This is a genomic window from Methylobacterium endophyticum, assembly GCF_050591105.1.
GTDB lineage: Bacteria > Pseudomonadota > Alphaproteobacteria > Rhizobiales > Beijerinckiaceae > Methylobacterium.
This window is the reverse complement of sequence record NZ_JBNHES010000003.1, coordinates 276,435-331,705: the sequence shown is the minus strand read 5'-3', so window position 1 is coordinate 331,705 and position 55,271 is coordinate 276,435. Positions and strand designations below refer to the sequence as shown.

At 70.3% G+C, this 55,271-nt stretch carries 50 protein-coding genes, 2 tRNA genes and 1 pseudogene (2 of these 53 cut by a window edge); 29 read left to right on the top strand and 24 right to left on the bottom strand.

Annotation, left to right across the window (positions count from 1 at the left end; translation table 11 throughout):
• From ACP56T_RS06060 to ACP56T_RS06040, 5 genes are all read left to right on the top strand, one after another.
• On the top strand, positions 1-301 hold the end of the coding sequence (locus ACP56T_RS06060; RefSeq protein WP_430911215.1) for a PRC-barrel domain-containing protein. Its footprint begins 314 nt before the window's first position; the window shows 301 of its 615 coding nt (coding positions 315-615); the start codon falls outside the window, past its left edge; it ends in the stop codon at positions 299-301.
• Complete coding sequence (locus ACP56T_RS06055) at positions 298-1,662, top strand: MFS transporter (protein WP_430911214.1); 1,365 nt, start codon at positions 298-300, stop codon at positions 1,660-1,662. The genes ACP56T_RS06060 and ACP56T_RS06055 overlap by 4 nt, the downstream gene beginning before the upstream one ends.
• Before the next feature lie 198 nt (positions 1,663-1,860).
• Positions 1,861-3,624 carry an ABC transporter ATP-binding protein gene (locus tag ACP56T_RS06050; RefSeq protein ID WP_430911239.1) on the top strand — a complete coding sequence of 588 codons (1,764 nt, stop codon included), beginning with the start codon at positions 1,861-1,863 and terminating at the stop codon, positions 3,622-3,624.
• On the top strand, positions 3,621-4,004 hold the full coding sequence (locus ACP56T_RS06045) for a hypothetical protein (protein WP_430911213.1): 384 nt from the start codon (positions 3,621-3,623) through the stop codon (positions 4,002-4,004). Before ACP56T_RS06050 ends, ACP56T_RS06045 begins: the two co-directional genes overlap by 4 nt.
• Before the next feature lie 259 nt (positions 4,005-4,263).
• Positions 4,264-4,503, top strand: coding sequence for a hypothetical protein (locus ACP56T_RS06040; protein ID WP_430911212.1), 240 nt, complete (start codon positions 4,264-4,266; stop codon positions 4,501-4,503).
• 108 nt (positions 4,504-4,611) lie between these two features.
• Here ACP56T_RS06040 and ACP56T_RS06035 read toward each other — a convergent pair whose 3' ends face one another.
• The 3 genes and pseudogenes from ACP56T_RS06035 to ACP56T_RS06025 all read right to left on the bottom strand — a co-directional run.
• Positions 4,612-6,585: an acyl CoA:acetate/3-ketoacid CoA transferase gene (locus ACP56T_RS06035; protein WP_430911211.1), complete on the bottom strand. Its 1,974-nt coding sequence runs from the start codon at positions 6,583-6,585 to the stop codon at positions 4,612-4,614.
• 469 nt (positions 6,586-7,054) lie between these two features.
• Entirely contained in the window at positions 7,055-8,548 is a 1,494-nt protein-coding gene (guaB, locus tag ACP56T_RS06030; RefSeq protein ID WP_430911210.1) for an IMP dehydrogenase, read from the bottom strand.
• Positions 8,549-8,756: 208 nt separating this feature from the next.
• A pseudogene (locus ACP56T_RS06025) lies at positions 8,757-8,879 on the bottom strand (DUF3313 domain-containing protein); the annotation flags it as partial.
• Positions 8,880-9,112: 233 nt separating this feature from the next.
• On the opposite strand from ACP56T_RS06025, the gene ACP56T_RS06020 reads away from it, so the two are divergent.
• Positions 9,113-10,528: an MFS transporter gene (locus tag ACP56T_RS06020; protein ID WP_430911238.1), complete on the top strand. Its 1,416-nt coding sequence runs from the start codon at positions 9,113-9,115 to the stop codon at positions 10,526-10,528.
• A 4-nt stretch (positions 10,529-10,532) separates the two neighbouring features.
• Here the strand turns inward: ACP56T_RS06020 and ACP56T_RS06015 are convergent, their stop codons facing one another.
• Both ACP56T_RS06015 and ACP56T_RS06010 read right to left on the bottom strand, forming a co-directional pair.
• The gene (locus tag ACP56T_RS06015; RefSeq protein ID WP_430911209.1) at positions 10,533-11,033 is read right to left on the bottom strand and encodes a DoxX family protein; all 501 of its coding nucleotides are present in this window, start codon (positions 11,031-11,033) and stop codon (positions 10,533-10,535) included.
• 91 nt (positions 11,034-11,124) lie between these two features.
• Positions 11,125-12,387, bottom strand: coding sequence for a multidrug effflux MFS transporter (locus ACP56T_RS06010; protein WP_430911208.1), 1,263 nt, complete (start codon positions 12,385-12,387; stop codon positions 11,125-11,127).
• 157 nt (positions 12,388-12,544) lie between these two features.
• On the opposite strand from ACP56T_RS06010, the gene ACP56T_RS06005 reads away from it, so the two are divergent.
• The 3 genes from ACP56T_RS06005 (at position 12,545) to ACP56T_RS05995 (ending at position 16,618) form a co-directional block, all read left to right on the top strand.
• On the top strand, positions 12,545-14,257 hold the full coding sequence (locus ACP56T_RS06005) for a serine hydrolase (RefSeq protein WP_430911207.1): 1,713 nt from the start codon (positions 12,545-12,547) through the stop codon (positions 14,255-14,257).
• 247 nt (positions 14,258-14,504) lie between these two features.
• Positions 14,505-16,028, top strand: coding sequence for an aldehyde dehydrogenase (adh, locus tag ACP56T_RS06000; RefSeq protein ID WP_430911206.1), 1,524 nt, complete (start codon positions 14,505-14,507; stop codon positions 16,026-16,028).
• Between the two features lie 146 nt (positions 16,029-16,174).
• Positions 16,175-16,618, top strand: coding sequence for a DUF779 domain-containing protein (locus ACP56T_RS05995; protein ID WP_430911205.1), 444 nt, complete (start codon positions 16,175-16,177; stop codon positions 16,616-16,618).
• Positions 16,619-16,860: 242 nt separating this feature from the next.
• On the opposite strand, the gene ACP56T_RS05990 is transcribed toward ACP56T_RS05995, so the two are convergent.
• Positions 16,861-17,751 carry a LysR family transcriptional regulator gene (locus ACP56T_RS05990; RefSeq protein ID WP_430911204.1) on the bottom strand — a complete coding sequence of 297 codons (891 nt, stop codon included), beginning with the start codon at positions 17,749-17,751 and terminating at the stop codon, positions 16,861-16,863.
• A gap of 147 nt (positions 17,752-17,898) precedes the next feature.
• Here ACP56T_RS05990 and ACP56T_RS05985 point away from each other — a divergent pair, with 147 nt between their 5' ends.
• Positions 17,899-18,552, top strand: a complete 654-nt coding sequence (locus ACP56T_RS05985; RefSeq protein ID WP_430911203.1) for a hydrolase — start codon at positions 17,899-17,901, stop codon at positions 18,550-18,552.
• A 58-nt stretch (positions 18,553-18,610) separates the two neighbouring features.
• Here the strand turns inward: ACP56T_RS05985 and ACP56T_RS05980 are convergent, their stop codons facing one another.
• From ACP56T_RS05980 to ACP56T_RS05970, 3 genes are all read right to left on the bottom strand, one after another.
• On the bottom strand, positions 18,611-19,177 hold the full coding sequence (locus ACP56T_RS05980) for an NAD(P)H-dependent oxidoreductase (protein WP_430911237.1): 567 nt from the start codon (positions 19,175-19,177) through the stop codon (positions 18,611-18,613).
• A gap of 155 nt (positions 19,178-19,332) precedes the next feature.
• On the bottom strand, positions 19,333-19,992 hold the full coding sequence (locus ACP56T_RS05975; protein ID WP_430911202.1) for a class I SAM-dependent methyltransferase: 660 nt from the start codon (positions 19,990-19,992) through the stop codon (positions 19,333-19,335).
• Positions 19,989-21,146: a glycosyltransferase family 4 protein gene (locus ACP56T_RS05970; RefSeq protein WP_430911201.1), complete on the bottom strand. Its 1,158-nt coding sequence runs from the start codon at positions 21,144-21,146 to the stop codon at positions 19,989-19,991. The genes ACP56T_RS05975 and ACP56T_RS05970 overlap by 4 nt, the downstream gene beginning before the upstream one ends.
• A 40-nt stretch (positions 21,147-21,186) precedes the next feature.
• Between ACP56T_RS05970 and ACP56T_RS05965 the strand changes: the two genes are divergently transcribed.
• From ACP56T_RS05965 to ACP56T_RS05935, 7 genes are all read left to right on the top strand, one after another.
• On the top strand, positions 21,187-21,621 hold the full coding sequence (locus ACP56T_RS05965) for a GNAT family acetyltransferase (RefSeq protein WP_430911200.1): 435 nt from the start codon (positions 21,187-21,189) through the stop codon (positions 21,619-21,621).
• Positions 21,622-21,685: 64 nt separating this feature from the next.
• Positions 21,686-22,852, top strand: a complete 1,167-nt coding sequence (locus tag ACP56T_RS05960) for a DNA topoisomerase IB (protein WP_430911199.1) — start codon at positions 21,686-21,688, stop codon at positions 22,850-22,852.
• Positions 22,853-22,934: 82 nt separating this feature from the next.
• On the top strand, positions 22,935-24,398 hold the full coding sequence (gene zwf / locus ACP56T_RS05955; RefSeq protein ID WP_430911198.1) for a glucose-6-phosphate dehydrogenase: 1,464 nt from the start codon (positions 22,935-22,937) through the stop codon (positions 24,396-24,398).
• A 133-nt stretch (positions 24,399-24,531) separates the two neighbouring features.
• Complete coding sequence (locus tag ACP56T_RS05950) at positions 24,532-25,338, top strand: hypothetical protein (RefSeq protein WP_430911197.1); 807 nt, start codon at positions 24,532-24,534, stop codon at positions 25,336-25,338.
• Positions 25,232-26,791, top strand: coding sequence for a Y-family DNA polymerase (locus ACP56T_RS05945; RefSeq protein WP_430911196.1), 1,560 nt, complete (start codon positions 25,232-25,234; stop codon positions 26,789-26,791). The genes ACP56T_RS05950 and ACP56T_RS05945 overlap by 107 nt, the downstream gene beginning before the upstream one ends.
• Entirely contained in the window at positions 26,788-30,141 is a 3,354-nt protein-coding gene (locus ACP56T_RS05940; protein WP_430911195.1) for an error-prone DNA polymerase, read from the top strand. The genes ACP56T_RS05945 and ACP56T_RS05940 overlap by 4 nt, the downstream gene beginning before the upstream one ends.
• A 20-nt stretch (positions 30,142-30,161) precedes the next feature.
• Positions 30,162-30,404, top strand: a complete 243-nt coding sequence (locus ACP56T_RS05935; RefSeq protein ID WP_430911194.1) for a hypothetical protein — start codon at positions 30,162-30,164, stop codon at positions 30,402-30,404.
• Between the two features lie 15 nt (positions 30,405-30,419).
• Here ACP56T_RS05935 and ACP56T_RS05930 read toward each other — a convergent pair.
• From ACP56T_RS05930 to ACP56T_RS05920, 3 genes are all read right to left on the bottom strand, one after another.
• A tRNA-Phe gene (locus ACP56T_RS05930) sits at positions 30,420-30,495 on the bottom strand.
• A 164-nt stretch (positions 30,496-30,659) separates the two neighbouring features.
• On the bottom strand, positions 30,660-30,845 hold the full coding sequence (locus tag ACP56T_RS05925; protein ID WP_430911193.1) for a DNA gyrase inhibitor YacG: 186 nt from the start codon (positions 30,843-30,845) through the stop codon (positions 30,660-30,662).
• Positions 30,842-31,510, bottom strand: a complete 669-nt coding sequence (locus ACP56T_RS05920) for a Maf-like protein (protein WP_430911192.1) — start codon at positions 31,508-31,510, stop codon at positions 30,842-30,844. Before ACP56T_RS05920 ends, ACP56T_RS05925 begins: the two co-directional genes overlap by 4 nt.
• Before the next feature lie 184 nt (positions 31,511-31,694).
• Here ACP56T_RS05920 and ACP56T_RS05915 point away from each other — a divergent pair.
• A tRNA-Gly gene (locus ACP56T_RS05915) sits at positions 31,695-31,769 on the top strand.
• Between the two features lie 179 nt (positions 31,770-31,948).
• On the opposite strand, the gene hmpA is transcribed toward ACP56T_RS05915, so the two are convergent.
• Positions 31,949-33,190, bottom strand: a complete 1,242-nt coding sequence (hmpA, locus tag ACP56T_RS05910; protein WP_430911191.1) for an NO-inducible flavohemoprotein — start codon at positions 33,188-33,190, stop codon at positions 31,949-31,951.
• 96 nt (positions 33,191-33,286) lie between these two features.
• Here hmpA and ACP56T_RS05905 point away from each other — a divergent pair, with 96 nt between their 5' ends.
• The 11 genes from ACP56T_RS05905 to ACP56T_RS05855 all read left to right on the top strand — a co-directional run bounded on the left by ACP56T_RS05905 (position 33,287) and on the right by ACP56T_RS05855 (position 44,044).
• Complete coding sequence (locus ACP56T_RS05905; protein WP_430911190.1) at positions 33,287-33,766, top strand: Rrf2 family transcriptional regulator; 480 nt, start codon at positions 33,287-33,289, stop codon at positions 33,764-33,766.
• Between the two features lie 248 nt (positions 33,767-34,014).
• Positions 34,015-34,227, top strand: a complete 213-nt coding sequence (locus tag ACP56T_RS05900; RefSeq protein WP_430911236.1) for a hypothetical protein — start codon at positions 34,015-34,017, stop codon at positions 34,225-34,227.
• A 22-nt stretch (positions 34,228-34,249) separates the two neighbouring features.
• Complete coding sequence (gene cysE / locus ACP56T_RS05895; RefSeq protein ID WP_430911189.1) at positions 34,250-35,110, top strand: serine O-acetyltransferase; 861 nt, start codon at positions 34,250-34,252, stop codon at positions 35,108-35,110.
• 415 nt (positions 35,111-35,525) lie between these two features.
• Positions 35,526-36,917, top strand: a complete 1,392-nt coding sequence (locus tag ACP56T_RS05890; RefSeq protein WP_430911188.1) for a family 2B encapsulin nanocompartment shell protein — start codon at positions 35,526-35,528, stop codon at positions 36,915-36,917.
• Positions 36,904-38,829, top strand: a complete 1,926-nt coding sequence (locus ACP56T_RS05885) for a family 2A encapsulin nanocompartment cargo protein cysteine desulfurase (protein WP_430911187.1) — start codon at positions 36,904-36,906, stop codon at positions 38,827-38,829. Before ACP56T_RS05890 ends, ACP56T_RS05885 begins: the two co-directional genes overlap by 14 nt.
• A gap of 188 nt (positions 38,830-39,017) precedes the next feature.
• Positions 39,018-39,431, top strand: a complete 414-nt coding sequence (gene secG / locus ACP56T_RS05880) for a preprotein translocase subunit SecG (RefSeq protein ID WP_430911186.1) — start codon at positions 39,018-39,020, stop codon at positions 39,429-39,431.
• A gap of 134 nt (positions 39,432-39,565) precedes the next feature.
• Entirely contained in the window at positions 39,566-41,194 is a 1,629-nt protein-coding gene (locus tag ACP56T_RS05875; protein ID WP_430911185.1) for a CTP synthase, read from the top strand.
• 14 nt (positions 41,195-41,208) lie between these two features.
• Positions 41,209-41,607 carry a DUF350 domain-containing protein gene (locus ACP56T_RS05870; RefSeq protein WP_430911184.1) on the top strand — a complete coding sequence of 133 codons (399 nt, stop codon included), beginning with the start codon at positions 41,209-41,211 and terminating at the stop codon, positions 41,605-41,607.
• A gap of 124 nt (positions 41,608-41,731) precedes the next feature.
• On the top strand, positions 41,732-42,397 hold the full coding sequence (locus ACP56T_RS05865; RefSeq protein WP_430911183.1) for a DUF1190 domain-containing protein: 666 nt from the start codon (positions 41,732-41,734) through the stop codon (positions 42,395-42,397).
• Positions 42,397-43,569: a glutathionylspermidine synthase family protein gene (locus ACP56T_RS05860; protein ID WP_430911182.1), complete on the top strand. Its 1,173-nt coding sequence runs from the start codon at positions 42,397-42,399 to the stop codon at positions 43,567-43,569. The genes ACP56T_RS05865 and ACP56T_RS05860 overlap by 1 nt, the downstream gene beginning before the upstream one ends.
• A 22-nt stretch (positions 43,570-43,591) precedes the next feature.
• Complete coding sequence (locus ACP56T_RS05855) at positions 43,592-44,044, top strand: DNA polymerase III subunit chi (protein ID WP_430911181.1); 453 nt, start codon at positions 43,592-43,594, stop codon at positions 44,042-44,044.
• Positions 44,045-44,075: 31 nt separating this feature from the next.
• Here ACP56T_RS05855 and ACP56T_RS05850 read toward each other — a convergent pair whose 3' ends face one another.
• The 11 genes from ACP56T_RS05850 to ACP56T_RS05800 all read right to left on the bottom strand — a co-directional run.
• Positions 44,076-44,804, bottom strand: a complete 729-nt coding sequence (locus tag ACP56T_RS05850; protein WP_430911235.1) for an amino acid ABC transporter ATP-binding protein — start codon at positions 44,802-44,804, stop codon at positions 44,076-44,078.
• A 159-nt stretch (positions 44,805-44,963) separates the two neighbouring features.
• Complete coding sequence (locus tag ACP56T_RS05845; RefSeq protein ID WP_430911180.1) at positions 44,964-45,656, bottom strand: amino acid ABC transporter permease; 693 nt, start codon at positions 45,654-45,656, stop codon at positions 44,964-44,966.
• Complete coding sequence (locus ACP56T_RS05840) at positions 45,656-46,378, bottom strand: amino acid ABC transporter permease (RefSeq protein WP_430911179.1); 723 nt, start codon at positions 46,376-46,378, stop codon at positions 45,656-45,658. Before ACP56T_RS05840 ends, ACP56T_RS05845 begins: the two co-directional genes overlap by 1 nt.
• Positions 46,379-46,405: 27 nt before the next feature.
• On the bottom strand, positions 46,406-47,332 hold the full coding sequence (locus tag ACP56T_RS05835) for an amino acid ABC transporter substrate-binding protein (protein WP_430911178.1): 927 nt from the start codon (positions 47,330-47,332) through the stop codon (positions 46,406-46,408).
• Between the two features lie 364 nt (positions 47,333-47,696).
• Positions 47,697-49,325 carry a porin gene (locus tag ACP56T_RS05830; RefSeq protein WP_430911177.1) on the bottom strand — a complete coding sequence of 543 codons (1,629 nt, stop codon included), beginning with the start codon at positions 49,323-49,325 and terminating at the stop codon, positions 47,697-47,699.
• A 498-nt stretch (positions 49,326-49,823) separates the two neighbouring features.
• Entirely contained in the window at positions 49,824-50,957 is a 1,134-nt protein-coding gene (locus ACP56T_RS05825) for a branched-chain amino acid ABC transporter substrate-binding protein (RefSeq protein ID WP_430911176.1), read from the bottom strand.
• Between the two features lie 83 nt (positions 50,958-51,040).
• A complete protein-coding gene (locus tag ACP56T_RS05820) occupies positions 51,041-51,415 on the bottom strand; it encodes a DUF6867 family protein (protein WP_430911175.1) in 375 nt (124 codons plus the stop codon).
• Positions 51,412-52,227, bottom strand: coding sequence for an ABC transporter ATP-binding protein (locus ACP56T_RS05815; RefSeq protein WP_430911174.1), 816 nt, complete (start codon positions 52,225-52,227; stop codon positions 51,412-51,414). The genes ACP56T_RS05820 and ACP56T_RS05815 overlap by 4 nt, the downstream gene beginning before the upstream one ends.
• Positions 52,224-53,093 (bottom strand): ABC transporter ATP-binding protein, encoded by an 870-nt coding sequence (locus ACP56T_RS05810; RefSeq protein WP_430911173.1) that lies wholly within the window; start codon positions 53,091-53,093, stop codon positions 52,224-52,226. The genes ACP56T_RS05815 and ACP56T_RS05810 overlap by 4 nt, the downstream gene beginning before the upstream one ends.
• Complete coding sequence (gene livM, locus ACP56T_RS05805; RefSeq protein WP_430911234.1) at positions 53,093-54,466, bottom strand: high-affinity branched-chain amino acid ABC transporter permease LivM; 1,374 nt, start codon at positions 54,464-54,466, stop codon at positions 53,093-53,095. The genes ACP56T_RS05810 and livM overlap by 1 nt, the downstream gene beginning before the upstream one ends.
• Before the next feature lie 45 nt (positions 54,467-54,511).
• Positions 54,512-55,271, bottom strand: partial view of a branched-chain amino acid ABC transporter permease gene (locus tag ACP56T_RS05800; RefSeq protein WP_430911172.1) — the 3' portion only. 158 nt of this gene lie beyond the right edge of the window; the window shows 760 of its 918 coding nt (coding positions 159-918); the start codon falls outside the window, past its right edge — the gene reads right to left on this strand; it ends in the stop codon at positions 54,512-54,514.

Sequence of the window (55,271 nt, the reverse complement as noted above, 5' to 3'; positions counted from 1 at the left end):
CGCGATCATCGATTTCGGCGGCTTCCTCGGCGTCGGCTCCCGCAAGATCGCCGTGGACTGGCGCTCGCTCCGCTTCTCGGTGGACGGCAAGGTCGGCCCCGTGACCCTGACGCTCAACCGCAACCAGGTCCGCGTCTCGCCGGAATACAAGAGCGGCGACCCCATCGTGGTGCTCGGCCCGGCCGGCCCGAGCGCGCCGCCCCCCGAGGGCGAGCAGGCGGCCGCCCCCGCTCCGACACCCGCTCCCGCCGCACAGCCGCCCGCCGCCGACAAGCCGGCGGAGAAGGCGCCCGATAAGTGAGGGCGCCGCGCCCGAAGGAGCGCCGGGCCATCTCCCCGCGCGAGCGCGACCTGCCGCGGCAGGATGTTCGGACGCGTCCCGTCCGGCTGAAGACGGCGCCGCCGGAGGCCGCCCCCGGCCCGATGCCGGAGCCCGCCGCCGTGACCGCCCGGCCGCCCGTCTCGCGCGGCAGCCGTCGCGGGCTCGACGCCTTCGCCTTCTTCGTCGCCAACCTCCAGACCGGCTTCGGCCCGTTCCTCGCGGTCTATTTCACCCAGGCGAAATGGACCCAGTCCGACATCGGCTTCGCCCTCACCGTGGGCAGCCTCGTGAGCCTGCTCGGGCAGGTGCCGGGGGGCGCCTTCGTCGACGCGGTGCGCTCGAAGCGCTTCGCGGCGGCAGTCTCGGTGGTGGGCATCTCGGCGAGCGCCCTGGCGCTGGCGCTGTGGCCGAGCTTCCTCGTCGTGCTGCTCGCCATGGCCGTGCACTCGGCCGCGAGCTGCATCCTGACGCCGGCCATCGCCGCGATCAGCATCGGGCTCGCGGGTCACGCCGGGGCCGGCGAGCGGCTCGGCCGCAACGCCAGCTTCTCGGCGCTCGGCAACGGGTTCGCGGCGGCCGGCATGGGGGCGGTGGGCTACTACCTCACCAACGACGCCGTCTTCTATCTCACCGCCGCCCTGGTGGTGCCGACGCTCACCGCGATCTCCTTCATCCGCGCCGAGGAGATCGCCCCGGCCCCGCGCGCCCCCGCGCCGGTGCCCGACCGGGCCTCCTCCGGCCCGGCGGCGGGGGCGCTACGCGTGCTGCTCGCGAACCGGGCGCTGCTCTGCTTCGCCGCCTGCATGACGATGTTCTTCCTCGCCAACGCGGCGATGCTGCCGCTCGCCAGCAGCATGCTGACGCTCCGGGCGGGCGAGACCGCCACAGCGCTGGTGGCCGCCTGCATCGTCGTCCCGCAGGCGGTCCTCGTGCTCTCGGCGCCGGCTGTCGGCCGGGCGGCGGGGCGCTGGGGACGGCGCCCGATGCTGCTCCTCGGCTTCGCCGCCCTGCCGGTCCGGGGCCTGCTCTTCGCCTATCTCGACGCGCCGCACTGGATCGTAGCCGCGCAGGTCTTCGACGGCATCTCGGCGGCGGTGTTCGGCGTGCTCGTGCCGCTGGTGGTCTCGGACCTGACCCGTGGCACCGGGCGCTTCAACCTGTCGCTGGGCGCGGTGGGCACCGCCATGGGCATCGGCGCCGCCTTCTCGACCTCCCTCGCCGGGATGATGGCCGACCGCCTCGGCACGCATGCCGCCTTCATCGGGCTCGCCATGGTCGGCGTCGCGGCCCTGGGCCTCGTCGCGCTGATCATGCCCGAAACCCGCCGGGAGGACGCATGACGCGCGTGCGGCGCGACAAAATGCTGTCGCGCTCAACTCAGGTTCAGCTACCATCGGTAGAACCACGCCGCGAGGGCGGCGCTTCGCAACGTCCGACGGGGCTCTTGCGTTGCCGCCGGGGTTCGCGATTCGTCACACATGGTCGGGTCGCCGCCGCGCCGGCCCGCCGGAGCCGTTGAGATCGGGATGTCCATCGCGATGGAGCAGCTCTCTACCTACGCCGACCGTCCCTGGGCCTTCGTCGCGCGCTACCTGAAGCGCCGCGCGCTGCCCCATGCGGTGATCCTGGTCGCCGTGCTGGGGGCCGTCGGCTTCTCGGTGAGCACCGATTACGCCCTGAAAGGCGTGGTCGACGCGCTGAGCAAGGGGCCGTCCGCGGGCCTGATCTGGGGGGCGCTGGCGATCCTGATCGCCTTCATCGCCGCCGACAACATGCTCTGGCGCGTGGCGAGCCTGGTGGGCGCCTTCACCTTCGTGGGCGTGACCGGCGACATCCGCCGCGACCTCTTCCGCCACCTCACCGGCCATTCGCCGACCTATTTCGCCGACCGTCAGCCCGGCACGCTCGCCTCGCGCATCACCGCGACCTCGAACGCGATCTTCACGGTCGAGAACATGTTCGTGTTCAACGTGATGCCGCCCTGCGTCGCGGCCTTCGGCTCGATCGCCTACATCGCGACCGTCAACCTGACCATGGCCGGGATCCTGGCCACCATCTTCGCGGCCGTGGTCGTGCTGATGTTCAAGATGGCCTCCGCCGGCAAGCCGCTGCACCACGACTTCGCCGCCAAGGCCGCGAGCGTCGACGGCGAGATGGTCGACCTCGTCGGCAACATGTCGCTGGTGCGCGCCTTCTCGGGCTTCAAGCGCGAGGCCGTCCGCTTCGAGGGCACCATCGGCACCGAGATGCGCTCGCGCCGCTCTTCGCTGCTCTACCTCGAGAAGCTGCGCATCGTGCACGCCATCCTCACCGTGCTCGCCGTGCTCGGGCTGCTCTACTGGGCGATCAAGATGTGGGAGGCGGGGCAGGCCACCAACGGCCAGGTGGTCCTCGTCTGCACGCTGGGCATCCGCATCCTCGCCGCGACGCGCGATCTCGCGGTGGCGCTGGTGGACGCGACGCAGCACACCGCCCGCCTCTCCGAGGCGCTGCACACCCTGCTCCAGCCGCACGACCTGCTCGACCACCCGGAGGCGGAGCCGCTCACGGGGCACGCCGCCAAGCTCGAGTTCCAGCACGTCGCCTTCAGCTACCCGGACGGGCGCGGGGTCTTCACCGATTTCGATCTCGTCATCGAGCCGGGCCAGCGGGTCGGGCTGGTGGGCAAGTCGGGCGGCGGCAAGTCGACGCTGTTCTCGCTGCTGCAACGCTTCTACGACGTCACCGGAGGCAAGATCCTCGTCAACGGCAAGGACATCGCGCTGGTCACGCAGGAGAGCTTGCGCGAGCAGATCACCGTGGTGCCGCAGGACGTCTCGATGTTCCACCGCTCCCTGCGCGAGAACATCCGCTACGGGCGGCCGGAGGCCACCGACGAGGAGGTCTGGAAGGCCGCCGACGCGGCGCGCTGCACCGACTTCATCAAGGACCTGCCGCAGGGCTTCGACACCATGATCGGCGATCGCGGCCTCAAGCTCTCGGGCGGCCAGCGCCAGCGCATCGCCATCGCCCGCGCCATCCTGAAGGATTCGCCGATCCTGCTCCTCGACGAGGCGACCTCGGCGCTCGACGCTGATTCGGAAGAGGCGATCCGCATCGCGCTCGCCAACCTGATGAAGGGCCGCACCGTCATCGCCATCGCGCACCGGCTCTCGACGCTCAAGGACTTCGACCGGATCGTGGTGCTCGAAGGCGGCCGCATCATCCAGGACGGCTCGCCGGAGCGGCTCACCCATCTCGACGGCTTCTACAAGGAGCTGATCAAGAAGGAATCGATGTCGATGGCACTCGCCGCCGCATGAGGCGGACGCGCATCGCGCGGCGCGGCGCGCTGATTCTGGCGGGGCTGCTGGCGGCCGCGCCGGCCGCCGCCATCGAGGGGCGCTATGCCGTCGAAGGCAGCAATCCCGGCCGGAGCGACGTCACCTATCGCGGCCTCGCCGCGATCCGAAAGTCCGGCGACACCTACAGCATCGTCTGGCAGATCGGATCGGGCCGGCAAATCGGCACCGGCATCCTCACGGGCAGCGTGCTCTCCGTCGTCTTCCGCTCCATCGACGGCAAGGGCGGGGGCGTCGCGAGCTTCGAGACGGCCGACGGCGCCGTCACCTCGGGCCGCTGGGCCGTGACCGGCGGCACCGCCACCGGCACCGAGCGCTGGACCGTCCAGCCGAACCCCTGAAGTCTGTTCAGGGGAAGCGGTTTCCGGTTCTCCGCCCGGACAGACGGCGGACTCTCGACTGCCACGGCTTTCATCCCCAGCTCTTCCGATTCGCAGAGGCCGGCTGTGCGCGCCTGCACCGACCGTTGCCGCGCGGGCACGCCACGCACGTATCACGGGCTGTGGATGGGCTTGCCCGATTCTTGCCACAATCCGTGCAGCGTGGCAGGCTGTGTCTCGAAATGGGACGGCTGTCCATCGTCGCCCAGGAGCTACGGCCATGGCCGCCCCGAGCCTCGAAGACACCACATCGAACAGGGATCGCGATCCGGTCTCGATCCTTCGCGCCCGTGCCCTCGCCGATGCGAGGCAGCTGCGTCTGCTGGCCTGCGTGGCGTTGCGGGACGGCGCGCCGCGCGCCGATCTGCGCGCCGCCAACGCGCGGGCGGCCGCGCGCAGCGTGCTCGCCCATGCGCGCCGTCTCTCGCGTTTGACGGTCCTCGAGCACACGCCCGGCTGACAACCGCGCCGCTGCTCTCCGCATGCGGGAACGCCGCGCGCGGCGGCAGGCCTCGAACCCGCCGCCGCTTCCGCCTGCCGAGAGCGGCGAGCGTTCTCAGCCGGACACTCAGGCCGCCGAGGCGATCCTTGCCGAGCGGGCGCGGTCGCATTCGGCCGCGTCGAGGAAGGCGTGGGCCTCGTCCTTGCGCTCGAAGACGTGGGGGGCGAGCCCGCGCTTCTTGAGCGCCTCCTGCATCTTCACGCGCAGGAAGGCGTTCGTCGCGTAGCGGGTGGTGGTCAGGTAGTGGTGCTCGCAGAGATACTCGATCATCTCGGCGTAGTCGTCGTAGAGGCTCTCGCTCATGCGAAAGCCGTCGTGGTTGACCACCGAGTTGACCCGCCGCCCGGCCGCGACGCAGGCCTCGACCAGGACCTTGCGCAGGTCGCCGATGTCGCCCTTGGAGCGGGCGTGCCAGCCTTCGAGGTTGAGGAAGAGGATGTTGCGCTCGCCGTCGTAGCTCACCCGCTCGCACAGGTTGAGGTTCAGCATGTCCGAGATCAGGTCCATGGGCTCGTCGACGAAGATCCGGCGGTCCATGGTGATGGGCGCGTTGACGATCGGCGCGAAATCCATGTGGGCGAGGATGTCGCGCGCGATGTCGATGCCCGGCGCCACCTCGATCAGCTCCAGCCCCTCGGGCGTGAGCTGGAAGACGCAGCGCTCCGTCACGTAGATCACCGGCTGAGACCGCTCCTGCGCATAGGCGCCGCTGAACGTCACCTGCTCGACGGCCGAGAGGAACTTGCGCGCCCTGCCCTCCTTGAGGATGCGCAGCGCGCCGTCCTCGATCGCGACCTCGAGCCCGCCCACCGTGAAGGTGCCGGCGAAGACCACCGAGCGCGCGTTCTGGCTGATGTTGATGAAGCCGCCGCAGCCGTTGAGCTTGCCCCCGAACTTCGAGGTGTTGACGTTGCCGTGGAGGTCGCATTCGGCGAGCCCCAGGCAGGTCATGTCGAGGCCGCCGCCGTCGTAGAAGTCGAACATCTGGTTCTGGTCGATGATGCAGTCGGCGTTCGTCGCCGAGCCGAAGCTCGACCCGCTGGCGAGCACGCCGCCCACGGCGCCGGCCTCGGTGGTCAGCGTGATGTAGGGCGTCACCTTCTCCTCGTTGGCGACCGCCGCGATGCCCTCCGGCGCGCCGACGCCGAGATTGACCACGCCGTTCGGCGGCAGCTCGAAGGCCGCGCGCCGGGCGATGATCTTGCGGGCGTCGAGGGGCATCTTCCTCATGCCGGCCACCGGCACGCGGATCTGGCCGGCGAGCGCGGGGCTGTGCTGCACGCCGTAGTTCATGCGGTGCTGCTCGCCCTCGGCCACCACCACGCAATCGACCAGGATGCCGGGGATGCGCACGTCCTTGGGCAGCAGGAAGCCGTCGTCGACGATGCGCTCCACCTGCGCGATGACGATGCCGCCGTTGTTCCTCGCCGCCATGGCCTGGGCGAGGCAATCCAGGGTGAGCGCCTCCTTCTCGACGCTGATATTGCCCGACGGATCGGCCGAGGTGCCGCGGATCAGGGCGACGTCGATCTTCGTGGCCTTGTAAAAGAGCCACTCCTCGCCATCGACCTCGACCAGCTTGACGATGTCCTCGTCGGTGAGGGTGTTGACGCGCCCGCCCCCGTGGCGCGGATCGACATAGGTCTTGAGGCCGACCTTCGAGAAGAGCCCCGGCTGGCCGGCGGCGCAGGCCCGGTAGAGCTGCGAGATCACGCCCTGCGGCAGGTTGTAGCCGAGGATGCGGTTCTCCTGGGCGGCCTGGGCGACCTTCGGCATCCGGCCGAAATTGGCGGCGATGACGCGCTTGAGCAGGCCCTCGTGATGCAGCCGGCCGGTGCCGAGCCCTTTGCTGTCACCGGCGCCGGCGGTCATGATGAGCGTGAGATCGCGCGGCGCGCCGGTCTCGACGAAGCGCGTCTCCAGCGCGGCGTGCAGCGCCTCCGGGATGCAGCTCTGCACGAAGCCGGTGGTGGTGACGACATCGCCGTCGCGCACGAGGGCGATCGCCTCGGCGGCGGTGATGACCTTGTTCTTGCGCATGCGACGCGTTCCTTATCCCTCGGCCCTCTCCGCCGCCTCGGGCGGGGAGCGCGGGAGCCGGCGGGCGGGGCCGGCCTCGACGCCGCCCATTCCTCAGCCGGTCCGCCAGGACCTTCCGGTACCGCCACCGTCTTCGAGACGTGGCGCCCGTGACGTCGACCTTAAGCTAAAGCCTCGCCGGGACAATGAAACTTTCTTGAGCGGGTTGCTCAATTTAAGTGACGGCGACAGCAACGCCCCGGCGAATGCTTAGATTTGCATTCAATATACCAGAAACCACGGCGATCTTCAGCGGAGGAGCGGGCCGGCGAGAAGCGGCCTCTCTTCGCCGTGCGCCGAACACCATCCGCTCGGGACGATCGACCGCGAGCCCAACGGGCTTCGGCCCGACCCTTCGGCAGGATCGGGCCGCGCGGGCCGAACGAAATCGCGAACGGGCCGGGGGCGCCGCCGCTCCCCCGCGCCTCGGTCAGGTCCGCGAGGGGTAGTTCGGGCTCTCGCGGGTGATGGTCACGTCGTGGACATGGCTCTCGCGCAGGCCCGCGTTGGTGATGCGGATGAACTGCGCGCGCTCCTGGAACGCGGGGACCGTCGCCGCGCCGACATAGCCCATGGCGGCGCGCAAGCCGCCCGCGAGCTGGTGCAGCACCGTCGCCACCGGCCCCTTGTAGGGCACCTGCCCCTCGATGCCCTCGGGCACGAGCTTGTGGGTGTCGCTGACCTCGGCCTGGAAGTAGCGGTCGGCGGAGCCGCGCGCCATGGCGCCGACCGAGCCCATGCCCCGGTAGGATTTATAGGAACGCCCTTGGTACAAAAAAACCTCGCCCGGAGCCTCGTCGGTGCCGGCGAGCAGCGAGCCGAGCATGGCCACCGAGGCGCCGGCCGCGATGGCCTTGGCGAGGTCGCCGGAATACTTGATGCCGCCGTCGGCGATCACCGGCACGTCGGCCCGCTCGGCCGCCTCGACAGCCTCCATCAGCGCGGTGAGCTGGGGCACGCCGACGCCTGCGACGATGCGGGTGGTGCAGATCGAGCCCGGCCCGATGCCGACCTTGATGGCGTCCGCGCCGGCGTCGATCAGCGCCTGCGCGCCCTCGCGGGTGGCGACGTTGCCGGCCACCACCTGCACGGCGTTGGACAGCTGCTTCACCCGGCGCACGGCGTCGAGCACCTTGATCGAGTGGCCGTGGGCCGTATCGACCACGATGACGTCGCAGCCCGCATCGATCAGGCGCTCGGCCCGCTCGAAGCCCTGGTCGCCCGTGGTGGTGGCGGCCGCGACCCGAAGCCGGCCCTGCTCGTCCTTGACGGCCTTGGGATACGTGACCTGCTTCTCGATGTCCTTGACCGTGATGAGGCCGATGCAGCGGTAGTGATCGTCGACGACGAGCAGCTTCTCGATGCGGAACTGGTGGAGCAGGTGCTTGGCCTCCTCCTGCGTCACGCCCTCGCGCACGGTGATGAGGCGGTCGCGGGTCATCAGCTCGGAGACCGGCTGGCCAGTATTCGTCGCGAAGCGCACGTCGCGGTTGGTCAGGATGCCGACGAGCTTGCCGCGCGAGCCGTTGGGGCCGCGCTCCACCACGGGAATCCCGGAGATGCGGTTCTTGCTCATCAGCGCGAAGGCGTCGGCGAGCGTCTCGTCCGGGTGGATGGTGATGGGGTTCAGCACCATGCCCGACTCGTATTTCTTGACGAGGCGGACCTGCTCGGCCTGCTCGACCGGCTCGAGGTTGCGGTGGATGACGCCCATGCCGCCGTTCTGCGCCATGGCGATGGCCATGGGCGCCTCGGTGACGGTGTCCATGGCGGAGGCCAGGATCGGCAGGTTGAGCGCGATGGAGCGGGTGAGCCGGGAGGCCACGTCCACTTCGGTGGGCATCACCGAGGAGGCGGCGGGACGAAGCAGAACGTCGTCGAAGGTCAGTCCTTCGATGATCGAGTCTGCGCTGATACGGGCCATGAACCAACTCCGGCTGCAAGATCTCCACCGGGGCCTTGCGGGCGTCTCCGGCGGGTTCGGGTTGGCACGTGCCAGTATCACGGAGGTTCGGCCGCGCAAAGCGGCGAGGCGGCGTTCCGGAGACGAGTCACAGGCCCCGTGCCTGCGCCGGGCGACGGTCTGCCATGCGCGAACGCCCGCGGCGGGGCGGCTCAGGGCGTCGGGACGGCTGGTTGGCGAAGGAGTTCGCCGCCCCCGCCCAGACCATCGCGACGCGCTGGCGCCTGCGGCTGTCGAGCGCCTCGGCCTCCACCGTCAGGCTGCCGAGCCCGATGGGGATGCGCGGCACCGGGCTCCGGCGGGAGGGACGGGGAATCCTGGCCACAGCCCGGCGCGGACCGGATGCGGGGAATGCGCGAAACCCCGCGCGAGGCCGAATGCGTGTGCCCGATCAGCAACTTAATGGCCGCGCGTCTCTCCGTGGGCCTTCATCCGCGACCGCCCTATTTTCGTGCCGGGTGCGGCGTCGTTGCCCCGAGCCCCCGTTTCGAGCGCCCTTCCCCGGAGACCCTCAGCCCCTTGCCGATGCGCCCCTCACGAATCGTCCCCCTCGTGGTCGCCACCGCTCTGTTCATGGAGAACACCGATTCGACGGTGATCGCCACGGCGCTGCCGACCATCGCGAAAAGCCTCGGGGAGGATCCGATCGCGCTCAAGCTCGCGCTGACCTCCTATCTCGTCAGTCTGGCGATCTTCATCCCGATCAGCGGCTGGATGGCCGACCGCTACGGCTCCCGCACCGTGTTCCGGGCGGCGCTCTGCGTGTTCATGGCGGGCTCGCTCGCCTGCGCGGCATCCGGCGGGCTCGCAGGCTTCGTGGCCGCGCGCTTCCTCCAGGGACTCGGCGGGGCGATGATGGTGCCGGTCGGGCGCCTCGTGATCCTGCGCAGCGTGCCGAAATCCGAGCTCGTCTCGGCGCTCGCCTACCTGACGATTCCCGCGCTGATCGGCCCGATCATGGGGCCGCCGCTCGGCGGGCTCATCACGACATGGCTCGACTGGCGCTGGATCTTCTTCATCAACATCCCCATCGGCCTCATGGGGCTGGTGCTGGCGAGCCTGTATTTCGAGAACCTGCGCGAGCCGGAACGGCCGCCGCTCGATCTCGCCGGCTTCCTGCTGCTCGGGCCCGGACTCGCGTGGGTGATGCTGGGGCTCGCCTCCACCGGCCGCCACCTGCTGCCGGACTGGGTCTCGTGGTGCTGCCTCGGCGGCGGGGCGGCGCTGCTGGCGCTCTATTTCCGGCATTCGCGCGCCGTCGCGCATCCGGTGCTGAGGCTCGACCTGATGCGCTTCCCCACCTTCCGCGCGGCGGTGACGGGAGGGAGCCTCTTCCGCATCGGCACCGGGGCGATCCCGTTCCTGCTGCCGCTGATGTTGCAGATCGGCTTCGGGCTCGATCCGCTGCAATCGGGGCTCATCACCTTCGCCGCCGCCGCCGGGGCGCTGTTCGTGAAGACCATCGGCCCGCGCATCCTGCGCCGCTTCGGCTTCCGCCGGGTGATGGTCACGAACGCCCTCGCGGCGGCCGCCTTCCTGGCGATCAACGGAGCCTTCACGGCGCAGACGCCGCATTGGCTGATCGTGTCGCTGCTCTTCCTCGGCGGCTGCCTGCGCTCGTTGCAGTTCACCTGCGTGAACGCCATCGCCTATGCCGATATCGAGGCCCGCGACATGAGCGCGGGCACGAGCCTGGCGAGCGTCGCCCAGCAGCTCTCGCTCAGCCTCGGCGTGACGCTGGGCGCGCTGGCGCTCGAAGGGGCCGCCGCCTGGCACGGGCGCGCGGCCATCGCGGCGCAGGATTTCGGGCCGGCCTTCCTCGCGGTGGCGCTGATCTCGGCGGCGTCCGTCTTCGCCTTCCGCACCCTGGCGCCGGATGCGGGGGCGGAGGTCTCGGGCCAGCGCATCGTCGCGGCCACCGCGCCGAAGCCTGTGGCCTGATCCCTCAGGCGGCGGCGCGGGCCGGGGCGCGGCCGGACGAGGAGCGCTTGCGGGCCGGCTGTCGGCCAGCGCCCTTCTTCGGCGCGGGCAGGAGGCTGCCCAGCCGGACGCCGTGCCAGCTCCAGGCGCCCGGCCCGGTCAGGGCGTAGACGAGCAGGCCGCCGGCAAGCCCGAGATCGGCCAGGAACAACGCCCGCTCGGCGACCATCGCCGCGCCGGAGAACAGCCAGAACGGGTGCAGCACCGGCGCCGTCAGCGCGGCGAAGCCCGCGAGCGCCAGCCCGGTGACGCGGGGCAGCACGCCGAGCATCAGCGCCAGCGGTCCGAACACCTGCACCACCACCGCGAGCGTCGCCACGGCGTTCGGCGCGGGCACGGAAGCGCCCGCCAGCGTCAGGGCGAAGCCCGAGACGTTGAGCGCGCGGGCGATGCCGGTCGGCAGCAGCGCCGCCGCGAGCAGCAGGCGGGCGAGAAGCAGCGTGGCGTCCTGTGCGCGGCCTGTCACGGTCGATCTCCGGGCGGGAATTCCTCTGGAGGAGGCTCCCGCATCCGGCTGAAGGCCGCGTTAAGGCAGGGCGTCGCCGCCCATGGGGATGCTACCCCGAGACGCCGCCGCGAAAGAGCTTCCCGTGCTCGGTCCAGGCCACCACCAGCAGGGCAAGCCCTCCGAGGGCCGCGTAGCCGATGCCGATGGGCAGCGTCGAGCCGTCGAAGGCGGCGCCGATGACGTAGCCGCAGCTCGCCCCCAGCATGGTCGTGTAGAAGCCCAGGAACGAGGAGGCGGTGCCGGCGATGCTGCCCAGCGGCTGCAACGCCAGCGCGTTGAAGTTCGGCATGGCGAAGCTGATGAGGAACTGGTTCAGCGACAGCACGGCGAGGAACACCGGCAGCGGCGGCTTGCCGGCATAGGCGAGCCCGAGCCCGACCTGAACGAGCCCCACCGCCACGAAGGCCGCCGTGCCCGCATGCGACAGGGTCCGCATGCCGAGCGTGCGCACGAGGCGGGCGTTCACCAGGGTCGCGGTGCCCATGGCGCCGGCGACCAGCCCGAAGGCGAGCGGAAACAGCGGGCCGAGCCGGTAGAGCCCCGTATCGAAGAGCTGCTGGGCCGAGCCGACATAGCCCATGATGCAGCCCGTCATCAGACCGAGCGCGGTGGCGTAGCCGATGGCGACGCGGGTGCGCAGGGTCAGCATCACCGCCTGCCCCGTGGCCGAGAGCGAGAGCGGCCGCCTGTATTCCGGGTGCAGGGTCTCCGGCATGCGCGCCGTGAACCAGACGGCGAGGACCGCGGCCAGCACCAGCATCGAGACGAAGACATAGGTCCAGGAGCCGAACGACAGCATCAGGCCGCCGACGGCCGGCGCCACCATGGGCACGATGAGGAAGACCATCATGATGAGCGACATCACGCTCGCCATCTCGCGGCCCGCGAAACGGTCGCGCACGATGGCGGTGGAGAGCACGCGCCCCCCGGCCGCGCCGAGCCCCTGGATGACGCGGGCGGCGAGCAGCCATTCGAAGGACGGGGCCGCCATGGCGAGCGCGCAGCCCGCCGCGTAGAGCGCGAGGCTCGCCAGGAAGACCGGACGGCGGCCATAGGTGTCGGAGACCGGGCCGTAGACCACCTGCGCCAGCCCGAACCCGATCATGTAGACATAGACGAGGAGCTGCGCCCGGTTCGGGTCGGACAGCCCGAAATGCGCCTCGATGACGGGGAAGGCCGGCAGCAGGTTGTCGATGGACATCGCCGTGACCGCCATCATCAGCGCGACGATGGCGACGAACTCGGCGAAGCCCGGTCCGTTCCAGGCCCGCGCGGTCTCGGTCGCGGGGGGATGTTCGAGCGGAGCTGCCACGTCTTGAACCCTGAACCGCCACCCGGCCGCCGGCCGGCCCACGGCGCGGGAGCCCTCGGAGCTTTCCGTGGCGGGGGTGTGGCGGCCGTCATGCGGGAGCCGCAATGCCGTCCGACCTCTCGCTCCGATGGCGGGACACGGCGGAGGGCGGACGAGGGTGGGCCAGGGACGCTTCGCCGCCTGTCTGGCGGTCCTTCTCCTGGCGCTCCCGCTGCCGGGAACGACGAGGGCCGCCCCCGCCGAAAGCCCGGCGCCCTACGCGCAGCGCGCCGCCGCCCTGATCGAGCCCTATCTCGAAGCCGGGCTGTTCTCCGGCGCGATCCTGGTGGCGAGAGACGGCAAGCCGATCTTCCGGCGCGCCTACGGGCTCGCCAACCGGGAATGGGGCATCCCGAACGGGCTCGACACCCGCTTCCGCATCGCCTCGCTCACCAAGGCGTTCACGGCGGCCGCGATCCTCCAGCTCGCGGAGGCCGGCAAGCTCGGGCTCGACGACCCCGTCCGCCGCTTCGTGCCCGACGCCCCCGCGATCTGGGAGCGCGTCACCCTGCGCCACCTGCTCCAGCACAGCTCCGGCATCATCAACTACACGGCGCTGCCGAGCTACCTGCCGAAGCTGTCGCGCATCGAGCAGAGCCCCTCCGAGATCGTGGCGCTGACCACGGCCGAGCCGCTGCTGTTCGAGCCGGGCACCCGGTTCGAGTACAGCAACACCAACTACGTCCTGCTCGGCATGACGGTGGAGGCGGCCTCCGGCCTGCCCTACGCCCGCTACCTCCGGGAGCGCCTGATCGGCCCGCTGGGCCTCAAGGACACCGATTACGACGACGTCTCCGCCATCCTGCCGCGCCGCGCATCCGGCTACCGGCGCGGCCAGGCGCAATGGCGCAACGCCGCGCCGACCGCCTCCAGCGTGCCCTACGCCGCCGGGGGCCTCTACTCGACCGTCGACGATCTCGCCGCCTGGATCCGCGCGCTGCTCTCCGACAAGCTGCTCTCGCCGGCCTCCCGCGAGGCGATGTTCACGGATGGCGGCTTCGGCTACGGGCTCGGCTGGTTCGTCGGCAAAGGAAACGAGCGCAGGCTGTGGTCGCATGGCGGCTCGATTCCGGGATATCTCGCCATGGCCGACATCTATCCAGACGAGCGGCTGAGCGTGATCGTGCTCGCCAACACCGAGACGGCCCCCGCGCAGAAGATGGCGCGCGAGCTCGCCGCGCTCCAGTTCGGCACCCTCGACCGCCCGGAGGCGATCGTGCTGGAGGACGTGATCCTCGACCGCTACGTCGGCACCTACCGGGTCGGCCCGCGCTACTTCCTGACGATCGCGCGCGACGGCGGCCGGCTGATCGCGCGCGGCACGGGGGAGGCGCCCTATCCGTTCCTGCCGGAGAGCGACCGCACCTTCTTCTCCCCCGTGGTCGACTCGCGCATCACCTTCGAGACCGAGCCGGACGGGAGCCGCACCGGCCTCGTCCTGCACCGCGCCGGGCACGACTGGACCGCCCCGCCCGTCGATGCCGAGGAGGAGCGGCGCGTGCTCTCCGAGCCCCCGAAGGAGCATCGGGAGATCGCCCTCGACCGCGCGGCTCTGGCGCGCCAGCTCGGACGCTACGCGCTGGCACCCGGCGTCGTGCTCACCATCGGCCTCTCGCCGCGCGGCCAGCCCTACGCGCAGGCCACCGGCCAGGCCCGCAACGCGATCTACGCGGAAGGTCCGGGGGCGTATTTCATGAAGACCCTCGACGCGCAGATCAGCTTCGCCGCCGACGCCTCGGGCCGCGTCACCGGCCTGGTGCTGCGCCAGAACGGCCTCGACACGCCGGCGCCCCGCCTCGGCGGCGAGGAGGCCGCGCCGAAGCGGCGTTGACGCCGGAGAGCCGGTCGCGCCGCCGGCCGAAGCGGTCTACACTCGCCGCGTCGGCCCCGCCGGCGGAAGCGGAGACCATCCCTTCGCTGTCGTCGCGCGGCTTCAAGAACAACGATCCGGCGCAAAGACTTGCCGCGGCGCACAACGATTTGGCCTAAAGTCCACCTTGATCTGAGGGGGCTTTCGCCATTGGCTGCGCCCGAGCCGGACACAAGGCAAACAACCAACAGACCCTGGAGGATACCCCATGAACAAGCCGGAATTCCTGGCCGACGCCAAGACCAAATCCCCCTTCGCGGCGCGCTACGAGAACTTCATCGGCGGCCAGTGGGTGGCCCCCGTGGCCGGCCGCTACTTCGAGAACACCTCGCCCATCACCGGCAAGGTCATCTGCGAGGTGGCCCGCTCGGACGCGCAGGACATCGAGAAGGCCCTCGACGCGGCCCATGCCGCCAAGGACGCCTGGGCCCGCACCGCGCCGTCCGAGCGCGCCCGCATCCTGCTCAAGATCGCCGACCGGATGGAGGAGAACCTCGACCTGATCGCGCTCGCCGAGACCTGGGACAACGGCAAGCCGATCCGCGAGACGACGCATGCCGACATCCCGCTCGCCATCGACCACTGGCGCTACTTCGCCGGCTGCGTGCGCGCCCAGGAAGGCTCGATCTCCGAGATCGACCACGACACCGTGGCCTATCACTTCCACGAGCCCCTCGGCGTCGTCGGTCAGATCATCCCGTGGAACTTCCCCATCCTGATGGCGGTGTGGAAGCTCGCCCCCGCGCTGGCCGCCGGCAACTGCGTCGTGCTGAAGCCCGCCGAGCAGACCCCGGCCTCGATCCTCGTGGTGGCCGAGCTGATCGGCGACCTGCTGCCGCCGGGCGTGCTCAACATCGTCAACGGCTTCGGCCTGGAGGCCGGCAAGCCGCTCGCCTCGAACCCGCGCATCTCCAAGATCGCCTTCACGGGTGAGACGACCACCGGCCGCCTCATCATGCAGTACGCCTCGCAGAACCTGATCCCGGTGACGCTGGAGCTCGGCGGCAAGTCGCCGAACATCTTCTTCGCCGACGTCGCCAACGAGGACGACGACTTCCTCGACAAGGCGCTCGAGGGCTTCACCATGTTCGCCCTCAACCAGGGCGAGGTCTGCACCTGCCCGAGCCGCGCGCTCGTGCACGAGTCGATCTACGACCGCTTCATGGAGCGCGCCGTCAAGCGCGTCGAGGCGATCACCCAGGGCTCGCCCCTCGATCCGGCGACCATGATCGGCGCGCAGGCTTCCTCGGAGCAGCTCGAGAAGATCCTCTCCTATGTCGATATCGGCAAGCAGGAGGGCGCCGAGCTGCTCACCGGCGGCGAGCGCGGCCGGCGCGAGGGCGAGCTCGCCGAGGGCTTCTACATGACGCCCACGGTGTTCCGCGGCCACAACAAGATGCGCATCTTCCAGGAGGAGATCTTCGGGCCCGTCCTGTCGGTCACGACCTTCAAGGACGACGCGGAGGCGCTCTCCATCGCCAACGACACGCTCTACGGCCTCGGCGCCGGCGTCTGGACCCGCGACGGGACCCGCGCCTACCGCTTCGGCCGGGCGATCCAGGCCGGCCGCGTCTGGACGAACTGCTACCACGCCTATCCGGCCCACGCGGCCTTCGGCGGCTACAAGCAGTCCGGCATCGGCCGCGAGACCCACAAGATGATGCTCGACCACTATCAGCAGACGAAGAACATGCTCGTCAGCTACTCCGCCAAGAAGCTCGGCTTCTTCTAAGAGGTTTCCCCCCGAGACCGCCTTCAGCCCCGGCCGCGAGGTCGGGGCTTTTTTCGTCTCCCCTCCTTCGCGAGGGAAGGAGCGATTTGGACTTTCGCGCCTCGGCGCACACATAAGACCAGACAGACAAGCCGGGAGATCACGCCATGACGGAGACCGTCCTCAGCACGGCCACCAAGACGCTCGATCCCGTCACCGCCGATCAGGCCGGCGTGGACGGCACGCCGCTCCGGGTCACGGCGACGCCGATGGCGCTGGAGCTCATCGGGGAACTCCAGGCCGAGTACGGGCCGGTGATGTTCCACCAGTCGGGCGGCTGCTGCGACGGCTCCTCGCCCATGTGCTATCCGGTGGGGGACTTCATCACCGGCGACGGCGACGTGCATCTCGGCCAGGTCGGGGGGGCGGATTTCTTCATCTCGCGCTCCCAGTTCGAGGTCTGGAAGCACACCCACATCATGCTCGACGTGGTGAACGGGCGCGGCGGGATGTTCTCCCTGGAAAACGGCCGCGAGAAGCGCTTCCACATCCGCTCGCGGCTGTTCTCCCAAGCCGAGAACGACGCGCTCGCGGGCGCCTGCCGGATCTAGAACGGCATCCGATCGGTTGGAAACCTGTATCGCGGCAGGCGGCTGCGAGACGGATACGGCCTTCGTCGGAGAGGTCATCGTCGCGCGGGGCGACAATGGTCGTCCGAAGGGCGTCGCGGGTCCGGGCCGCAACCCTGCGCGGCAACCCCATCGGATCGGCGAAGAGCTGCGCGACGAGGCTCGGAATTCGCCAATCGGTATTTATACTATATTCGACTTCCCGTCACGCAAGTAAATTGTGCCTAGATAGATGATGCGGCGCGCGAAGAGTGCTCGAAACACGCGATCAGCATGTCTGTCAGAACTCTTACCTTCAGAGCCGGATGCTGATCGGAGGGGCGGACGACATAGATGCCCGCCGGCGGAGGGGGATGACGTGTCATCACGGGAACGAGCGCGCCGGACGCCAGATATTCGTCGGTGAGGCCGTCCGGGAGGTAGCCGATCCCGAGCCCCGCGACCGCGGCCGCCACGAGAGCCGTGCCGTTGTCGGCCTTGAAGCGCCCTTGGGGATGAACCGTGACGATCCTGTCGCCGTCCATCAACTGCCAGGATTCCGTGCCCTGCATCAGAGCCTGATGGTCGAGCAGGTCTTCGGGCGTTTCGGGCGACCCGTGCGCTTCGATATAGGCCGGACTCGCCACAAGCTTCCCGTAGATCGGTCCGACACGCCGGGAGAGAAGATTGGAATCCGGGAGATAGCCGACCCGGATCGCGCAATCGTACCCTTCCGCGACGAGATCGACGAAGCGATCCGTGTAGCTGGTGTGGATGTGAAGCCGGGGATGGAGCCGCGCCATGTCCGCGATCACGGACGCCACATGCGTCGGCCCGAAGGACAAAGGCGCTGCAATGCGCAAGCGTCCGCGAAGCTCGCCGGTGGGCAGGATCGTTTCCCTGGCCGAATCGATCTCGGCGCAGGCCCTGGCGGCATGATCCCGAAAGGTGACACCCGCTTCCGTCAGCGCGGCGCCTCGGGTGGTTCGCGCGAGAAGCCGCACGCCCAGCTCGGCCTCGAGCCGTAGCAGCCGCCGGCTGACGATCGACTTGGAAACGCCGAGCCGGCGCGCGGCGCCCGACACGCCTCGGGCGTCGGCCACCTCCACGAATGTCCGCAGCTCCTCGATGTTCACGTCGGCGTTCCCCATCGCGCGACACAGCGTGGCACGAACGAGCGCTACCTGATCGCAAACGTGGATGACAAGGTTCGCTCAGACAGCGCTCAGCCCGCGCATGTCTTTTGGCAAACGAGCCTCCCCACAAAGTCATCCGAGGATTTCATGAGCTTCCGCAACGGTCTCGCTTCGCTTCTTCGTCCCGAAGATTCCGTGCTCGTCCTGATAGACCACCAGCCCTACCAGCTCGCCAACCTGAACAGCCATGATCCGCAGACGGTGGTCAACAACGCGACGGCTCTGGCGAAGGCCGCTAGGGCTTTCGATGTTCCCACCATCCTCACGAGCGTGATCGCCGATCGGGGCGGTCTCATCTTCCCGCAGATCACCGACGTGTTCCCCGGCCAGGAGGTGATCGACCGGACCTTCATCAACACCTGGGAAGACAGGCAGGTGGTGGACGCGGTCAAGGCGACCGGCCGCAAGCAGCTCATCATCGCCGGGTTGTGGACCGAGATCTGCGTCGCGATGCCCGCGATCCAGGCTCTCGGCGAAGGCTGGGACGTGACGGTCATCACCGATGCGTCGGGCGCCGTGTCGGTCGAGGCGCATCAGGTCGCGATCCAGCGCATGATCGCCGCCGGCGCGAACATGATGACCTGGCTGGCGTTGGCGGCCGAATGGCAGCGCGACTGGGCGCGGATGGAAACGGCCGCCGCGCTGACGGAGGTGATCAAGTATCACGCCGCCGGAAGCGGCATCGCGTATCTGTGGGAGCAGCAGCTTCTCAACACGCCGGCGCCGAGCACCGCGAGCTGATCCGTATCACGCTCTCGGGATGGTATCGGGACGATGAACGGGGCGACCGGCCGGCCCTTCAGGCCGCCGGCGCCGCCTGGGCCGCCATCCGGCCGCTCGCCGCCGCGCCCATGAGCAGGGACAACTCGCGGGCCGCCGCCGCGACACGGTCGGCCACCAGGGCGTCGACGACGGCGCCGGCGACGATCTCGTCGGCCCCGGCATAGACCGAGGTCGGCGCGATATGCGCGGCGAAGAAGCCGAAGAGCGGACGTAGGCCGTGCTCGACCACCAGCGCGTGGCGCAGGCCGCCGCCGGTCGCGGTCAGGGCCACGGGCTTGCCCGCCAGCGCCGCCGGATCGACGAAATCGAAGACGTGCTTGAACAGGCCCGAATAGGAGCCTTGGTGGACCGGCGTGCCCACGATGAGCGCGTCGGCGCCCTCGATGGCCTCGATGATCCGGGCCGCCGGCAGCGGCAGCGCCGCCCGGCTGGTGGCGCCGAGGCCGGGGCCTGCGTCAAGCAGGTCGAACACCTTCACCTCGACGCAGCGGTGGCGCGCCACCTCCGCCGCGACCGCCTCCACGAGACCGCGGGTGCGCGACGGGCGGTTGGTGCTCGCGGAAAAGGCGACGAGGCGGGGCATGGTCACGCTCCAGGTCTCAGGTCGTGGGTCGGCGGTGCTTCCGGGACGGAGCGCCGCATGGGCCCTCCGTCAGCAAGGGGTGGACCGCGCGGAATCGTCCCGATCCGGTGCGAAAACGGGCTCCGGCGGCTCCAGCCGTCCCGTCGGGGGGCGGATCAGCCGATGAAGCGCCACACGCTGGTGCGCTTGACCTCGGCGTCCTCGAGCGAGCGCATCACCGGCACCTCGTAGGTCGCGAGCTTCTCGAGCCGCTCCTTCGGCAGGTAGGCGCGGCCGGGATCGCCGATCAGCACCGTCGCGCCCGCCGCATGCAGGTTACCCAGCCAGTCCGCCACCCGCCCCGCGAGGTCGCGCTCGTAGAAGATGTCGGCGGCGAAGACGAGGGACTGGCTCGGGCGGGTGCCGACGAGGTCGGCGCGCAGGGGCGCGATCCGCTCCGCCACGCCGTTCAGCGCCGCGTTGAGGCCGATGGCCGGGATGGCGAAGGGATCGAGATCGCTGGCGACCACCCGCGTCGCGCCGGCTTTGGCCGCCGCGATGGCGACGAGGCCCGAGCCGGAGGCGAAATCGAGCGCCTCCCGGCCCGCCGCGACCGCGGGATGGTCCAGCACGTAGCGGGCGAGGGCCTGCCCGCCCGCCCAGGCGAAGGCCCAGAACGGCGGCGGCAGGCCGATCTCCTCCAGCGCCTCCTCGGTCTTCTCCCACAGCGCGGTCGCCTCGTCGGCGAGATGCAGGGAGATCTCCGGCGCATGCGGGACCGGCAGCACGGCGGTATGGGCGCGGATGAAGGCGAGCGGATCGTCGGCCGGTCTCATGATCCGAACAGTTCGCGATAGAGGCCGCAGACCGCCCCGGCGACCGCCGCTTCCGTGAAGCCGCCGGAGAGGATGCGGGCGCGGGCGGCCGCGCCGAGGCGCGCCACGAGAGCCGGATCGGCGGCGAGCCGCGACAGCGCATCCGCCAGCGCCGGCGCATCGCCCGGCGGCACCAGAAAGCCTTCCACGCCGTCGCGGACCAGGGTCCGGCAGCCGGGCACGTCGGTGGTGAGGAGGGGGCGGCCGCAGGAGGCCGCCTCCAGCAGCGTGCGCGGCAGGCCCTCCCCGCCCCGCGAGGGCAGGCAGGCGACGTGGCGTCCGGCCCAGACCGAGGCCGGGTCGCGGGTCGGTCCGGCCCAGGCGATCCCGTCGCGGGACCAGTCCCGCAACGTCGCCTCGGGGACGGCGCGGCGGTTCGAGGGGTCGGGAGCGCCGAACAGGTCGAGCTCCACCGCGACGCCCCGCCCGCGCGCCAGCCGCACCGCCTCGACGGCGACGTCGATGCCCTTCGACCACAGCATGCGCGACACGATTCCGACCTTGAGCGGCGGCTGCGCCGGGAGCGGCGCGGGCGCGAAGGCGTCCGGGTCGACGCCGGCTCCCCCGACCACGGTGACGGCGGTGTCCGCCGGATCGAGCCCGAGCGCCACGGCATCGTCCGGGTTCTCGAACAGGAAGCGGGTCTTTCGCGACGATAGCGCGCCCCGGATGAGGTGGCGCAGGCCGGTGCGGGCGAGCTTTCCGGCACGGTCGCCGCGCGCGCCGATCAGCCCGAGCCCGGTGAGCGCGTAGACCCGCGCCGGCACCCCCGCCATCGCCGCCGCCGTGCCGCCGACGAGGATCGAGCGCAGCGCGATGCAGTGGACGATATCGGCCTTCAGCGCCTTCAGGATCGCCGCGAGCTGGCCCGCCGCGTAACCCGCCGCCATCGGGTTGAGGCTGGAGCGCTCCGCCTCCAGCGGCACCACGCGGGCCCCCGTCGCCTCGATGGCCGCGCGATGGTCGCGCACCCGCGTCACCACCGCCACCGACAGGCCCATCGCCACGGCCGCCCGCGCCATGGGAAGGAAGTGCGAGGCGAAGAACCAGTCCTCGGTGACGACGAAGACGAGGGTCTTCATCGGGACGGGCACGGGCGGGGCGGCGGTTTCCATGCCCGCCGCTCTACCACGGGGAGCGGACACGGAGGCGACGATGTTGAGGGAAGCACAGGGGGAGCCCGCGATCCGCCCGTTCCGGGAGGCCGACAGGGCGGCGGTGACGGCGCTCTGGCGGCGCTGCGGCCTCGTGGTGCCGTATAACGACCCCGACGCGGATATCGACCTCGCCGCCGGCCGCGAGAATTCCGACATCCTCGTCGGCCTGCTCGACCGCGAGCGGATCGTCGCCTCGGCCATGGTCGGGCATGACGGGCACCGGGGCTGGCTCTACTATGTCGCGGTCGATCCCGACCACCGCCGCCGTGGCTTCGCCCGCGCCATCGTCGGGGCTTGCGAGGACTGGCTGCGCGCTCGCGGCATCCGCAAGGCGCACCTCCTGATCCGCGAGACCAACACCCAGGTGCGCACGGTCTACGAGGCGCTGGGCTGGCGGGAGGCGCCCCGCATCATGATGGAGCGCTGGCTCTGAGCCGGCGCCGGAACAGCCGCCGTCCTGCCCGGTTGATCTCCGCCGGAGCAAGGAAGACGAGGACATGGCGGCCGAGGATGCGCTTTCGGAGATCGCCGTAGACCCGCGCGACGCGGCGGCGGAGGCCGGCCTGCGCTATGTCGACGACGGCATGCCGGGCCTGACCCGGCGCAGGTCCGGCAAGGGCTTCCGCTATCTCGACGCCAAGGGCGCGGCGGTCCGCGACGAGACGACCCTCGCCCGCATCCGCTCGCTCGCCATCCCGCCGGCCTATACCGACGTGTGGATCTGCCCGCGCCGCAACGGCCATATCCAGGCGACCGGCCGCGACGCCAAGGGGCGCAAGCAGTACCGCTACCATCCCGATTTCCGCGAGGCGCGGGAGGCGGCGAAGTTCGGCCACGTCATGGCCTTCGCCGACGCGCTGCCCGGCATCCGCGCGCGCATCGACGCCGACATGGGCCGGCGCGGCCTGCCCCGCGAGAAGGTGCTCGCCACCGTCGTGCATCTCCTCGAGACCACACTGATCCGGGTCGGCAACGACGACTACGCCCGCACCAACCGCAGCTACGGCCTGACGACGCTGCGCGACCCGCATGTGCGGATCGCGGGCTCGGACCTCACCTTCCGGTTCAAGGGCAAGAGCGGCAAGGAGTGGAACCTCTCGCTGAAGGACAGGCGGGTGGCGCGGATCGTGAAGGCCTGCCAGGATCTGCCGGGCCAGGAGCTCTTCCAGTATCTCGACGGGGACGGGACGCGCCGCGACGTCACCTCCGGCGACGTGAACGACTACCTGCGCGAAATCACCGGCCAGGACATCACCGCCAAGGACTTCCGCACCTGGGCCGGCACCGTGCTCGCCGCGCTGGCCCTGCGCGAATTCGAGAGCTTCGACAGCGAGGCGGTGGCCAAGAAGAACGTCCGTTCGGCCATCGAGGCGGTGGCGGCCCGGCTCGGCAACACGCCGACCATCTGCCGCAAGTGCTACATCCATCCGCAACTGATCGACTGCTATCTCGAAGGCGGCCTGCTGCTTCAGGTGAAGGACGCCGTCGAGACCGAGCTCAGCGAGGAGCTCGCCAGCCTGCGGCCGGAGGAGGCGGCGGTGCTGAGCCTCCTGCGCAACCGCCTCGACGGGCCGAAGGCCCCCGTGCGAAGCGCCCGCAAATCCGGCGCCCGCGCAGGCTCCAAGCCGCAACGGCCCAAGCCGAAGGGCCGCCGGGCGGCCTGATCCGCGCACATCGAACCGTCACGCTTCTGGCATCGGCATTGCGTAGGAGGAAACCTCGACGCAGGCCGAGGAGGAGTGCCCGTTGAGGAAGGTTCCCGCCGGCGTCGGCCCGAAATACCCGCAGGTCGTGGTGCTGGTCGGCGCCACCGGCGACCTCGCGCGGCGCAAGCTGCTGCCGGGGCTGTTCCATCTCGCCTGCGCCGGCTTCATCCCGGCGCTGCGCGTCATCGGCGTCTCCCTGGACGATCTCGACGCGGACAGCTTCCGCACCTTCGCGCGAAAAGCCCTCGGCGAGTTCTTCGCCCGCACCGTCACCGACGCGGACTGGGACGCCTTCGCGGAAACCCTCGACTACGTGCCCCTCTCAGCCGGCGCCGACGCGCTGAAGGCGGCGGTGGACCGGGCCGAGGCGAGCTTCGAGGGCGAATGCCGCCGGCTGCATTATCTCAGCGTGCCGCCGGCCGCCGCGCTCTCCGTGGTGCGGCTGCTCGGCGAGGCGGGGCTCGTCGAGCGCTCGCGCATCGTCATGGAGAAGCCCTTCGGCACGGACCTGGAGAGCGCCGTCTCGCTGAACGCCAAGCTCCACGACGTTTTCGCCGAGGACCAGATCTTCCGCATCGACCATTTCCTCGGCAAGGAGCCGGCCCAGAACATCCTCGCCTTCCGCTTCGCCAACGGGCTGTTCGAGCCGATCTGGAACCGCAACTTCATCGACCACGTCCAGATCGACGTGCCCGAGACCCTCGGCCTCGGCCAGCGCGCCGGCTTCTACGAGGCCACCGGCGCCTATCGCGACATGGTGGTGACGCATCTGTTCCAGATCCTCGCCTTCATGGCGATGGAACCGCCGACCTCGCTGGAACCGGTCCCCATCGGCGAGGAGAAGAACAAGGTCTTCCGCTCGATGCTGCCCATCGCGCCGCGCGACGTCGTGCGCGGGCAGTATATCGGCTACCGCCAGGAGGAGGGCGTCGACCCGCAGTCGGACACCGAGACCTTCATCGCGCTCAAATGCTCCATCGACAACTGGCGCTGGGCCGGGGTGCCGTTCTTCCTGCGCACGGGCAAGCGGCTGGCGGAGGGCCAGCGCATCATCTCCATCGCCTTCCGCGAACCGCCCAAGAGCATGTTCCCGGCGGGCTCCGGCGTGGGCGCGCAGGGGCCGGACCACCTCACCTTCGATCTCGCCGACGCCTCGAAGATGTCGCTGTCCTTCTACGGCAAGCGCCCCGGCCCCGGCATGCGGCTCGACAAGCTGAGCCTCCAGTTCGCCATGCGCGACACCGGGCTGATCGGCGAGGTGCTGGAGGCCTACGAGCGCCTGATCCTCGACGCCATGCGCGGCGACCACACCCTGTTCACCACCGCCGAGGGCATCGAGCGGCTCTGGGAGGTCTCCACCGCGCTCCTCGAGGAGCCGCCACCCGTGCGCCTCTACGAGCCCGGCTCCTGGGGCCCGAAATCGATCCACCAGCTCGTCGCGCCCCATGCCTGGCGCCTGCCCTTCGAGCGCTCCTGGCGAGACCCGAACGCCACCGGGAGCTGACAGGGCGCGATCCCGTGAATGCGGATGCGCGTGCCCCCGCTGTGGAGCGCGGCACCGTCGATCTCGGCCTGCCACACGCTCGGACGCTTACGGGCTTGACTCGTGGCGGCATCGGCCTCGTATAGAACATATGATGAACAAAGACGGCGCGACGCCCTCTCGGACGCTGGCTCGGCTGCGCCGGATCCTGGCGGCCACGGAAGCGGACGCCAGGCCGCGCGGGCCCGCGCGGGCGGCCTTCCGGCTCGGCCTGCCGGCGCTCGACGACTGGCTCGGCGGCGGGCTGATGCGCGGGACCCTGCACGAGGTCTATGCCCGCCAGGGCGCCGACGCGGCGGCGGCGGCCGGTTTCGGGCTCGGCCTGGCGTCGAGGGCCGCCGAGGGGGGCGCGCTGGTCTGGGCGCGGCAGGATCTCGTCGAGCTGGACCGGGGACGCCTCTACGGAGACGGCATCGCCGCGTTCGGGCTCGACCCGCGGCGGCTTCTGCTCGCGCGGACGCGGGACCCCACGGCGGCGCTGCGCGTGGCGGCGGAAGCCGCGCGCTGTCCCGCCGTGGGGGCAGCCCTCGTCGAGATCTGGGGCGAGCCGAGGAGCCTCGACCTCACGGCGAGCCGGCGCCTCGCGCTCGCGGCGGCGGCTTCCGGCGTGACCCTGGTGCTGATCCGGCTCCAGGCCGAACCGGCCCCGAGCGCCGCGACGAGCCGCTGGAGCGTCGCGGCCTCGGCCTCGACCCCGCTGGAGGCGAACGCTCCCGGCCCGCCCGCCTTCGACGCCGCCCTGCTGCGCCACCGCGCCGGGCTCCATCCCCGCACCTGGCGACTGGAGTGGGACCGTGACCGCCTGTCCTTCGCAACGCCGCTACCTCGCCCTCTGGTTCCCGTTCCTGCCGACGGACCGGCTGCAACGCGGGACGATACCCCATGGCGGCGCGCCGGCTGAGCCGCTGGTGCTCGTCCATCCCGTCAAGGGCGCCCTGAGACTGGCGGCGGCGAGCCGGCAGGCCCGCGAGATCGGCCTGAATCCGGACCTGCCCCTCGCCGACGCCCGCGCCCGCGTGCCCGCCCTCGTCACCGCCGATCACGACCCCGCAGCGGACGCAAGCCTGCTCCTGCGCATGGCCGGGACCTGCGAGCGCTGGACGCCCTCCGTCGCCCTCGACCCGCCGGACGGGCTCCTGCTCGACGTGACCGGCTGCGCGCATCTCCTCGGCGGCGAGGCGAACTTGCGGAACGAGGTGCTGCGCCGCATCCGTCGGAGCGGCTTCTCGGTGCGGGCGACCCTTGCCGGCACTCCCGACACGGCCCGCGCGCTCGCCCGTTTCGGCCGGGCGGCGGTGGTGCCGCCCGGCGGCGAGGAGGACGCCGCCCGGTCCCTGCCGGTGGCGGCCCTCGCCCTTCCCGAGCGGACCGAGGCGGCGCTCGCCCTCGCCGGGCTGAAGCGCCTCGCCGATCTCGCGGACCTGCCGAGCCTGTCCCTCGCCGCCCGCTTCGGAGAGGGAATGCCGGAGCGGCTGGAGCGCGTGCTCGGCCGGCGGGACCGGCGCATCGCGCCCCTGCGCCCCCTCCCCGTATTCCGCGTGGAGCGCGCCTTCGCCGAGCCCGTGACCCATGCGGACGCCGTCGCGGACAGCCTGCGCGGCCTGCTCGGGCGCATGGTGGAGCAGCTCGATGCCGCCGGCCAGGGCGGCCGCGCCTTCGAGGCGAGCTTCTTCCGCAGCGACGGGGCGGTGCGGCGGATCGGCGTCGAGACCGGCCGCCCCTCCCGCGACGCGGACGCGATCCTGCGGCTCCTGCACGAAAAGCTCGATGCGCTCGCCGACCCCCTCGACCCCGGCTACGGCTTCGATCTCGTCCGGCTCGCGGTGCCGGTCTGCGAGCCGCTGCGCCCGCATCAATACGGGCTCGACGGCGGCGTGCCGGAGGACGACCAGCTCTCGGCGCTGGTCGACCGGCTGGTGGCGCGCCTCGGTCCCGCCCGCGTCCTGCGTTTCGCGGCCGCCGACACGCACGACCCGCTCCGCTCCTCGCGGCTCGTCCCCGCCGCCGGCATGGCGCGGAAACCGGAGCCGGACTCCTGGGCCGCGCAGCCCCCGGACGATCCGCCCGCGCGCCCCCTCCAGCTCTTCGAGCCGCCCCAGCCCGTCGAGGCGCTGGCCGAGGTGCCGGACGGGCCGCCGCTGCGCTTCCGCTGGCGCCATGTCCTGCACCGCGTCGTCCGCGCGGAAGGGCCCGAGCGCATCGCCGCGGAATGGTGGCGCGCCCCCGACGCCCCGGCCCGCGACTACTACCGCGTCGAGGACGCGCAGGGGCGCCGCTTCTGGCTGTTCCGGGCCGGCCTCTACGAGGACGGGGCCGAGCGGCCCCGCTGGTATCTGCACGGGCTGTTCGCGTGAGCGCGCAGGCACCCGCCTACGCGGAGCTCGTCGCGGCGACGAACTTCTCCTTCCTGCGCGGCGCCTCGCATCCGCAGGACATGGTGCTGACGGCCTTGGCCCTCGGCCAGGCCGGCATCGGCATCGCCGACCGCAACACGGTGGCCGGCGTCGTGCGGGCCCATGTGGCGCTGAAGGAGCTGCGGGCCGAGGGCGCGCCCCTGCCCGAAAGGCTGCGCGAGGGATCGGGGCCGGGCGAGTTCGCCCATGTCGCCCACGAGGCCGCCTCCGACGATCCGGCCCTGCGGGAGGCGCTGCGGCGAAAGGCGCAGGCGTTCCGGCTCGCCGTCGGGGCGCGGCTCGTCTTCGCGGACGGGGCGCCCGACATCGCCGCCTACCCGAGCGACCGGCGGGCCTGGGGGCGGTTGTGCCGCCTGCTCAGCCTCGGCAACCGCCGCGCGCGCAAGGGCGGCTGCCTCCTGAACCTGCCCGACCTCCTCGCCGATCCCGACGGCCTCCTGCTGATCGTGCTGCCCGAGCGCCGTCTCGACGGGCTCGCCGAAGCGCTGGCGCGGATCGCGCGGGCCGCCCCCGGCGCGGCCTGGCTCGGGGCGGCGATGCACCGGCGCGGCGACGACCGCCGGCGCCTCGCCCGCCTGACGACGCTGGCGCGGGAGGCCGGCCTGCCGCTGCTCGCCGTCAACGACGCGCTCTATGCCGGGCCGGGGGCGCGCGACCTCCAGGACGTGCTCACCTGCATCCGGGAAGGCGCGAGCATCGAGACGGCGGGGCGGCGGCTGGAGGCCAATGCCGAACGCCACCTCAAGACGCCCGCCGAGATGGCGCGGCTCTTCCGCGACTGTCCCGAGGCGGTCGCGCAGACCCAGGACCTGCTCGCCCGCATCGACTTCTCCCTCGCCGAGCTGACCTACGACTATCCCGAGGAGCCGGTGCCGCCGGGCTGGAGCCCGCAGGGCTGGCTGGAGGAGCAGACCTGGCGGCGCGGCGCGATCCGCTATCCCGAGGGCATCCCCGAGGGGGTCGAGAAACAGCTGCGCGAGGAACTCGCCCTCATCGAGAAGCTCGACTACGCCCGCTATTTCCTGACGATCCTCGACATCGTGCGGGTGGCCGAGGACAAGGGCATCCTCTGCCAGGGGCGCGGCTCGGCGGCCAATTCCGCCGTGTGCTACGTGCTCGGCATCACCTGCGTCGACCCCGCCGAGCACGATCTGCTTTTCGCCCGCTTCCTCTCCGAGGAGCGGCGCGAGCCCCCCGACATCGACGTCGATTTCGAGCACGAGCGGCGCGAGGAGATCATCCAGCACATCTATGCCCGCTACGGACGCGAGCGGGCGGGCATCGCCGCGACCGTCATCAGCTACCGGCCGCGCAGCGCCATGCGCGAGGTCGGCCGGGCGATGGGGCTGAGCGAGGACGTCACCGCCCGCCTCGCCGCGACCCAGTGGGGAAGCTGGGGGTCGGAGATCCGCGACGACCACATCCGCCAGGCCGGGCTCGATCCGTCGAACCCGTTGCTGCGCCGCGCCCTCGGCCTGGCGCGGCGCCTGCTCGGCTTCCCGCGCCATCTCTCGCAGCATGTGGGCGGCTTCGTGCTGACGCGCGGGCGCCTCGACGAGACCGTGCCCATCGGCAACGCCGCCATGAAGGAGCGCACCTTCATCGAATGGGACAAGGACGACATCGACGCGCTCGGCCTGATGAAGGTCGACGTGCTGGCGCTCGGGATGCTCACCTGCATCCGCAAGGCCTTCGACCTGCTGCGCGCGCATGAGGACGCGGATTACGACCTCGCCGCGATCCCGCAGGACGATCCGGCGGTCTACGCCATGCTTCAGAAGGGCGATTCCATCGGCGTCTTCCAGGTCGAGAGCCGGGCGCAGATGAACATGCTGCCGCGCCTGAAGCCGAAGAACTTCTACGATCTCGCCATCCAGGTGGCGATCGTGCGGCCGGGCCCGATCCAGGGCGACATGGTCCATCCCTACCTGCGCCGCCGGGCCGGGCTCGAGAAGGTGACCTTTCCCTCGCCCGCGCCGGAGCAAGGCCCCTGGGACGAGCTGCACCGGGTGCTCGAGAAGACCATGGGCGTGCCCCTGTTCCAGGAGCAGGCGATGCGGCTCGCCATGGTGGCGGCGAAGTTCTCCGACACCGAGGCCAACCAGTTGCGAAGGGCCATGGCGACCTTCCGCAACGTCGGCACCATCGGCGGATTCGAGACGCTCATGGTCGAGCGCATGGCGGCGCGCGGCTACGAGCGGGCCTTCGCGCAGCGCTGCTTCGAGCAGATCAAGGGCTTCGGCTCCTACGGCTTCCCCGAGAGCCACGCCGCCTCCTTCGCCAAGCTCGTCTACGTCTCCTCCTGGATCAAGTGCCACCACCCGGCGGTGTTCGCCTGCGCGCTGCTGAACGCCCAGCCCATGGGCTTCTACGCCCCCGCCCAGATCGTGCGGGACGCGGCCGAGCACGGGGTCGAGATCCGTCCCGTCGACGTGAGCCACAGCCTCCACGACAACAGCCTCGAGCGCGATGCCGGGGGTAGCCTCGCGCTGCGTCTCGGCTTCCGCCAGGTGGACGGGCTCGGCAAGGCCGCGGGCGAGCGCCTCGCCGAGACGAGAGGGGACGGTTTCGGCGACATCGAGAGGCTCGCCGCGCGCACCCGCCTGCCGGGGGCCGCCCTCGAGCGGCTGGCGGCGGCCGATGCGTTCCGCTCCCTCGGCCTCGACCGGCGGGCCGCCCTCTGGGCCGTGCGCCGCCTGCCGGACGACACCCCCCTGCCGCTATTCGCTGCCGCCGCCGCTCGGGAGCTCGGGCCGGAGCCGGAGGTCGTGCTGCCGGCCATGCCGCTCGGCGCGCATGTGGCGGCCGATTACCGATCCCTGCGGCTCTCGCTCAAGGCCCACCCGATGGCGATCCTGCGGCCGCTCTTCGCGGCGGAGGGCATCGCGACCTGCGCGCAGGCCGCCGCCCGGCCCGACGCCGCCTTCTGCCGCAACGCGGGCATCGTCCTGGTGCGCCAGCGCCCCGGCGCGGGCAACGCCATCTTCGTCACGCTGGAGGACGAGACCGGCATCGCCAACGTCGTCCTGTGGGCGCGCGTCTTCGAGCGCTTCCGGCGCGAGATCATGGGAGCCCGCCTTCTGCTCGTCGAGGGGCGCGTTCAGAAGAGCCCCGAGGGCGTGACGCATCTCATGGCCGAGCGGGTCCTCGACCGGAGCGCCGAGCTGCGGCGCCTGAGCGAGGACGAGCCCCCGTCAGCTCGGCCCACACGCGCGGACGCGTATCCCGAGCCACCGCACGGCCACCCCCGAAACGTCCGCATCCTGCCGAAATCGCGGGATTTCCATTGAGGCGGAAGCGGCGGCTCTCGATGAACACGCTCCGATTTGGTGCACGCAGGCGGGATGAACCCGACTGCCCTGCCGATGGCCCGCTGCGCGAAGCCGGCGCCTCGATCGCGGCAAAGAACGGCGCGACCGAGACACGGCCGCTGGCCGTCCTCGGCTGGCGCGCTCCGAAGCAGGCAGCGCTCCACATCCGCAAGGCGCGGCAGACGCCGCAGGCGGGGGGCGCCATGCACCGGATAACGATTCTCAGTTTTCGAAAGGCTTGAGGCCGAAAAGACCTATGGTGCCCAGGGACGGAGTCGAACCGCCGACACTGCGATTTTCAGTCGCATGCTCTACCAACTGAGCTACCTGGGCGACCTCCGGTCCGCCTCGGCGGCCCGGTTGGTGGCGGGGGTATAGTGAGTGGGCGCGGGGCTGTCCAGCCTGTTGAGCGACTCGTTTGCCGCCATATGGATCGCGGCTGCGGTCCCCGCGCCGGATCGCGGAAAACGAGAGGCCGCCTTGCCGGGGGCGCCCGGTCAGTCCCGATCGTCCTTCGGCTCGGGGGGGGCCGTGTCCGCGTCCTCCTCGCCCGGAATGACGTAGCGCTCGCCGAGCCAGCGGCCGAGATCGACATCCGCGCAGCGCGCCGAGCAGAACGGCTCCAGTCCGGGCTTCGAGGGCCGGCCGCAGATCGGGCACGGCGCGATCGCCGGCCCGCTCATGCCATCGCCCCCCAGGCGGCGCGCACCGGAAAGCCTTCGCCGTCGAGCAGCGCCATGGTCTCGTGCAGCGGCAGCCCGACGACGCTCGAATAGGAGCCGACGAGCTTCACCACGAAGGCGCCCGCGAGCCCCTGGATCGCGTAGCCGCCGGCCTTCCCGCGCCATTCGCCGGAGGCGAGATAGCCCTGCATCTCGCGGCCCGACAGGCGCTTGAACCTGACCCGGCTCTCCACGAGGCGCTCGCGCCGGGTGCCCTTCGGCGAGAGCACGCAGACCGCCGTGTAGACACGGTGCTGCCGCCCGGAGAGCAGGCGAAGGCAATCGGCCGCCTCGTCCGGGATCGCGGCCTTCGGCAGCACCCGCCGCCCCACCGCGACGACGGTATCGGCGGCGACGATCCAGCAGTCCCGACCCGCGGCCTCGCCGGCGGCGGCGAGCTTGTCGCGCGCCAGCCGCCGCGCCAGTTCGCGGGGGGATTCACCCTTGCGCGGCGTCTCGTCGATATCCGCCGGCAGCAGGGCGTCCGGTTCGATGCCGATCTGCTGGAGCAGGGCGAGGCGGCGCGGAGAGGCCGAGGCGAGGATGAGCCGTGCCTTCGGCTCGGGCCGGTCCGCCGTCTCGGTGGACCCTGCCGGGCGAGCGTCGGGGGCCGGATACGTGTCCATCGCGATCCATGGAGCCTCCGCGGCGGGATGCGTTCGGAGGGCGAGCGGAGGACTACCGGAAAGGCCGGCCTTTGGGAACGTGGGGCCGGGGGCGAGGAGGTCCTCCCATGCCGTGGACAAGCGGCGCCGCGCTGCTTATGGTCGCCCCGCTCTCGAGCCGGGCCCTCTGGGCCGGGCGGCGAGCGCGGGCGTAGTTCAGTGGTAGAACGTCAGCTTCCCAAGCTGAATGTCGTCGGTTCGATCCCGATCGCCCGCTCCAATGGACTTGCCGGCCTCTCGGCCTTTTCGGCGTTTCGCCGATCTCGCTTTTTTCCGTCGGATGTCGCGAGGGCCGTTCGGTCCTCGTTCTTCGCGGCCGATGCGTCGCTCATGCCGGAAACCCCGGCATCCGGGCCCGCGAGAGACGCCGCCCCCCCTGACGAGGCGGCGCCGGTCGCCTCAGGCGGCCTGTGCCTGCTCCTCGACCAGATCATCCGCCGGGCCGAAGAACTCGAACCGCACCCGCTCGGCGGGGACGCCCTTGCGCAGGAGGCCGTTCACGAGGGCGGCCAGGAAGGGCTTGGGTCCGCACAGGTAATAGGTCGCGCGCTCGTGCGGCGTGTGCGCGGCGAGCCAGTCGGCCGTGATGAGTCCGCTCGCGCGGGACGGATCGTCCGGCCGGCCATGCCCGCCGGGCTCGGCATAGAACACCTGGTGATGCCGATTCGCGCCGTCCTTCGTCAGCGCCTCGGTATGGGCGGCCATCGCCTGCACCCGCTCGTTCAGGGCTCCGTGCACGTACCAGGTCGGGCGCTCCGGCGCGGTCGCCGCGATCGTCTCCAGCATGCTGACCATCGGGGTCAGCCCGACGCCGCCGCTGACCAGCACCACCGGCGCATCGGTTCCGCGATCCAGGAAGAACTCGCCGGCGGGCGGCGCGGCCCTCACGATCGTGCCGATGCCGGCCCGGTCATGCAGCCAGTTCGAGACGATGCCGGCCGGACGCCCCGGAGAAGCCTCGCGCTTGACGGTGATGCGATAGGCGCGGTCGTTCGGCGCGCAGGAGATCGAGTAGTTGCGCTTGAGCACCCCGTGGCCGGGCAGATCGAACAGGAAGCCGAGATACTGCCCCGGCTCGTGGCGCAGGACCGGACGGCCGTCGACCGGCACCAGCACGAAGGAGCGGATCGTCTCGCTCTCCTGCGTCACGCTCTCGACGGTGAAGTCGCGCCAGCCGTTCCAGCCGCCGGGCTTGCCGGCGAGAGCGCGGTAGATCGTGGCCTCGCGCCCGATCAGCAATTCCGCCAGGAACCAGTACGCCTCGCCCCAGGCCGCGCAGATCTCCGGCGTGGCGGCCTCGCCGAGCACGTCCTGGATCGCGGCGAGCAGGGCGTCGGCGACGAAAGGGTAGTGCTCCGGCAGGATGTTCAGGGCGACATGCTTCTGCGCGATCCGCTCGACGGCGCCGGAGAGCGCGCCGAGATCGTCGATGTGGCGGGCATAGGCGAGGACGGCCTGGGCCAAGGCCTTCGGCTGCGATCCGGTCTCGCCGTGATGCGACTGGTTGAAGAGGTCGCGGATCTCCGCGTTCGCGAACAGGCGCTCGTACATGCGCCGGGTGATCGTGAGGCCGTGCGCCTCGAGGGCGGGCACGGTGGCTTTGACGAGGGTGACGGTGGCCGGGGAGAGCGGGGCGGGCATGAGCATCTCTTGAAAGATGTATTAGACATGCACCTTATGGACCGGCGATTGAAAAGATGCAACGAAAATGTACCTTATAGCGGATAGGAAGCCCCGATGCGTCTGACCCGCTACACGGACTATGCCCTGCGCACGCTGATCTATGTCGGCCTGCGGGAGCCGCGACAGAGCTCCATCGCCGAGATCGCGCGCGCCTACGGCATCTCGGAGAACCACCTGACCAAGGTGGTGCATCAGCTCGGCCGCCTCGGGCTGATCCAGACGATCCGCGGCCGGGGCGGCGGCCTGCGGCTGGCGAAGGCGCCGGCCGAGATCGTGATCGGCGCGGTGGTGCGCCACACGGAGGACGATCTCGCGCTGGTCGAGTGCTTCTCCGGGGGCGGCTGCGCCATCACGGCGCCCTGCCGGCTCCGCCGCGCGCTGGGGGAGGCGCTCGCCGCCTTCCTCGCCGTCCTCGACGGAGTCACGCTGGCGGATCTGATCGGCGCGCCCGAGGGCGGCGACATCGCGGCGCTGCTGGGGCTCTCCGTCGGCGAGGCCGAAGGGCCGGCTCCATCGAGCGCCGCGTCGTCGTAGAGCCCGCCCGACGCCCGCGCGCGAAACAGGGCTTGCAAACTTCTCCGGTATCGCCAAATATTCAATCAATACAATGGTTTACTGGAAGAATCATGTTGCTCGACAGGGTTTCTTCGACGCAAAGCTTCTCCGAACCGGACCTCGCGGAGGACGACGTCGCCTTCCCGCAGGCGGCCTTCGGTCCGGCACGGCGGCCGGCCTCCGATTCGCGCCGCCGGATCGACGGGGGGCGCGGGGCGGAGGCCGCCATGGCGGCGGGGGACCGGGTCGTCTTCGCGCGGCTCGACCTCGCCGAGACCCTGGGGATCTGGCGCCACGCGACGGGCCTCGTGGTCGGAACGCATGACGAGACCCCGTCCGCCCCGGAGGCGCGGATCACCGTCGACGTGAAGTTCGAGGGGCACGAGACGCTGCTCCGCTACCTGCCCGACCTCTTCGAGCGGCGGGAGAACCGACCGTGACGCCGCGTTCGGAGAGCGCGGCATGAGCCTCGGCGCCATCCTGGATGCGCGCACCGCGCTTCCTCAGGCCCCCTTGCGCATGACGAGCCGCAGCCAGCGCGAGGCGGATGTCTGGGCGGAGCTCCGCGCCGAGGCGGAGGCCGCCCTCGTCGAGGAGCCGCTCTATGCCGGCATCGTCCAGGCGACGGTGCTGGATCAGCGCAGCATCGCCCAGGCCTTCGCCTATCGCCTCGCGCACCGTCTCGGAGACGGGGATCTGTCGCGGCTGGCCATGCGCGACCTCTGCCTGTCGGCCTTCGAGGCGGACCCGGACGCGGGCGCGCATGCGGTGCGCGACCTCGTCGCCATCCGCGAGCGCGACCCGACCTGCCGGCGCTATCTCGACCCGTTCCTGTTCTACAAGGGACTCGCGGCGCTCGAAGCCTATCGCGTGGCCCATTGGCTCTGGCATCAGGGCCGGGCGACGCTGGCGCTCCATGTCCAGAGCCGCATCTCGGAGGTCTTCGGAGCGGATATCCACCCTGCCGCGCGGATCGGCTCGGGGGTGTTCATCGATCACGCCACGGGCGTCGTCATCGGCGAGACCACGGTGGTGGCCGACGACGTCTCGATCCTCCAGTCGGTGACGCTCGGCGGCAACGGCAAGGAGAGCGGCGACCGCCATCCCAAGATCGAGCGCGGCGTGCTGCTCAGCGTCGGCGCCAAGGTGCTCGGCAACATCCGGGTCGGCGAGGGCGCCAAGGTCGCCGCCGCCGCCGTGGTGCTGCACGAGGTGCCTGCCCACACGACGGTCGCCGGCGTGCCCGCGCGGGTGGTGTCGCGCCTGCCGAGGAACGAGGAGCCGGCGCTGACCATGGACCAGTTCTTCGGCGACGGGATCTGAGCGCCGGGAAGCCCTCCCCGGCCGCGCCACGAAGCATGCTTCGCGGATTCTGCCGTGAGCGCAGGGAATTCGGAATGAAATACCGGCATTCGGCAAACAAACGATCCCAACATCGTCGGGACGCGATGTCGACGGCGTTTCGATCCACGATCCGCAATAAATAAAGAAGATCATTTTATTGACGCTCACAGCGCGGCAAGGTTAGACCTTATTTTGTCGCGGCGATGAGACGATCGCGAAGTCAAGAGCATCACGCATCGATCGTTGCTGCCGGACAGGCTCGTCTATCGCGCGGTTCAGGCATGGGCGTTCGATTGAATTACCGCGTCATGCTCGTCGTGAGGCCGAAGAATACGGCCGGCGGCGCGATGCGCCGGACCGAAGACATATCTGATACAGCGGAGAGCTTTCCACGATGAGCGGACCGGGACTGAGCGTGAGCGCGACGGCGGCACGCAACCTATCGACGGCGACCGTCACCTCGGTCCAGAACCTGGCGAACACGCCGCGCTGGCTTCTGCGCCTGCTGCCCTTCGTCGATGTCGGCGGCGGCGTCTACCGCGTGAACCGCCGCGCCGTGGTGCTGGCCAAGCCCGGCCGGATCGATCTCGCCGCCGAGGGCAAGAAGCGCGCGATCAGCCCGGCGTCGCTGCGGGCCGTTCCCGTGTTCAGCCGCCTCGGGGATGCCGAGCTCGCCGCCCTCGCCGACAGGTTCGCCGAGAGCACGCACAAGGCCGGCGACACCATCGCCGAGGAAGGGAGCAAGAACCGCAGCCTGACCGTCGTCGCCGACGGCACGGTCGAGCTCTCGCTCTCCGGCCCCTACAAGAACCGCCTGCGCTCCGGCCTCGCCACGCGCGGCGACTTCTTCGGCGACGAGGCCCTCGTCGGCGAGGGGCAGCCCGCCCCGGCGGTCAAGGCGCTCTCGGCGGTGACGCTGCTCACCCTCGACCGCAAGGCGCTGGACGACGACGCGATCAAGACCCGCGTCGCGCAGTATGTGGAGGAGCGCGACCGGCTGAAGGGCCACGTCAACAGCCACGGCGAGCAGGGCATCGAGTTGCTGGCGGTCCATGCCGGCGAGCCGCGCCTGCCCACGACCTTCGTCGATTACGAGGTCGACCCGCGCGAGTACCATCTCTCGACCATCCAGACGATCCTCAACACCCATACCCGCGTCACCGACCTCTATTCGAACGAGATCGACCAGCTCCGCGAGCAGATCCGCCTCACGGTGGACGCCGTGAAGGAGCGCGAGGAGTGGGAGCTCCTGAACAATTCCGCGTTCGGACTGCTGCACGAGGTCGGCGGCCGCCAGCGCATCCCGACCCGCTCGGGCCCGCCGACGCCGGACGATCTCGACGAGCTGCTGACGCTCGTCTGGAAGAAGCCGGCCTTCTTCGTGGCGCATCCGCGCGCCATCGCCGCCTTCGGCCGCGAGGCCACCCGCCGCGGCGTGCCGCCTGTCGTCGTGCACCTGTTCGGCGCGCCCTTCATCACCTGGCGCGGCGTGCCGCTGGTGCCGAGCGACAAGCTGCCCATCGACATCGATCCGGTGACGGGCGCGCAGACCACCTCGATCCTGCTGCTGCGGGTCGGCGAGGGCGAACAGGGCGTGGTCGGCCTCCAGAAGTCCGGCGTCACCGGCGAGATCGAGCCGGGCCTGTCGGTGCGCTACATGGGCACCAACGACCACTCCATCGCCTCGCATCTCGTGACGCGCTACTTCTCGGCCGCCGTGCTGGTCGAGGACGCCATCGCCCGTCTCGATAACGTGCTGCTGGGCAACTACCATGACTACGCCTGAGGCGCCCGCCATCGGTCTCCCGACGGGCTCCGCCGGCGATCTCGCCCATGCCGATCTCGTCGGGCACCTCGCCCGCGAGATCTACGGGCAGGGCCAGGCGGCCTCCGCGCCGTTTGCCCCGTCGCTGCCGGGCACGCCGCAACTGCCGCAGGGGTCCGAGGCGCCGACTCGGGCCTCCGCTCTCGCGGCGCGCAACCTCGGCGGTCCGAGCCTCGGGCTGCCGGGGCTGACCGGCCCCTCGCCCGCCAACCCGGTGGGCGGCACGCCGGCACCGGCGAGCGCCGGCTTCCTCGACACCACGACGATCCCCTCCGTGCATCCGCTCGCAGATCCGTTGGCGTCGCGGGGCGCCCTGCCGGAGTTCTTCGTGCCGAGCGTGCCGGAAGTCGCGGCCTTCATCCCCGGCGGCCCGGACCTCCACCGAACCGTCGCGGCCGATCACCCGCGCGCCGCCGCCTTCGCGCATGCGTTGGCGCCGGGCGTGGTGCCGGGCTCCGCTGCCGACGCGGGCCGGGCCTCGGGCGAGACGGTCCGCACCGTCGAGCACGGCGGCGACGAGCCCTTCTCGTCGGGCGACTATTACTTCCTGGCGGCCTCCCCGCGTGCCGAGAAGCCGCACGCCTCGCCCCGTGTCGCGCCCTCGCGGCATGACGGGCCGGCGCCGCGCGTCACCTCGCACCGGTCGAGCCCGGCGGGTGCGCCCTTCGACGTCGCGCATGTCCGCAAGGACTTCCCGGCCCTGCACCAGAGCGTGAACGGGCACCGGCTCGTCTGGCTCGACAACGCCGCCACCACCCACAAGCCACAGAGCGTCATTGACGCGACGAGCGCGTTCTACGGGCGCCACAACTCGAACATCCACCGGGCCGCGCACACGCTCGCCGCGCGCGCCACGGACCTGTTCGAGGGCGGCCGCGAGAAGGTGCGCCGCTTCCTCAACGCGCCCTCGAAGGACGACATCGTCTTCGTGCGCGGCACCACCGAGGGCATCAACCTCGTCGCCAATTCCTACGGCCGCGCCAATATCGGGCCGGGGGACGAGATCATCGTCTCAACCATCGAGCACCACGCCAACATCGTGCCCTGGCAGTTGCTGGCCCAGGCCACCGGCGCGACGCTGCGGGTGATCCCGGTCGACGATCGCGGCGAGATCATCTTCGAGCAGTTCGCGGCGCTGCTGTCGGGGCGCACCAAGATCGTCTCGGTGACGCAGGTCGCCAACGCGCTCGGCACGATCAACCCCGTCCGGGAGATCATCGCGCTCTCCCATGCCTACGGCGTGCCGGTGCTGGTCGACGCCGCCCAGTCGACGCCGCACATGCCGGTGGACGTGCAGGCGCTCGATGCGGACTTCGTGGTCTTCTCCGGCCACAAGGTGTTCGGACCGACCGGCATCGGCGCGCTCTACGGGAAGAAGCATCTCCTGGAGGCGATGCCCCCCTGGCAGGGCGGCGGCCACATGATCGAGGACGTGACCTTCACGAAGACGGTCTACAAGGGCGCGCCCGAGAAGTTCGAGGCCGGCACCCCGGACATCGCCGGCGCGGTGGGGCTGGGAGCGGCGCTCGACTATCTGGAGGGCCTCGGCCTGCCGGCCGTCGCGGCCTACGAGCACGACCTGCTGGAATACGCCCAGGCCGGGCTCGCCGACATCAGGGGCCTGCGCCTGATCGGCACGGCCCGCCAGAAGGCCAGCGTGATGTCCTTCACCATCGAGGGGCAGGAGAACGCGGCGGTGGCCCGGCATCTCGACCGGCACGGTATCGCGGTGCGCTCCGGCCATCACTGCGCCCTGCCGGCGCTGCGCCGCTTCGGCGTCGACCAGTCGGTGCGGGCCTCGCTGGCCTTCTACAACACCCGCGAGGAAGTCGACCTGTTCCTCGCGGCGCTTCGGCGCCTGCCGAGGCCGTAGCCCGGCGATGCGGCGAGGGACGTCCGGCTTGGCGGTCGGGCGGTCCCGCGCGGCGGGCGCGGTTGGCGTTCGGCCGCATCTGGTGTAAGGCCGCGCCTTTCACGGGACCCGCGTCGACGGCCGGCCGGGCTCGCAGCGCCGGGATTCGCTCCGCAAGCGGATCGCCCGGCGTCCTTGCTGGAATTCCGATGCAGACCGTCCTGATCGTCGTCCATCTCCTGATCGTCCTCGGGCTGATCGCCGTGGTGCTGCTCCAGCGCTCTGAGGGCGGCCTCGGGCTCGGCGGCGGCGGGGGCGGCGGCGTCTCGGGCTTCATGACCGGACGCGGGCAGGCGAACGCCCTGACCAGGGCCACGGCGATTCTCGCGGCCCTGTTCTTCGCCACGAGCATGACTCTCGCGGTGATGTCGCACCGGGGCGCGGCCCCGAAATCGATTCTCGACGGCGCCAGCGGCGTGGGCGCGACGCAGCCGGCCAAGCAGCCCAACGCCGACACCCTGCTCGACACCCTGCGCCAGCAGGGCGGCGGACAGGCGCCCCAGGGCACGCCGGCCCCCGCGCCCGCGCAGCCCGCCGTTCCCGACGCTCCGCAGTCGCGCTAGACCGGGCGCGGGCGGCCGCCCGGCCGTCCGGACTTCGACCGAACCACCCCTGGTTGCACGAAGCATCGGCTTCGCGCCGGGCGCGTGCTTTGCCGTTTGGCAAATCGCCCAGCTTCCCTTATGGACCGAGGCCCATGACGCGGTACGTTTTCATCACCGGCGGCGTGGTCTCCTCTCTCGGCAAGGGGCTCGCCTCCGCGGCCCTCGCGGCGGTGCTCCAGGCCCGCGGCTACCGCGTGCGCCTGCGCAAGCTCGACCCCTATCTGAACGTCGATCCGGGCACGATGAGCCCGACCCAGCACGGCGAGGTCTTCGTCACGGACGACGGCGCCGAGACCGATCTCGACCTCGGCCATTACGAGCGCTTCACCGGCCTGCCGGCGAGCCGGGCCGACAACATCACCACCGGGCGCATCTACCAGGACATCATCGCCAAGGAGCGGCGCGGCGACTATCTCGGCGCCACCATCCAGGTGATTCCCCACGTCACCAACGCCATCAAGGACTTCGTCCTCGACGGCAACGAAGCGTTCGACTTCGTGCTCGTCGAGATCGGCGGCACGGTGGGCGACATCGAGGGCCTGCCCTTCTTCGAGGCGATCCGCCAGCTCGGCCAGGAGCTGCCGCGCGGGGCCACCGCCTTCGTCCACCTGACGCTGCTGCCCTACATCCCCTCTGCGGGCGAGCTGAAGACCAAGCCGACGCAGCACTCGGTGAAGGAGCTGCGCTCCATCGGCATCCAGCCGGACATCCTGCTCTGCCGCTGCGACCGGCCGATTCCCGCCGACGAGCGGCGCAAGCTCGCCCTGTTCTGCAACGTGCGCGGCAGCGCCGTGATCGAGGCCCGCGACGTCGAATCGATCTACGACGTGCCGCTGTCCTATCGCGAGGCCGGGCTCGACCGCGAGGTCCTCGCCCATTTCGGCATCGAGCCGCAATCCGAGCCGCAGCTCGAGCGCTGGCGCAGGATCTCGGAGCGCGTGCGCAACCCCGAGGGCGAGGTCGCGATCGCCATCGTCGGCAAGTACACGGGGCTCAAGGACGCCTACAAGTCGCTCACCGAGGCGCTCACCCATGGCGGCATCGCCAACCGGGTGCGGGTGCGCCTCGAATGGATCGAATCGGAGGTCTTCGAGCGCGAGGACCCGGCTCCGTTCCTCGAAGGCATCAACGGCATCCTCGTCCCCGGCGGCTTCGGCCAGCGCGGCGCGGAAGGCAAGATCCGCGCGGCCCGCTATGCGCGCGAGCGCCGCATCCCCTATTTCGGCATCTGCTTCGGCATGCAGATGGCGGTGATCGAGGCGGCGCGCTCGCTCGCCGGCATCGAGGCCGCCAACTCCACCGAGTTCGGCGAGACCGCCGAGCCCGTCGTCGGCCTGCTCACCGAGTGGATGAAGGGCAACGAGCTGGAGCGGCGCGCCAAGGAGGGCGATCTCGGCGGCACCATGCGGCTCGGCGCCTACCGGGCCTCGCTGCGGCCTGAGACGCGCATCGCCGGCATCTACGGCGGCACCGAGATCTCCGAGCGCCACCGGCACCGCTACGAGGTCAACATGGCCTATCGCGAGCGGCTGGAGGCGCAGGGCCTGTGCTTCTCCGGGCTCTCGCCGGACGGCCTCCTGCCCGAGACCGTCGAGCATGTCGGCCATCCGTGGTTCATCGGCGTGCAGTTCCACCCGGAGCTGAAATCGCGCCCCTTCGAGCCGCATCCGCTGTTCGAGAGCTTCGTCGCCGCCGCCATCGAGCAGAGCCGGCTGGTCTGAGGAGATTGCGCGGGATGGTCTCGATCTCGGGCCTGCCCGCCTTCCTCGCCTATTTCACCACGGCGCTCGGGCTCGTGGCGCTCTATCTCGCCGTGTATCTCACCGCGACGCCCCATCGCGAGATCGCGCTGATCCGGGCGAACAACACGGCGGCGGCCGTGGCGCTCGGGGCCAGCCTGATCGGCTACGCCCTGCCGCTCGCGGTCTCGATCTACAACGCCCAATCGCTCCTCGACTGCGTGATCTGGGGCCTCGTGGCGCTGGTGGTGCAGATCCTGATCTACTGGCTGGTGCGGCTCGCGCTGCCCGATCTCTCGCGCCGCATCGCGGAGGGCGAGATGGCGGCGGCGATCCTCCTCGGCTGCGCCTCGCTGGCCGGCGGCATCGTCGACGCGGCCTCGATGACGTATTGACGACGGCGCGGTCTTTTCGACCGCCGGTCCCGTCCCCAACTCACGCTTGCGGGGACGGTCCGCCCGAGAGGCATGGACCGGGACGAGGGGGCCGGAGCGCGGCGACGCGCGACGGTGGCGGGAGATGGCAGAGGACGATCGACCGGCCGGGCCCGGATGGGCCGCCGACCCCGCGCGGACGCGGAGCAAGCGCTCGCAGACGGTCTCGCTGATTCTGCTGGCCGGCGCCGGCGCGACCGCTTTCGGCCTGGGCAGCCTCGACCCGACGCAGCGCGAGGAGGACGTCCTCGTCTATGCCGACCCGGAAGCCTGCATCTCGGCCCATATCCGCGCCGAGGGCGACTGCCTCAGCGAGTACTACACGGCGCGCGCCGCCTATCCCACGGCGGCGCCGCGCTATTCGAGCCTCGCCGATTGCGAGGGCCATCACGGGGCTGGGCATTGCGTGCCCGGCGAGCAGGTGACGGCGGATGCGCAGGGGCGGTACATGCCGCGCATGGCCGCCTATCTCGTCGGGCGCAGCCTCGCTCAGGCGCTCGATCCGCAGCCGGTCTTCGAGCACGCGCCGCAAAGCATCGCCTCCGCCTATTCGGGAAGCGGCGGACACGGCGGCTATTGCACGGGCTGGGGTGGGCGGGTGACGACGTCGAGCGGCGGCCGCGCCTCGACCGCGCGCGTCGCATCGGCCGCCGTCAGGACCGCGTCCTTCGGCGGGTTCGGCAGCACCGGACGTGGGTTCTCGTCGGGCGGCTCGCATGCCTCGCATGGCAGCCTCGGCGGAGGCGGCTGATGCGCCGCGTCCCGACCGGCGAGCGGCCGGACTGGCGCGAGACCGCCACAGCCAACGGCTTCGTCTTCCACACGCATGACGGCGCGCCCTATTGGGACGAGAGCCACGCCTACGCCTTCACCCTCGATGAGATCGAGCGCGACATCGAGGAGCCGAGCGCCGAGCTTCACGCCCTCTGCCTGGAATTCGCGGGAAGGGCCGTGGGCGACGAGACCGTTCTCGCCTCCCTGCGCATCCCGGAGACCGCCTGGAACGCCGTGCGCGAAAGCTGGCGCCGCCGCGACCCGAGCCTCTACGGCCGGCTCGATCTCGCCTATGGGGGCGCCGGCGCGGGGCCGGCGAAGCTCCTCGAATACAATGCCGACACCCCGACGGCCCTCTACGAGACGGCGGTGTTCCAGTGGCTCTGGCTGGAGCAGGGCCTGGCGAGCGGACGCCTGCCGGCCGGCGCCGACCAGTTCAACGCCCTGCACGAGCGCCTGATCGCGCGGCTCCGGGAGCTGCCCCTCGACGGGCTCCTCGCCTTCACCGCCTATGCCGAGGCTCCGGAGGATCGCGGCACGGTGGCGTATTTGCAGGACTGCGCGCTCCAGGCGGGGCGCAGCGCCCATTTCCTCGATCTGTCCGAGATCGGCTTGCGCGTCGTCGACGGGCGCCTGTGCCTGCGCGACGAGAGCCCCATCGACACCCTGTTCAAGCTCTACCCCTGGGAATGGGCCTTCGGGGACGCCTTCGGCTCGGCGGTCGGGCGCACCCCGACGCGCTTCCTCGAACCGCCCTGGAAGGCGCTCCTCTCCAACAAGGGGCTCCTGGCGCATCTCTGGGCGATGGCGCCCGGCCACCCGAACCTGCTGCCGGCCTATTTCGAGGAGGATCCCGCAAAGGCCAGGCTCGGCACCTCCTTCGTGCGCAAGCCGCTCTATTCGCGCGAGGGCGCCAATGTCCTGATCGTGCGCGACGGCGCCGTGCTCGCCCGCGACGAGGGGCCCTATGGCGGCGAGGGTTACATCCGTCAGGGACTCGCGGAGCTGCCCGTCTTCGACGGCCGGCATGCGCTGGTCGGCTCGTGGATGATCGGCGACGCGCCGGCGGGGCTCTGCATGCGCGAGGGGCCGGGGCCGATCACGACCGATGCGGCGCTGTTCGTTCCGCATTATATCGAACCCGCCTGAGCCTGCCGGGACGACGAGGACCGTGGCCGAGATCCTGTTCTACCATCTGGAGCGCCAGCCCCTCGAGAAGGTGCTGCCCAACCTCCTGGAGCGCTCCCTGGCGCGGCAGTGGCGCGCCACGGTTCAGGCCTCGGGGGAGGAGCGGCTCAAGGCGCTCGACGACCATCTCTGGACCTACAGCGACGACAGCTTCCTGCCCCACGGGACGGATCGCGACACGGATGCCGCCACGCAGCCCGTGGTGCTGACCCTGCGCGAGCACAACCCGAACGCCTCGGCGATCCGCTTCCTCGTGGACGGCGCGCCCCTGCCGGCCGACGCCTCGGCCTATGAGCGCATCTGCGTGCTGTTCGACGGCCAGGATCAGGACGCGCTCATGCAGGCGCGGGCGCAGTGGCGGCAGGCCAAGGAAGCCGGCCACGCCCTCGCCTACTGGCAGCAGGACGAGACCGGCCGCTGGCAGAAGAAGGCCTGACGGCCCCTCCTCACGCGTCAGCGCAGGAGGATCAGTGCTGGAGGATCTTCGACAGGAACTGCTGCGCCCGCTCGCTGCGGGGCTTGCCGAAGAAGTCCTCCTTCCGGGCGTCCTCGACGATCTCGCCGCGATCCATGAAGATCACCCGGTCGGCGACCTTGCGGGCGAAGCCCATCTCGTGGGTCACGACCATCATGGTCATGCCCTCGCGGGCGAGCTCGACCATCACGTCGAGCACCTCGCCGACCATCTCGGGATCGAGCGCCGAGGTCGGCTCGTCGAACAGCATCACCACCGGGTTCATGGCAAGCGCGCGGGCGATGGCCACGCGCTGCTGCTGGCCGCCGGAGAGCTGGCCCGGATATTTCGCGGCATGCGCGCTCAGGCCGACGCGGGCGAGCAGGTCGAGCCCGCATTTCTTCGCCTCCTCGGCCGGGCGCTTGAGCACCTTGCGCTGGGCGAGCGTCAGGTTCTCGACGATCGAGAGATGCGGAAACAGCTCGAAATGCTGGAAGACCATGCCGACGCGCGAGCGGAGCTTGGGCAGGTTGGTGTTCTTGTCGACCACCTTGGTGTCGTTGACGGTGATCTGCCCCTTCTGGAAGGGCTCCAGCGCGTTCACGCATTTGATGAGCGTCGACTTGCCCGAGCCGGAGGGGCCGCAGACCACCACCACCTCGCCCTTGGCGACCTGCGTCGTGCAGTTCGTCAGCACCTGGAAGTCGCCGTACCACTTGCTGATGCCGTCGATGGAGATCATCGGCACGCCGGGTGCCGAGGCGGGCACCTTCGCCGCGAGGTCTCCGGCCTGGAGGCCGGTATCGCCCGCGGCGGGGATGGCGGCCGATGCCGGACTGGTCGCGGTCGGCTCCGGGATCGGCGTCGAGGTCATCGAGGGGTCCTCAAGGGGAAAGCGGGGTCAGCGGATGATGGCGACGCGGCGTTGCAGGCGGCGCACCAGCATCGAGGCCGTGAAGCAGACGGCGAAGTAGACGACGGCGGCGAACAGGTACATTTCCACGAGGCGGCCGTCGCGCTGGGCGATCTTCGACGAAGCGCCGAGGAAGTCCGTCAGCGAGAGCACGTAGACCAGCGACGTGTCCTGAAAGAGCACGATGGTCTGCGTCAGCAGCAGCGGCAGCATGTTGCGGAACGCCTGCGGCAGCACCACGAAGCCCATGCTCTGCCAGTAGTTCAGCCCCAGCGCCGAGGCGGCCCCCGTCTGCCCCTTCGGGATCGACTGGATGCCCGCGCGCATGATCTCGGAGAAATAGGCCGCCTCGAACAGCGTGAAGGTGATGAGCGCCGAGGTGAAGGCGCCCACCTGCACCGGGTTCGGCGAGCGGGTCACCCAGGCGCCGATATAGGGCACCAGGAAGTAGAACCAGAAGATCACCAGCACGAGGGGCAGCGAGCGCATCAGCTCGACATAGACCTTCGCGACCTGCTTCAGGCCCGGCAACCCCGACAGCCGCATCATCGCGAGCAGGGTGCCGAAGACGACGCCGCCCGACGCGGCGAGCGCCGTGAGCGTGAGGGTGAAGACCATGCCCTGCCCGAACAGGTAGGGCAGCGATGACGTGATGACGCCGAAGTCGAAATTCGAGAACATCAGCGTTGACCCGGAATCGCGACGCGCCGTTCGATCAGGCTGGCGATGGTGATGACGACGATGTTCACCATGACGTAGAGCAGCGTCGCCGCCGTGAACGCCTCGAAGACCTGGAAGGAGAATTCCTGCATCGAGCGGGCCCGGCCCGTCAGCTCAAGAAGGCCGATGGTCAGCGCCACGGAGGTGTTCTTGAGGTTGTTCAGGAACTCCGAGGTCATCGGCGGCAGGATGATGCGATAGGCGTTGGGCAGGATCACGTAGCGATAGGTCTGCGCCACCGTGAAGCCCATGGCCGTGCCGGCCATCCGCTGCCCGCGCGGCAGCGACTGGATGCCCGCGCGGACCTGCTCGGCCACGCGCGAGGCGGTGAAGAAGCCCAGGCACACCACCGCCGTGTAGAAGGGCGAGTTCGGCAACTGCTTCAGCCAGCCGCCGATGGCGTTCGGCAGAAGCTCCGGCAGCACGAAGTACCAAAGGAACATCTGCACGAGCAGCGGGATGTTGCGGAAGAGCTCGACATAGGCCGTCCCGATCCGCTCGGCGGTCCGGGACGGCAGGGTCCGCATCACGCCGACGACGGACCCGAGGCTGAACGCGATGGCCCACGAGCACAAGGCCGTGGCGAGCGTCCAGAACAGGCCCGAGAGCAGCATGTCGGCATAGGTGCCGGTGCCCTCGGGCGAGGGCTCGAAGAAGATGCCCCAGTTCCAGTTGTAGTTCATCGCGTCAGGCTCCCGAACCGGCGCGCCTCAGTAGGCGGCCGGATCCGGGCTGTCGCTCGGGGTGGTGAACTGCTTCTTCATCGCGTCGGTCATCGGCAGCTTGAGGTTGATGCCGCGCGGCGGGATCGGCTTGGTGAACCACTTGTCGTAGAGCGCCTTGCCCTCGGCGCTGGTGTAGAGGGCCTTGGTCGTCTTGTCGGCGACCGCCTTGAAGGGCGCGTCGTCCTTGCGCATCATGATGCCGTAGGGCTCGGGCTTGGAGAGCGCCTCGGAGGAGATCGCGTAGGCGTCCGGGTCCTTGGAGCCGGCGGCGAGGGAGGCGAGCAGCACGTCGTCCATGACGAAGGCGTCGGCGCGGCCGGTCTCGACCATCAGGAAGGCTTCCGCGTGGTCCTTGGCGGGCAGGATCGTCAGGCCGAGGCCGCGCGCGGTGTTGGCCTCGTTGATCTGGCGGATGTTGGTGGTGCCGGCGGTCGAGACCACGGTGCGGCCCTTCAGGTCCTCGATCTTGTCGAGCTTCTTCTCCTTCTTCGACACGTAGCGCGTCGCGGTGAGGAAGTGGCTGTTGGTGAAGGTGGCCTGCTTCTGCCGGTCGGCGTTGTTGGTGGTGGAGCCGCATTCGAGGTCGATGGTGCCGTTGGCGATCAGCGGGATGCGCGTCGCCGAGGTCACGGGGGTGAGCTTCACCTCGAGCTTGTCCATCTTCAGCTCGGCCTTCACCGCGTCGGTGATCTTGAGGCAGATCTCCATGGCGTAGCCGACGGGCTTCTGGTCACCGTCGAGATAGGAGAAGGGCACCGAGGAATCGCGGTAGCCCACCGAGATCGCGCCTGACTCCTTCACCTTCTTGAGCGTTCCCGTGAGCTCCTCGGCGGAGGCGCCGGTCGTGGCGACCGACAGGCCGAGCAGCAGGGCGGCGACAGCGCCACGGTGACGAGACTCATGCGAAAACATCAGCGACCCCAATGAGCAGTATTGCGCAGTCCGGATCAGGCACCGCCGTCGAGGCGTCCCGTCATGTCCGTACCTTAGCAGCGGCATTCCCGCCGGCAACAGCGCCATGGTCCTTGCAAACAACATACCCTTTGCAAAAAGGGCCTCCTGAAACAGGGTGCGACAGGTTGTCCGCGCGGATCGGATTAACCGTGGTTCCTCAACGTGATGCGGCCGGCGTCATGACATCGGAAGGCGACCGGCTACCGGCATCGTGAGGATGGAATGGGGTGGAGAGCGATGCTGTCTCGCCGGGACGTTAAAACGAGAAAAGGCCCGGCGTGAGCCGGGCCTTCTCCGAGAGTTTCAGGTGTCGTGCGAGGGATCAGAAATCGCGCTGGGCGCGGAAGCGGATCTGGTAGGTGTCCTCGCTGGTGACGGTCCGGACAGCGGCGCCGGCGTTGACGGCGGCGGCGGTGACGGGGCCGTTCTTGTACTGGTCGATGATGCGGCCGCTCTTGGCGCCGATCTGGGTGTAGAAGCCCTCGACGCCGAGGTCGAGATCCTTCACCGGCGACCAGATCAGGCTGGCACCGGCGACGAACTGGTAGTTGTCGCGCAGGACCGGGCTCAGCGCGAAGGAGCGGGTGCCCGGAGCGCCGATGAACTGGTTCGAGGTGGCGGTCAGCCCCTGGGTCGAACCGTAGGCCGCGGCGTTGGCGAGGCGGGCGCCGTTGGCGAAGTTCAGCTCGCCGTAGCTGCCGAAGAAGGCCGAACGCCACTCAGGCGACCAGTAGTGCAGGAACGAGGCGACCGCGGTGAAGCTGTTCGAGAGCTGGATCTTGCCGGTGATGGGGTTGAACGAGGCGTCGGCCATGTACTGGTCGAAAGGAGCGCCGTTGATGGTGCTCAGACGGGTCGAGTAGGTGCCGGTGTAGGAAGAGTAACCGGTGTAGACGGTGGCGCCTTCGCCGTAGGCACCCTGGAGGTAGAGGGTGTCGCCGGGAGCGATGAAGGGAGCGTTGATCTTCACGCCGCCCTGCACGGCCCAGCCGTACTCGCTGTCGGGCCGGCCGCGCGGACCGAGGAGGTTCGGCGCGAGAAGCGGCTGACCGGCGCCGTTGGCGACGGCGGCAGGCAGGAAGTTGCCGGTGTTCAGCTCCTTCGCGGCGGCGGAGAGCTGAGCGGAGCCCCAGGCGGCGTCGTAGCGCAGGACACCGACGAAGTCGGGAACGCGGTTGCGCTGGACCACGTCCACGGTCTGGAAGGTCGGCACGCCGAGAGCGTTGGTGCTGACCAGCACGCGGGCCGGGGTGCTCGCGGCGATGGTCTCCTGCGAGTAGATGCCGTTGCGACGGAAGGTCGGGTCTTCCATCGAGACCGTGGCCGAGAAGCCGTCGGCGAACTTGGCGGTGTAGGCGAGCAGGTTGGTGGACTGGACGTCCGAGTTGGCGGTGGCGCCGGCGAACTCGAAGTCGTGGGCGTAGAAGTCGAAGAAGGACGACGCGCGACCGGCGGTGAGGCCGGCGAACTGCACGAAGGCCTTGTCGGTGTTCATGAACTGCTGGTCACGGCCGAGCTGGTCCTGGCCCGTGGCGCCGAAGGCGTTGCCGATACGCTCCTGCGTGCCCGAGCGGAGACCGCCGGTGGCCGAGGTGCGGTTGGCGAACTGCAGGCGGATGAAGGCGCGGAGCGTGCCGTAGCCGGTCTGAGTGCGGGCATCGAGGTTGATGCGGGCCAGCCCGATATAGCCGGTGGTGTCGCCCTGGCTGCCGTTGGTGCTGGCGCGCGAGGAGGTCGGCTGGTAGCCGACGTCGAGGCGGGCGCGGCCCGAGACGCGCAGGCAGGTGTCGGTGCCCGGAATGTAGAAGAACCCGGCGCCGTAGGCGCCGCAGACGCGCACGTACTCGATCGGAACCGCCTTCTTGACGGGCAGATCGGCAGCGGAAGCCGCCGTGGAAACAACGGCGAGGCTCGCCGCCGTCAGCAAGAGGTTCGACTTGATTCTGGTCATCTGGTTGTCCCCGGCCGCTTGCGACTTCAACGTGCTCGCGGGCAGAGAAAGACCATCGCCCGGACGCCGACAGGCGCCTCGGGAGTTCTTTCGACCGACCGCGAGTGTCTCGCGCGTTGAAGTTCTAGGTGGTTTGGGCGGCGCTTTTCGTCTCCTCGCCCACTGGGATCTTGGATAAATCGAGGGGGGCGAGACAGACAAGCTGTATTCCTGATTCCAACGCCCCCGGCGGGGCGGGAGTCGATCCGTGTGGCATTTTCGCCTGATTGTTCAGTCGGCACAGGGAACGACGCTGGCGCGGAAAGATCACTGGCGCGCAATGCATTGGCGCGGTCCCCGGCAACCTTGCCGGGACGCGCGACGACGCCGGAGGGGAAGGAAAGGCGCGGCGCCAGGCCTGCGCATCCTCGTCCGGCGGCGCGGCGAGGCCTGCGCGTGGCCGGCGAGGGGATGAAAAGCCCTTGCGGCCGGGCGATGAGCCCGGCCGCCGGGTTTACGCTACTGGGCCAGTTCGTTGCCGGTGTAGTCGACGGTGCCGGCAGCGTTCTTCTTCCAGACATACATGACGTAGTCCGGCCGGGTGATGTCGCCCTTCTTGTCGTAGGCGATGTCGCCGATCACCGTCGTGGTCGGCTTGCCCTGGTGGAGGTAGTCCGCGAGCTTCTTGCCGTCGGTGGAGCCGGTGGCCTCGATGGCCTTGGCGAGGACCTGCACGGCGGCGTAGGCGTAGAGCGTGTAGCCCTCGGGCTCGATGTTCTTCGCCTTGAACGCGGCGATCGCGGCCTTGGCGTTGGGGTTCTTGCGGGCGTCCGGCGGGAAGGTGGTGAGGGTGCCCTCCGCGCTCGGCCCGGCGATGGCCACGAGCTCCTTGTCGACCACGCCGTCGCCGCCGACCAGCGGCGCCTTGAGCCCCTGGTCCCGCATCTGGCGGATCACGAGGCCGGCCTCGGTATAGTAGCCGCCGAAATAGATCGCGTCGGTATTCGCCTGCTTCAGCTTCGAGACGAGGGCGGAGTAGTCCTTCTCGCCGGGATTGATTCCCTCGATGAGGATCTCCTTGCCGCCCTTGGCCCGGAAGGCCTTCAGCGTCTCGTCCACCAGCCCCTTGCCGTAGGGGGTCTTGTCATGGACGAAGGCCACCTTCTTGCCCTTGAACTGCGCGGCCAGATAGTCGCCGGCCACCGCGCCCTGCTGGTCGTCGCGGCCGCAGGTGCGGAAGGTGTTCCAGTTGCCCCGCTCGGTGAACTTCAGCGCGGTGGAGCCCGGCGTGACCTGGATGATGCCGGCATCGAGATAGGCTTCCGAGGAGGGGATCGAGACGCCGGAGTTGAAGTCGCCGACGACCATCTTCACGCCCTCGGAGGCGAACTTGTTGGCCACCGAGACGCCCTGCTTGGGATCGGAGGCGTCGTCCCCGATGGACAGCTCGAGCTTCTGGCCCTTGATGCCGCCCGCCTTGTTGATGTCCTCGACGGCCTGGACGGTGCCGTTCTTGAGCTGCGCGCCGAACGCGGCGCTGTTGCCCGTGAGCGGGGCGGCCAGGCCGATCTTGATCTGCGCCTGCGCCGATCCGGCCGTCGCGCCCGCCATGAGAAGCCCGAGCGCGAGCCCGGCCAGAAGCGATGTCTTCATGTCGATTCCGTCCCTTCGAGGCCCCGGCGGCGTCGCCGGGGCGAGGTCAAGCGGTGCAAGATCACGGCCCCGCCGCGCCGCCATCATGCCGCGTCGCGCGGCGCCGGGCGAGAGCGCCAAGTGAAGGGGCCGGTGCGTTCGTAAAGCCAGCGGTACTGGGTGGTCATCTGCGCGGCGCGGGTGGCGCGAAATCCGGCAGAGCCCACCGCCAGCACCACGGCGGCATCGACGAGATAGTAGTGGGCCGAGAGCAGGGTGCCTTGAAACAAGGCAAAGTGGATGAAGCGCACCGCCGCCGCCACGATCAGCAGCGCCGGCAGGCACTGCCAGTACGGACGCCAGCCCCTGGCGATGGCGCGCGCCGTCATCCAGCCGGCCCAGCCGCCCATCGCGACGGTGACGAGCAGGAAGACGCCGAGCGCGTCCTCCTCGAACAGGATGCCGTGTCCCATGCTCATGAGCCGGATGCCTGGGGACCGTGCCGGCCCGGCTCGACGCCGCCTTCGAGATAGGCGGCCTTGATGGCCGGATCGTCCAGCAGCGTCCGGCCCGAACCGCTCATGGTGATCTGCCCGTTGACGAGGACATAGCCGCGATGGGCGAGCTTCAGCGCGTGATAGGCGTTCTGCTCGACGAGGAAGATGGTCATGCCGTCGCTGCGGTTGAGGTCGCGGATGGCGGAGAAGATCTGCTTCACCACCAGCGGCGCGAGGCCGAGGGAAGGCTCGTCGAGGAGCAGCAGGCGGGGCCGGCTCATCAGGGCGCGGGCGATGGCGAGCATCTGCTGCTCGCCCCCCGACATGGTGCCGGCGCGCTGGGTCAGGCGCTCCTTCAGGCGGGGGAACAGCGCGCAGACCTTCTCGAGGTCCTGCGCCAGGAAGCGGCCGCCATGCAGCGCCGCGCCCATCTGGAGGTTCTCGTAGACGCTCATGCGCGGGAAGACGCGCCGCCCCTCCGGCGACTGGGCGATGCCGAGCCGGGCGATCTCGTGGGTGGGGAGCGCGGTGACGTCCCGGCCCGCGAATCGGATCGTGCCCGAGCGGGCGCGCGGCGAGCCGAAGATCGTCATCATCAGGGTCGACTTGCCGGCCCCGTTGGCGCCGATGAGCGTGACGATCTCGCCCTCGGCCACGCTCATGTCGACGTCGCGCAGGGCCGCGACGCTGCCGTAGAAGGCGGAGACGCCGGAGACCTCCAGCAGCGGCGCAGCGGCGGCGGCCGCGCGGGCGCGGGTCTCCTCGACCAGCACGTTGATGCCGGCGACGCTCATGGCGCGGCATTCTCGACGGCGTGCTCGATGCCGACCTCGGCCTCCACCGCCTCGACCTCGTCGTCCTCGACCCCGAGATAGGCGGCGATCACCTTCGGATCGGCGCGGATCTCGGCGGGGGTGCCGTCGGCGATCTTGCGGCCGTAATCCAGCACCACGACGTGGTCGGAGATCTCCATGACCACGGCCATGTCGTGCTCGATCAGCAGCACCGAGGTGTCCTCCTCGTCCCGGATGAGGCGCAGCAGGGCGTTGAGCTCCAGCGATTCGCGCGGGTTCAGCCCGGCGGCGGGCTCGTCGAGGCAGAGCAGCACCGGCTCCGTGCACATGGCCCGCGCGATCTCGAGCCGGCGCTGCGCGCCGTAGGGCAGGTCGCCGGCCGGGTCGTCGGCGCGCTCGATCAGGCCGATCCGCTCGATCCAGGCCCGCGCCCGCCCGATCGCCGCGCGTTCGGCATCCTTGTAGAGCCGGCTTCCGATCAGCCCGAGCAGGCTGAAGCCCGAGGCGCGCATGAGCGGCGCGTGCTGCGCGACGAGGAGGTTCTCCAGCACGGTCATGCCGGGAAACAGGCGGATGTTCTGGAAGGTGCGGGCCACCCGCGCCCGGCGGTTCACGGCGTGGTTCGGCAGGCGCTCCAGCAGATGCTCGGCGCCGTCCGCGTGACGCAGGGTCAGCATGCCCTCGCTCGGCCGGTAGAAGCCGGTGATGCAGTTGAACACGGTGGTCTTGCCGGCGCCGTTCGGGCCGATCAGCGCGGTGATGTCGCCGCGCCTCACCTCGAAGGACACGTCGTCGACGGCGGTCAGGCCGCCGAAGCGCATGGTCAGATGCGCGACGGACAGGACGGAATCGCGGGCGTTCGCCATCAGCCGTGGCCCTCCCGCACGAAGGCGCCGGAGATGTCTTTGCGGGCGCCGAGGAAGGCGGAGGGCGTGCGCTTCGAGACGAGCCCGCGCGGTCGCCAGACCATCATCCCCACCATGGCGAGCCCGAACAGCAAGAGGCGGTACTCGTTCGGATCGAAACCCTCGCCGAAGACGGATTTGAGGAAGCCGAGATTGCGCAGCAGCTCGGGGCCGCCGACCATGGCCACGGCGGCGATGGCGACGCCGACCTGGCTGCCCATGCCGCCGAGCACGACGATCGCCAGGATGATCGCGCTCTCCAGGAAGTTGAAGCTCTCGGGGCTGACGAAGCCCTGGCGCACCGCGAAGAAGGACCCCGCGAAGCCCCCGAACATGGCGCCGAGGGCGAAGGCGGCGATCTTCGTCGCCGTGGTGTCGATGCCGAGGGAACGGCAGGCGATCTCGTCCTCGCGCAGGGCCTCCCAGGCGCGGCCGATGGGGAGCCGGCGCAGGCGCAGGGTGACGAGGTTGGTGACGAGCGCCAGCGCCAGGATCAGGTAGTAGAGGAAGACGAGACGGTACATCGGGTCGAAGGGCAGGCCGAAGCGCGCCGCGAATCCATCCTCCCCGGCGGTGAAGGGGATGCCGAAGAACGTCGCCCGCGGGATCGAGTCGATGCCGGCCGAACCGTTGGTCAGGTCCGTCCAGTTGATGAGCACCAGCCGGATGATCTCGCCGAAGGCCAGCGTCACGATGGCGAGGTAGTCGCCGCGCAGGCGCAGCACGGGGAAGCCGAGCAGCACGCCCCACAGCGCCGCCAGCAGCCCGGCGAGCGGCAGGCATATCCAGAACGACAGCCCGAAGGTGGTCGAGAGCAGGGCGTAGCTGTAGGCGCCCACCGCGTAGAAGGCGACGTAGCCGAGATCGAGCAGCCCCGCGAGGCCGACGACGATGTTCAGCCCCCAGCCGAGCATCACGTAGGTCAGGATCAGGATGCCGAGATCGATCCAGTAGCGCGATTGCCCGAGGCTTCCCGTCGCCAGGGTGGCGACGAGGGGGAGCGCCAGGGCGAAGCCGACGAAGAGCGGCACGCCGAACCCGCGCCGCCGCCCGGCATCGGCCACGCGCCCGTCGGTGTCGCCGGCGAGCGGGAAGGAGGCCCGCGCCCGCCTTTCGTCCCGCCGGGCCAGGAACAGGCGCTGCGCGATCCGCCCGACGAAGACGCTCGCGCAGAGCGCGGCGACGACGCCCCAGCGCGGCGTCAGCGCCAGGGTCGTCGCCTGGGTGAGATCCGTCCGGTAGCTGACGATGGGGATGCACAGGCCGAGCGTCACCAGCGCCCAGAAGGCCGCGTCGCGCAGGACCTCACCTAACATCCCGCCCGCGCCCGACATCGGCACGCCGCCGTTCTTCCCCGAGGGTGTCTCAGCCATGCGCGCTCAGACCTTCTCGACCTCGGCCCGGCCGAGCAGGCCCGAGGGCATGAAGATCAGCACCACGGCGAGGATCGAGAACGCGGCCACGTCCTTGTATTCGATGGAGAAATAGGCCGACCAGAAGGTCTCGATCAGCCCGATGATGAGCCCGCCCAGCACCGCGCCGGGCAGCGAGCCGATGCCGCCGAGGACGGCGGCGGTGAACGCCTTCACGCCGGGCACGAAGCCGTCCGAGAACGAGACCACGCCGTAATAGACGAGGTAGAGCACCCCGGCGACCGCCGCGAGGCCGGCGCCGAGCACGAAGGTCAGCGAGATCGTGCGGTCGACGTCGATGCCGAGCAGCGCCGCCATGCGCCGGTCCTGCTCGCAGGCGCGCTGGGCCCGGCCGAAGGGCGTCTTCTGCACGAGATACCAGAAGCCGGCGAGCAGCACCGCCGTCACCGCCATGATCACGCACTGCTTGTAGGACAAGGTCACGGCATAGCCGTCGCGCTCGAACAGGGTGAAGGCGCCCCCCAGCATCGGCGGGGTCGGCTTGTTGCGCGCGCCCTGCGCCACCTGCACGAAATTCGCCAGGAAGATCGACACGCCGATGGCCGAGATCAGCGGCGCGAGGCGGAACGAGCCGCGCAAGGGCCGGTAGGCGACCCGCTCGATGGCCCATCCCCACAGCGCCGTCAGCACCATGGTGGCGATCAGCACGATCATCAGCGCCAGCGCCACCGAGGAGACGCCGAGCCAGGTCGTGACCAGCAGGAAC

What these genes read in the sequence shown, in the direction of transcription:
- ACP56T_RS05885 (WP_430911187.1), top strand. Translation starts at nt 36,904, where the DNA reads ATGACTACGCCTGAGGCGCCCGCCATCGGTCTCCCGACGGGCTCCGCC.
- ACP56T_RS05970 (WP_430911201.1), bottom strand. Translation starts at nt 21,146, where the DNA reads ATGGAAACCGCCGCCCCGCCCGTGCCCGTCCCGATGAAGACCCTCGTC.
- ACP56T_RS06040 (WP_430911212.1), top strand. Translation starts at nt 4,264, where the DNA reads ATGGCCGCCCCGAGCCTCGAAGACACCACATCGAACAGGGATCGCGAT.
- ACP56T_RS05850 (WP_430911235.1), bottom strand. Translation starts at nt 44,804, where the DNA reads ATGATCTCCATCGACGGCATCAGCAAGTGGTACGGCGACTTCCAGGTG.
- ACP56T_RS05860 (WP_430911182.1), top strand. Translation starts at nt 42,397, where the DNA reads ATGCGCCGCGTCCCGACCGGCGAGCGGCCGGACTGGCGCGAGACCGCC.
- ACP56T_RS05900 (WP_430911236.1), top strand. Translation starts at nt 34,015, where the DNA reads ATGGCGGCGGGGGACCGGGTCGTCTTCGCGCGGCTCGACCTCGCCGAG.
- ACP56T_RS06035 (WP_430911211.1), bottom strand. Translation starts at nt 6,585, where the DNA reads ATGCGCAAGAACAAGGTCATCACCGCCGCCGAGGCGATCGCCCTCGTG.
- guaB (WP_430911210.1), bottom strand. Translation starts at nt 8,548, where the DNA reads ATGGCCCGTATCAGCGCAGACTCGATCATCGAAGGACTGACCTTCGAC.
- ACP56T_RS06020 (WP_430911238.1), top strand. Translation starts at nt 9,113, where the DNA reads ATGCGCCCCTCACGAATCGTCCCCCTCGTGGTCGCCACCGCTCTGTTC.
- cysE (WP_430911189.1), top strand. Translation starts at nt 34,250, where the DNA reads ATGAGCCTCGGCGCCATCCTGGATGCGCGCACCGCGCTTCCTCAGGCC.
- ACP56T_RS05865 (WP_430911183.1), top strand. Translation starts at nt 41,732, where the DNA reads ATGGCAGAGGACGATCGACCGGCCGGGCCCGGATGGGCCGCCGACCCC.
- secG (WP_430911186.1), top strand. Translation starts at nt 39,018, where the DNA reads ATGCAGACCGTCCTGATCGTCGTCCATCTCCTGATCGTCCTCGGGCTG.
- ACP56T_RS05960 (WP_430911199.1), top strand. Translation starts at nt 21,686, where the DNA reads ATGGCGGCCGAGGATGCGCTTTCGGAGATCGCCGTAGACCCGCGCGAC.
- ACP56T_RS05980 (WP_430911237.1), bottom strand. Translation starts at nt 19,177, where the DNA reads ATGCCCCGCCTCGTCGCCTTTTCCGCGAGCACCAACCGCCCGTCGCGC.
- ACP56T_RS05810 (WP_430911173.1), bottom strand. Translation starts at nt 53,093, where the DNA reads ATGGCGAACGCCCGCGATTCCGTCCTGTCCGTCGCGCATCTGACCATG.
- ACP56T_RS05820 (WP_430911175.1), bottom strand. Translation starts at nt 51,415, where the DNA reads ATGAGCATGGGACACGGCATCCTGTTCGAGGAGGACGCGCTCGGCGTC.
- ACP56T_RS06050 (WP_430911239.1), top strand. Translation starts at nt 1,861, where the DNA reads ATGGAGCAGCTCTCTACCTACGCCGACCGTCCCTGGGCCTTCGTCGCG.
- ACP56T_RS05840 (WP_430911179.1), bottom strand. Translation starts at nt 46,378, where the DNA reads ATGAACTACAACTGGAACTGGGGCATCTTCTTCGAGCCCTCGCCCGAG.
- ACP56T_RS05935 (WP_430911194.1), top strand. Translation starts at nt 30,162, where the DNA reads ATGAACACGCTCCGATTTGGTGCACGCAGGCGGGATGAACCCGACTGC.
- ACP56T_RS05905 (WP_430911190.1), top strand. Translation starts at nt 33,287, where the DNA reads ATGCGTCTGACCCGCTACACGGACTATGCCCTGCGCACGCTGATCTAT.
- hmpA (WP_430911191.1), bottom strand. Translation starts at nt 33,190, where the DNA reads ATGCCCGCCCCGCTCTCCCCGGCCACCGTCACCCTCGTCAAAGCCACC.
- ACP56T_RS05920 (WP_430911192.1), bottom strand. Translation starts at nt 31,510, where the DNA reads ATGGACACGTATCCGGCCCCCGACGCTCGCCCGGCAGGGTCCACCGAG.
- adh (WP_430911206.1), top strand. Translation starts at nt 14,505, where the DNA reads ATGAACAAGCCGGAATTCCTGGCCGACGCCAAGACCAAATCCCCCTTC.
- ACP56T_RS05815 (WP_430911174.1), bottom strand. Translation starts at nt 52,227, where the DNA reads ATGAGCGTCGCCGGCATCAACGTGCTGGTCGAGGAGACCCGCGCCCGC.
- ACP56T_RS05875 (WP_430911185.1), top strand. Translation starts at nt 39,566, where the DNA reads ATGACGCGGTACGTTTTCATCACCGGCGGCGTGGTCTCCTCTCTCGGC.
- ACP56T_RS05985 (WP_430911203.1), top strand. Translation starts at nt 17,899, where the DNA reads ATGAGCTTCCGCAACGGTCTCGCTTCGCTTCTTCGTCCCGAAGATTCC.
- ACP56T_RS05870 (WP_430911184.1), top strand. Translation starts at nt 41,209, where the DNA reads ATGGTCTCGATCTCGGGCCTGCCCGCCTTCCTCGCCTATTTCACCACG.
- ACP56T_RS05845 (WP_430911180.1), bottom strand. Translation starts at nt 45,656, where the DNA reads ATGTTCTCGAATTTCGACTTCGGCGTCATCACGTCATCGCTGCCCTAC.
- ACP56T_RS05925 (WP_430911193.1), bottom strand. Translation starts at nt 30,845, where the DNA reads ATGAGCGGGCCGGCGATCGCGCCGTGCCCGATCTGCGGCCGGCCCTCG.
- ACP56T_RS05965 (WP_430911200.1), top strand. Translation starts at nt 21,187, where the DNA reads ATGTTGAGGGAAGCACAGGGGGAGCCCGCGATCCGCCCGTTCCGGGAG.
- ACP56T_RS05975 (WP_430911202.1), bottom strand. Translation starts at nt 19,992, where the DNA reads ATGAGACCGGCCGACGATCCGCTCGCCTTCATCCGCGCCCATACCGCC.
- ACP56T_RS05950 (WP_430911197.1), top strand. Translation starts at nt 24,532, where the DNA reads ATGAACAAAGACGGCGCGACGCCCTCTCGGACGCTGGCTCGGCTGCGC.
- ACP56T_RS05825 (WP_430911176.1), bottom strand. Translation starts at nt 50,957, where the DNA reads ATGAAGACATCGCTTCTGGCCGGGCTCGCGCTCGGGCTTCTCATGGCG.
- ACP56T_RS05995 (WP_430911205.1), top strand. Translation starts at nt 16,175, where the DNA reads ATGACGGAGACCGTCCTCAGCACGGCCACCAAGACGCTCGATCCCGTC.
- livM (WP_430911234.1), bottom strand. Translation starts at nt 54,466, where the DNA reads ATGTCGGGCGCGGGCGGGATGTTAGGTGAGGTCCTGCGCGACGCGGCC.
- ACP56T_RS06045 (WP_430911213.1), top strand. Translation starts at nt 3,621, where the DNA reads ATGAGGCGGACGCGCATCGCGCGGCGCGGCGCGCTGATTCTGGCGGGG.
- ACP56T_RS05890 (WP_430911188.1), top strand. Translation starts at nt 35,526, where the DNA reads ATGAGCGGACCGGGACTGAGCGTGAGCGCGACGGCGGCACGCAACCTA.
- ACP56T_RS05835 (WP_430911178.1), bottom strand. Translation starts at nt 47,332, where the DNA reads ATGTTTTCGCATGAGTCTCGTCACCGTGGCGCTGTCGCCGCCCTGCTG.
- ACP56T_RS05830 (WP_430911177.1), bottom strand. Translation starts at nt 49,325, where the DNA reads ATGACCAGAATCAAGTCGAACCTCTTGCTGACGGCGGCGAGCCTCGCC.